This window comes from Mucilaginibacter sp. GW821-FHT07G05, from assembly GCF_059418565.1.
Window position 1 is genome coordinate 634,384 of the sequence record NZ_JBWKQC010000001.1, and the last position, 57,671, is coordinate 692,054.

Consider the following 57,671-nt stretch of genomic DNA (forward strand, 5'->3'; position numbering starts at 1 on the left):
AAGGAGCTGATCGCCCGGGCTATACATAACGATTCGGACAGGCGTAATAAAACTATGATTAAGGTGAACTGCGCGGCAATACCAGCCAATCTGATTGAGTCGGAATTGTTTGGGCATGAAAAGGGAAGCTTCACAGGGGCTACCGAACGCCGTATCGGTAAATTCGAGCTGGCCAATAACAGCACCCTGTTTCTCGATGAAATTGGTGAACTTTCATTAGATCTGCAAGTTAAGCTGCTCCGCGTTTTGCAGGAGAAGGAATTTGAACGGGTAGGGGGCTCTGCTACTATAAAGACGGATGTAAGACTTATTTCGGCCACTAACCGTAGTTTACTGGAAGAGGTGGAGGCAGGCAGATTCAGGCGCGATCTGTTTTATCGCTTAAATGTTTTCCCTATCAACTTACCTGCCCTACGCCAGCGCAAAGGGGATATACCGCCATTAGCCATTCATTTTTTGAATAAATACGTACAAAAGGCAGGCAGAAAGATCACCGGCTTCTCTCAAAAGGCCCTTAACGACCTGAAAGAATACCACTGGCCCGGCAATGTAAGGGAATTGGAGCACCTGATTGAAAGGCATGTGCTATTAACAAAAGGTACGCTGATCAAAGAGATCACGATGCCTGTGTCCGATAAAAAGATCATCAGTCCTAACAACGAATTGCTAAAGGTAAAAACCATTGACGAAAACGAACGCGATCATATTTTTATGGTACTGCAAAGCTGCAAAGGAAAAGTATCAGGTCCGTTTGGTGCGGCCAAACTTTTAGGAGTTCCCGCAACCACGCTAAATTCCAAAATAAAGCGGCTTGGCTTAACCAAAAAGCATCTGTATTGAGTAGATTAATATCGATCTGCAAGCTATGATTTACTTGCAGATCGATTTGGTGGTAATTAGTCTTTGGCTACTTCAATAAACTTGCCGGTACTGTCAAATAGTAAATCTTTGCCGGCTACTTCTGCTTCGTAATTTACTTCACCGCCTGTTTTGGTGATTTTGGCTGCTTCTTTAATGCTTTTGCCCTTGTAATTGTCTTTTACGTAAGCCAATACCGGTGCAGGCAAAGCCGATGTTTTTATCTCAACTTCCGATTCAAGCATTTTGCCATCGGCCGTAAATACTGCTGATGTTTCTTGTTTTTGACTTACGAAACCTGCTTCGTAATTGCCTTTTTCCATTTCCCATTTTACTTTGGTAACGGTAGGGTAGGTTTTCATAAAGGTTGCTTTTACAGGTGCCGGTACTTTTGAGGCCGGTACTGATTGCGCATTGGCTGCTGCATTAAAAGCTACTGCCACTATGGCAATGGCTAATGTTTTTCCGAATGTTTTCATAAATGATCTTTTTAGTAAACTTAACAGCCAATTTTGGATAAATCCTGTAGGTCAGCGAGTAAGCTTTTAAAAAATCACTCTGAAAGTGTGTTGCTCATCGGTAAAATCATATTGCAGTTTAAAGCCGCAATTTTCGCATACCTGTTTACAAAGCGCTAAGCCCAGTCCTGTACCCTCTGATTCGGCTGATTTTTGAAAGCGTTTTGATAGGAGCTCCATATCCAACGCGGAAGGTTTACCGGTATTACTGATGCCGGCATATGCCTGCGTAAGGGTAACATGCACATGGCCTTTACGATAGTTGTGCCTGATCGCGTTACCGATCAGGTTATTGAACAATACTTCTACCAAAAAACGGCTTGCTTTAATACTATGCTCTGTAAGGTCGGCTGTTACCGAGATCTCCAAGCCTGAAAAAAGTTCATCAAATTGGTGCAGTAAGCCATCAATAAGCTCCTTCAAATCGATCACCTGCTCATCGGCGATGAGCCTGTTTTCAATTTTGGTTAACAACAACATCGATTTATTGAGCCTGGTTAACCTGGTTACGGTATCGTAAAGATCTTTTAATAATACGCTTTGATTTTGGGTAAATTCATCAGTTTGCAGCAGCGAATCCAGCTTTGAATTAATGATAGCCACAGGGGTCATCATTTCGTGCGCCGCGTTTTCGGTAAATGTTTTTAACTGAATATAGTCATCTACCGCCCGTGCCGACATGGTGCTTACCGCTTTATTAAGATCATTAAACTCATCAATTTCAGATGCGGCATGATCAAGGATAGTTTGATTGCTCGGGCTAAACACTTTTAATTGGTTAAGCACAGTATAAAAAGGCTGCCAAAGCTTAGTAAGTATCATACGGTTAAATACCTGCAATACAACAAGTAAAACAATGATCACTCCTGCCGTAATCATGAAAATCACCCTGATCAAATCTTCTGTTTCAACAGTTGATTGAACAACACGGATCTGGTAGCGTTGATTATTTAAAACCACCGAACTGATTAGTCCCCGGGCAGGTTCCATCGCGTTTTCATCAGGGTCTTTGTATTGCGTATCTATAAAACGGCGCTTTACAGGTGTTTTTACCGGGGTAAGGTAAATAAACTGGTGATTGGAAGGATACACTACCGGCAACTCATGGTTCAGCTTAACATGCTCAAATATTTCTTGCTCTTCTACCTCCAGGTCACGGTCTACCTGGCTGGTAAGTATCCCGCTGATCACGTAATAATAAATAACGCCCAAAACAAGCATTACAACAACGGTGAGCATAGTAGTTGCGCGGTTATAGCGGGTAAAGAGTTTCATTATTGATCAATAAATTTATACCCTATGCCGTACGCGGCGCTGATGTAATCTTTACCGCCTGCCTCCGTCATTTTTTTACGCAGGTTTTTAATGTGCGAATAAATAAAATCGAAATTATCGGCAATATCAATTTCATCGCCCCAAAGATGCTCAGCGATAGCGTTTTTAGAAACCACTTTATTTTTATTGGCTAAAAAGTAAAGCAGCAGGTCGTACTCCTTACGGGTTAACTTAATAGCCTGTTTATTAACCTTTACCTCTTTAGAAAATATATCGATATTGATCTCATTAAAGATGAGCGAGTTGCTTCCGTCGAAGCTTTTACGGCGCACTATTGCCGCCACCCTTGCTTTTAACTCTGATAAATGAAAGGGCTTGGTAAGATAATCATCAGCCCCCAGATCGAGGCCATTCAAGCGGTCATCCAAGGAGTTTTTAGCGGAAATAATTAATACGCCATCTGCATGGCGCCCCTCCTTAAGGGCCTTTAATATTTCCAGTCCGCTGCCATCGGGCAGGGTAATATCCAGCACAATACAATCGTAACGGTACAGGTTTATTTTGGCTATCGCGGTATTATAATCAGAGGCCGATTCGCACACATTACCATCGCCGGTAAAGTACGATTCTATACTTTCCCGTAACCCTGCCTGATCTTCTATGATTAAAATTTTCACGGTTTTTTATCCAAACGTACCAGTTAATATTGTAGAAAAACTGGAGAATTAAAGACTAATTTACTACTTAAACTTTAATTACTACAAGATGAATAATGTGAATGCCCAATTCAATACTTACAGCCTCAATTGTGCGGAAACCTTGATACCAAAATTTTTAGGGTTTACATCAGGTGCCGGAGCATGATCACGGTAGGTGAGGCGATGAATAAAATCGACACGTAAAAATTTAAAGATATTTTCTACTCCGTAACCGGTTTCAATATATGGTTTACTACCAAGGCCGCTTAAAGATATACTCGGATTTTGGGAGATGTTGTAGCGGTTTGCACTTGAAAGATCGCCGTAAAGTAGGTTGGCGGTACCTACTAAACGCCATTTCAACTTAGCAATAAATGGAATTTCATTAAGCAATAAGCCTTCAAAATGCTGTGTATAACTTAAACTGGCGTATTTATCACTTGCAAATTCAAAAAAGTGCATCAGGTTAAATGCGTTCGGGTTGTACAAAGCAGTTTCGTTACCCAGGTGGTTTTCCAGTAGAGGGAACGGAACTGTAGATGGAATATATCCTGCGGAAAAAGAATACTTGCCACGCCCAAACCTACCGGTTTTTAAAGTTTGAATAACGTTAACACTAAATTTTTGATAATTAATATCGCTGCCTAAAAAGTTTTTAAAGCCAAGCGTATACCTGAATGTAAATACCGGCGCGGTGGCCTTGCTTTTTACGCTTAACGGCCTGTTCACTGTTTCAGAGATCAGTGGCTGCGAACCCGGCGACCATTTAGTTTCTAACTGCAATTCTGATACCACCATCTTTTGGCTTGCATTCGGGTTATTATCCTGAAATCGAAATGCAAACAGGGGATCTAACGACCAATTTGATAACGTCACCTTTTCAGTAAAACCTTTGAACAGATCACGGGAAATATAGGCTGTAATTAAATCCTGGTCAAAAGGCTTCCGCTTAGCTACCGGCCCAAAGCGTGTAAGCGCGGCAAACAGGTTATTGCGTTGATATAAATAACTATCGCTCAACAGGGCTACCTGGTTCAAATCGTGCGAATAACTGATACCGGCCTCGGTCCAGTGCTTCCGTGAAAGGATATAATCTACACTCGCCCCGAATTTTATTTCTTTATCCTTCATACCGTAAGCAACATAGCCGCCCAGTATCCATTTTTTATCAAAGCTCGAATTAGTGCGAAAACCTAAGCGAAAGCGCGGGCCTTCAACATTATTTACGCTGAAAGTATTGAGGAATGGGCCATAACTAATCTTCCCGGCGCGGTAGTACCCGTTGATGAGCAGATCGGCCACTATAAGATAATTTTTTACAGTGGGTAATGATTTAACCGTATCAATTAAATGATAAACCGATTTCTCCGCCGCGGTGATCGAATCGGGGCGGTTAGCATCCCAAAAGTGTTCATCAACCGCCTGGGCGTCATCGGCAACAGAAATACTTTCCTTAAAAAAATCACTCCCGTAAGTTTTGCCCGTAGCTATATCTGTGTTTGAGGTATAAAGTTTGGCCAAAAAGCCGGTGCTGTTTTTTGTCAGCTGATCAACCTCTACCAATATGCGTGTTTTATTAGGCAGTAAAGGGTCTTTGCCATTGCCGCCCATTTGCTGCTCTATTTTTATTTGGTTGATAAAGTTTAAATTGGAGGCAGGCTGAACTGTGGCTTTAATGCGGTATAACGCGTAAGTATCTTTCACCACCCATATAGTACCGGTAAAGGCTAAATCCTGCGGGCGTTTGGGCTTAAAGGAGATCTGGAAACATTTCACATCGCCAACCATGGCATCCCTGTTGTCCAGTTCATAATCGTACCAGCCTTTCCAGCTGTCGGTAATGGGCGAAACAAAATCTTTACCGGCCGCGCTCACAAAGTTTTTATAAAAATTATATTGCTGAAAGGTACTGCCGGTAAGTTGTGCCAGCAAGGTACCATCTTCAAAGCCTATGCCTTTGGTGCGGGTATGTATTATATCCTCTTTTTTAGCCTCCGGCGATTTGCGGTAATAATAATTGGAAATGGTTTCTGATAAGAACAGTGGCAACACTGGTACGTGATCAGCATCAGTAACATTCAGGCTATCAGCCAGGCTTAAGGCCTGGCCAATAAACTTTTTACGGAGCAGTTTGTCACTCAAATGGCTCGCGTCAAGTTCAATCCTGTTATAACTTTTGTATTGATATGATTGTAAATTGGCCGGATCATTAGTTGCTTTATGTTTTACTATTTCCCTTAAAATTGCCCATGCCGGGTTAATATATCCCTTGGGGCCAACTTTCACTTCCTGCAAGGTTTGTGCAGAAGGTTGAAGCCGGATAGTTAAATTTTGAGTGGCCTTATCACTTACATAAACCGACTTTTCGCGGTAGCCAACGCAACTAATAGTAACAGAATCTTTTGTGCGGGTAAAAGTTAAGTGAAATGAACCATCAAAATCGCTGCGTGTGCCTGTGGTAGTGCCCTTAACCGAAATGGTAGCGTATGATACAGGCTCAAAAGTTGCCGCGTCGACAATTTTACCTGAGAGGGCTATTTTTTGCGACCAGGCATTAGTTGCACCGATGAAGAAAAGAGTAGATATAATTAATAACCTTAACAGGTATCTCATAAAATTCAAATGTTGATGAACGACAACAAGTTCGTTGCAGATTCTGGATACATTCTGGTGAATGTCTGCTCTTTTCTGGTAGAAAGAATGTCGTTAAATAAAGCTTAGCCTTAAAAATACTATCTTTTTGCGTGTGTAGCGCTACAATTATGATTTTTATTGCCTGCTGAAAAAAATAATGACAGAAGTAAATATTGTTTCATTAATTGATGTATCCCCGTAAGTCGGCAAGTTTTGAAAAGCCTGTTCATATTACCCTGTTAAACGGTTTATGTAACAAAAAGGTAACATCAAACTAAAATTCAGCATAAATCCAGAATTGGCCGCTAATTTTCCGATTTGAAACACATGAAATATTTTATAATAACTGCCTCTTTTATTTTTTTAATGTTTAACGCCCTTGCTCAAACTACCATTAACGGTAAAATAACGGGCAAGGTAATTGATTCGGCCACAAAGGCTCCTGTTGATTTTGCTACCATCAGTGTATTTAAAGCAGATTCTAAAAATCCGGTTAACGGCATCAGTACCGATAGCAAAGGTAATTTCAGCTTATATGGTATCCCGGCCGGGGAATATCGTGTTACGGTTGATTTTATTGGTTACCGCGAGAAGGTATTCAATAAAGTTACCATTAGCAGCAGCGCAACCAATGTATCGCTCGGTACCATATTATTAACCTCTGCAACAACGCAGCTAAACACGGTTAATGTTACAGCGAAGGTGCCCATTGTAGAAAACAAAATTGATAAAGTAGTATACAATGCAGCTAATGATCTCACAGCGCAAGGCGGTGTAGCCCTCGACGTACTTAAAAAAGTCCCCATGGTAAGCGTTGATATTGATGGCAATGTTGAATTACAGGGCAGCTCGGGCATCAGGTTTCTTATCAATGGCAAACCTTCCACCATATTTGGCGCCAGCCTTGCCGATGCGTTGCAATCTATTCCGGCCAGCCAGATCAGTACTATTGAGGTGATCACCAGTCCCGGCGCTAAATACGATGCGCAGGGCACAGGCGGTATCATTAATATTGTACTTAAAGACAATAAATTTCAGGGCGTTAACGGCAGTGTTAACCTTTCGGCAGGCACCCGTTTAGAGAATGGCTCTATAAACTTGAACGCCCGGAGAGGGAATTTTGGCGTAGGTGTGTTTTTTAGCGGAAATACACAGCTAAATACAAAAGCAAAAAACACAACCAACCGCACTGCTTATAATAATGCCCGCGATACCGCCACAAACCTTTTTCAATCGGGCAGTAATCCATTTACGCGCAATAGTTACAAAACAGGTATTAACCTGAATTGGAGCGTAACCCCTAAAGATGAATTGACTGCAACCTTTGGATACAACGATTTTCGTAACCATGGCACAGGCTTCACCTCGCAAAATCAAAATATAATGGCAGGAGGGGATGTATCATCTGCCATTTCAAGTACGCGCACATCGGCAAGTAGGTTTGGTGAAAAAGCGGTGGATTTTAGCCTGGGGTATAAAAAGACATTTAAAAGAGAAGGACAGCAGCTGGATTTCCTGTACCTGTCCAGCTTTGGTACAAACATAGCCGACGCGTCGCAACAAACAGATTACCTCACGGGAGCTTACCCTTCAGCCGGATTAAGGAGTAATAACCCCGGTAAAGACCGCCAAACGGAAATTACATTGGATTATGCCCAGCCTTTAAGCAAATCGTTCACGTTAGAAACCGGCGCGAAAACCTTTATGGGTAACTTAACCAGTAACGTTTTTACCGATACATTACAAAATGGCGCTTATGTAGTTAACCCAAGCCAAACCTACAGCTTCAATTATAAGCGGAATATATATGCAGGTTACGCGTCTTTATCCTTCGCGTTGTTTAAAGATTTTTTTACGGGTAAAGCAGGGCTGCGCTACGAACGTACGCATACCAACGGTACCTTCAGCGGCGCAGGCATACCCGATTATAATACTTTTGCCCCGGCATTTACCTTTCAGCATAAGCTGGATGATTCGCAATCGGTTAAATTTTCTTATAGTTACCGCATCGAAAGACCCGATTATGGTGATCTTAATCCATTCTATAACATCAGCGATCCACATAACATAAGCACAGGCAATCCACTGCTTAAGCCCGAAATATCAAAAAACTTTGAATTGGGTTACAGCAAAAACTTTAACAATGGTGGCAATATTTATTTGGCAGCTTTTTATCGCAACAGCCCCGATAATATACAGGCGCTATCAACCTATTATGATGTGCTGAATGTTAATGGTACCGATTATACAGCTGTTTCATTAACCCAACGCTTCAATCTTGGGTCGCAAAAAAACATTGGCGCAAGTATTTTTGGTTCGGTGCCGGTTACGAGCAAACTAAATCTGCGTACAAACATTCAGTTAGGCCAAAGGCAAAGCAGCAACGTTGGCTTAGCTACGGTTAACGCGTTTGCGTACCGGGTTAACCTTAACGCTACGTACCAGTTTCCGCACGATCTGGTGGCAGAAGTGTTTGGTAATTACAATTCACAACAAAAGAATATTCAAAGCATAAGGCCGGCATTTTTCAATTATAACCTGGCTATCCGTAAACAGTTCTTAAACAAAAATGCCAGCATTGGGTTAACCGCAGCCAACCCATTCGCGTATTATATTACACAACGGCAAACCCTTTTCGGCTCAAACTTCAATCAAACCAATGTGCGGTTGATCCCGTCGCAATCATTCGGTGTTACTTTGACCTATAAGTTTGGCAAACTGAAATTTGATAAGGAGAAGGACACTACACCTCAACTTCCGGACATGGGGCAGTAAGGAAATTAATCTTTAAATAATGACGTTTTAAACAAAGCAAATTGACGCTATAAACAAAGTCCCATTAAGTACGCAGCGGTAATTTTGTCTTATAAAATTTAAAGAAATGATTTTAAAAGACAATTATAATGGCAACCTTCAACGGGCTATTCATTCGGGCTTTGACGCGCAATCAACTACGCATGATGTAATTAAAGGAATTGACCTCAGCGGCAAAACCATTATTGTTACAGGGGGCTATGCGGGCATTGGCTTGGAAACAGTTAAAACTTTTGTTAACGCAGGCGCAAAAGTAATTGTACCTGCCCGCGATGTAAACAAAGCCGTGGCCAATTTAAAAGGCGTAAAAAATGTAATCATTGAAAAGATGGATTTGATGGATCCGCGATCTGTTGATGATTTTGCCGAGAAATTTTTAATCACCCATAATGAATTACATATACTGGTTAACAATGCCGGTATTATGTGGGTACCCTTACAGCGAGATAACAGAGGGTATGAATCACAATTGGCAACTAATCACCTTGGTCATTTTCAACTGACAGCTAAACTTTGGCCTGCGTTAAAAAAAGCCAATGGAGCACGTGTAATCAATGTTTCTTCATTTGGGCATCAAATAGCTCCGTTTAACTTTGATGATCCTAATTTTTTGAACCGCGAATACGAAACCCTGCAAGGGTACGGGCAATCAAAAACAGCCAATAATTTATTCACGGTTGAGCTGGATCATCGTGGTAAGGAATTTGGTGTACGTGCATTTTCGCTTCACCCGGGTTCGGTAAACGGTACCGATCTTGGTCGTGTGGCACCCATGGCCTTATTTCAGCAAATGGGTACGCATGACGAAAACGGCGATATTAAACCCGAAGTAGCAGCCACGCTCAAAACTGTGGAACAAGGCGCGGCCACCACGGTTTGGTGCGCAACCAGCCTGCAATTAGATGGCATAGGAGGAGTATATTGTGAGAATGCGGATATAGCTGAACTTGACGAAGGCGATATAGCACATGATTTCAGCGCTCCATCAACATTGCGGGGTGTAAAACCGTATTCGTTAAATGCGGAACATGCCATTAAATTATGGAAACTAAGTGAAGAAATGACCGGCATACTCTTCCCTGCAAATTAATTTACTGAATATAGATATTACAAGCCGGATAAACCGTTCGGCTTGTTTATTTATACGCTTATATTTGAGTTAATGGAATTTGAAACTAAATATATCACGCCCGATATCAAGCTATCGGAATATAATGGCAAATTATTTAAAACAGAGGCCATGTTTGAGAACCATCTTTTGGTTTGGTTTATTTCAGGCGAAACCAAGATCATTCAGGCTGATGCAACATACACCTTTACAGCAGGCGACATATTTCTTATTCCACGTAACCAATTGGCTACCATTATTAATTATCCTAAAGATGGCCTACCTCATAAAGCAGTGGCCATGCACCTTACCAAAGAAGGATTAAAAGACTTTTATTCGAGGCACCCAACTACTGTTAAAAAGCAGCAATTACAAACTATACAACGGTTTAACAAACATCCCTTACTTGAAAGTTGCCTTGCTTCATTGATCCCTTATTTTGAACTGGGCGACAAATTGCCGGCCCAAATAGCTGCCATTAAAATTGAAGAGGCTATAAGTATACTACGATCAATTGATGGCGAAGCGGATAGCTGGCTGGCTAATTTTGATGAGCCGGGTAAGATAAGTTTACCCGATTTTATGGAACGGCATTACATGTTTAATATGAAGCTGGATAAGTTTGGTTATCTCACCGGTCGTAGCCTGGCAACCTTCAGGCGCGATTTTAAAAAAGCCTACAACGAAACACCGCAACGCTGGCTTACCGAAAAACGTTTAAAACTGGCACATTATGAAATAGCCGAGAAGCACCGAAAACCAAATGATGTTTACCTGGAAGTAGGCTTTGAAAATCTGTCGCATTTTTCACACGCGTTTAAAAAGCTATTCGGTTACCCACCTAACGAGATACTAGTTGGTTGAATAACGCAGCCCGCTCACAAAACAAATATTTTAGTGATGTAAAGCTTTATGGGCGAGGCAGCTCACTACTTTTTCGTAAAAGTAAGCTACCTCAAACGGCATTTCAATATAATCGGTAAAGCCATAATCAGTACTGAATTTTTGGATAGAAGAGGAGCAACCTGCAACAATTACCGGGAGATCTTCACCGGCAGCCCTTATTTCGTTTAGTAAGGATTTGCATTCCGTTCCGTTCATATAGTAATCAAGCACTACTAAATCAGCCTTTACATAGTGGATATAACTTGCAAGCCCTACCGGGTACCCGTTAAAAGGGTGAACCTCAAATCCTTCGATCTTGAAGATCAGATTAAGGACATCCAAAACATCCTTATCGGTTTGGTGGATAATTAATACAGGCATATCAACAATTTTAGGTTAAATCGGGGAAAGCGGAGGCTGATGCATTAAAGGTATACAACTTTTTAGAATAATCAAAATAAATTTATAATTTAATTAATTAACTCATAAAACAGCAACTACCTGATACAAAAAGCATTAACATTTAGCAGACATACACAACAAAGCACTGATATTTGTCACAGCAAATATCCCAATTAATAACCTTAAAATATCGATCTGGAATACAGAAAAGAATATATTACGCCCGCTTATTACCTATGGAGAACAGGCAAAGCATAAGCATATTTTTAACACAGACAGGCCTCTGTACCCTGAAAAAATAACGGCGAATTAGCACGTAAAATAGAGTAGGGGAGTGATACCTTATTATGGGGGGAATTGTTATTTAGTGAAAGTCCCCCTTTTAATTAAGCAACCTTTTGATGACCAACCAGGGTACTAAAATCAACCTCCAAAATTTCGGCAATATGAAAAAGGCGATCGACAGTTATGCGGGTATAATTTAGTTCTATCTTGCTGTAAGCATTTTGCGATATGCCGAGTTTATAAGCAATATATTCCTGGGTGTAATTGCGGTGCAGGCGCATGCTTTTTATGTTTCCGGCCACAGCGTTCAATTGGTTTAAAATGGTCCTTTTCATGATTAACTGATTGTTTATACGATATACGCAGCGAATATTGATACGGATTGTGGAGATATAAACTAAATAGCAATCATCATAATTGCTTAATTTAGAAGCATTTTAGAAAAATCGATTGTCATGGAAATATAATTCTTGAAAAAAGTGCAGAAAAAATTTGCAGAACACCTCACTTAGTGTTACTTTTACACTAAGTAAATAAAATAGTCTTCTCATAATTTAGGTTTATAATTGGTTAGTAAGGCTTCTGCCCATCAGAAGTCTTACTTTTTTTAAAACCAGCCTTAAATTAAATCATCATATAAATTTTATTAGCATCAGGTATTGCAGAATGCACTAATCTAACTTGATTATATCATTCCGTAGAACAAACAACTTGTTTATAATTGCGTTAGCTAAAGCGGGTTAATCATTTAATCTAAAAACTGATCAAAAATTGAAAATCAAAATATTAGCTGTCATTACTATTTTATTCAGCCTAACAGCCAACGCGCAAAAAACCAAACCGGATACTGTTAAAACCGGCATTTACATCACCAGCATACACAACATCAATTTTAAGGATAAAGAGTACACCATAAATCTTTGGTTGTGGATGAAGTACAAGAATAAAGATTTTGATTTTGAGCACAATCTGGAAGTGCCCCTGGCCAAAACGGTAGACAAAGCATTTTCAACGGTTGATACGACCAACGGGCAAATCTACCTGATGATGAAGCTGCAATGCGTAATGAAGGACACCTGGGCCATTGATAATTTTCCGTTTGACAAGCAGACATTGCGTTTTTCGATAGAAAATTCACAGTTTGATTCGGATGCACTCGTATTTGTTCCGGATACGCTGGGCAAACATTTCGACCCACGTTTTACTTTGCGCGGGTGGACAATTGACAGCATCAAAGTAAGTAATGATATAAAAGTTTACGAAACCGGTTTTGGCGACGAATCGTTAACTAAACCACATACCGAGTATAGCAGTTTTAAAACAAAGCTGGTTATACACCGTGATGCGATGGGTTTGTTCTGGAAGATGTTTTTAGGCATGTATGTGGCTTTTCTTATTGCCTATATGTGTTTTTACATTCATGCTGATAGCATTGATTCACGGTTCGGTTTGAGTGTGGGTTCGCTGTTTGCGGTTATTGGTAATAAATATATTATCGATGCATCATTGCCCGATTCAACTACTTTTACTTTAGTGGATACACTGCACGGCATTACCTTACTGTTTATCTTGGCAGTAATTATTTGCACCGCTTACACACTAAAGTTTATTAAAGAAGACAAGCTAAAACAATCGCGCCGTTTCGACTTTTTAGCAGCCCAAGCATTGCTGCTTACTTATATTATTCTGAATGTTTATTTTATTTACACGGCCACCCGGGTTTGATCATTTAAATGATCAATCTCACTACCTGACATAGGATTGTCATTAGGCCACAATATATTTGTTTTAGCAAAATAAACTAATGCATAACACATGGCTACTGAGATAAATAAAGGAATGGTGGTTTTTCAGCCAAAATCAAGGAAACATTGGCGGAAATGGCTGACAAAGAACAGCCAAACTGCGAAAGAAATATGCCTGGTTATATCGCATAAACGCATTACCACCGGCATACATTATGCAGAATCCGTGGAAGAAGCTCTGTGTTTTGGATGGGTCGATTCATTAACCAACAACAAGGACGAGGGTAGTTTTTATCAGCGTTTTTCACCGCGTAAGCCTAAAAGCAACTGGAGCGAGATCAATATAGAAAGAGTGCAAAGAATGATACGCGAAGGATTAATGACGGAACAAGGCCAAAAAATGATTGATATAGCAAAGCAAAATGATACGTTTAAACCACGCGCGGTGGTAAAAATACAGGTATAACTAAATGCGAAAAGATAATTTTTAAGCTTATGTTTAGCCAATTTTAAACCCAACCTATATGTCAAACCAATCGCGCCGTTCATTTATCAAACAAACGGCACTTGTTGCCGGTGCTGCCGGCATGCCGCAACTTATGCTTGCCAATAATAAAACACCAGCTGCCGCTACCGATATGAAAATACTCTTTCAGGGTGATTCAATTACCGATGGCAACCGCACACGCGACAACGATTGGAACCATGTTATGGGCCATGGCTATGCTTATTTAATATCGAGCAGGTTATGGTACGAGTATCCTGAAAAAAAGTATCATTTTTTCAATCGTGGTATAAGTGGTAACAGGGTAACAAATTTGACGGCCCGTTGGCAAACAGATACAATTGACATAAAGCCTGATATATTAAGCATATTAATAGGAGTGAACGATGCCAATGGCTACATGAGTGGCGATACTACCTGTACTACAGAAAATTACGAAGCCGGCTACAGTGCACTTTTAAAACAAACCAAAGCTGCTTTACCCGCCGTTAAACTGGTAATTTGCGAACCGTTTATATTACCTGTTGGCAGAATTAAAGATGACTGGGCGAAATGGAGTGAAGATATAGCGAAAAGACAGGCGATAGCTAAAAAATTGGCTGTTGAATTTGATGCTGTTTTTGTAGGTTTTCAAAAGGCGTTTAACAACGCGCTTAGTAAAGCCCCCGCTGATTATTGGATATGGGATGGGGTGCATCCAATGCCTGCCGGTCATGAGTTGATGGCCCGCGAGTGGTTGAAAGCAGTGAAAGGAAAACTGCTTTAACTTACAACTACAATCAATTAAATATCAATAATATATAAATATAAAAGAGAGCTATTTGCTCTCCTTTATATTTAAAAAAACTATTTCTTATCTGAAATGCGATCTCAGCATCCAGGCCATTTCCTCGTGGGTTTCCAGCAAACCGGTAATATAATCGCTGGTACCGGCATCATGGTATTTTTCGGCAAAGGGGGTAATGTTTCCGCGTAAAAATTCGATGATGCTTTCATGGTCTTCCAGCAGTTCTTTTAAAAAGCCCAGGCTATCATTCTTGCGGTCGCTTTGCTCGGTTAAATGGGTAAGCTGTAATAGTTGTGCTAATGTACCCGGTGCGTAATGACCTATTTTACGCATACGTTCGGCAACGCTATCCATTAACTCATCAAGCTGTTCATACTGGCTTTCAAAAAATAAATGCATCGAATGAAAGTCGGGGCCTTCAATGTTCCAGTGCGCGTTTCTTGTTTTGGTGTAAAGTACAAACTCATCGGCAAGTAATTTGCCTAATTGTTCTGCAACAGCTTGTCTGTTAGCCTCGCTGATACCGATATTGGTTTTCATGATATTGTGATTTATGTTCTACGAATAAAGATAACAACTTGATGTTGTATTATAAATGATGCAATGTCTGAATATCGTTTTTATTTGATCAATAAATTATTCACATAATTAACATTATGTTAAGTAATACCATTTTTTAATAGGGGCTGTTACCAAACAGCCCCTATTAATTATTTAGAGCTTAAAGCTTCTATTTGTTTTTGAGTTTTAGTTGCATTAGCAGCATCTTTTGTCCCTAAGTAGTAAGATTTAAGATTTGTTAATGCCTCAATTGATTTTGGATTCAGCTCAACTGCTTTTAACATATATGGTTTTGCTTCTGTAAACAAAGCCGTAGCCTTTGCTGAAGCTGCTTCGTATTCTTTTTGTTTATTGGCAGGAACCGCGTTTGCAGCATTGTATGCATCAATAGCCGGGTTAATTTTTACATAACCCAGGTTTAAAGCAGCATCCGCGTAATTCGGATCAACTTCTAAAGCTTTAATGTACATGCTTGATGCTAAAGCATAGTTTTCAGTTTTTTTCTTTAAAGCTTCGGCTTTCTTTACAGGATCTTTAGTTTTTGCTTGTTTTTCAGCAACATCACCAATTTTAGCGTAAGTAATACCTGCGTAATAGTATAATGATTTGTTTTTAGGGTCATTAGCTATCGCGCTTTGTATTTTTGCAATAGCATCTTCCTGTTTACCTGTTACCAGGCTGATCTCAATTTCGCGTGAACGTAATTGGGTGTTAGTTGGATATTTCGCTACACCGTCAGCAACAGTTTTTAGAGCCGCTGTAGTATCCTTAGCAGTTAAATACAATGTAGAAAGCTCGAAATAAATATCAGAGTTTTTGCTGTATGGTGTAGTTAACAGTTTAGTATAGTTAGTTATTGCAAGAGGCAAAAACTTAGGATCTTTTGGTGAAGCATTTGCAGCTGAGAGACCTGTGTAATATATAGCGTTTGTATCTTCAGGCAATATCTCGCGGAAATTATTGAATGAAGCGTAAGCCAGATCATACTTTGCACTTTGGTATTCTTTTACACCTTTGTTTAATTGATACTGCGCCAATGTTTTCGATGCAATTTCAATAAGGTCTTTGTTCTCCCCTTTTGTATCTGTTTCTTTAGCTTTTTTGTAAGCTTCATCAGCAGTAGTGTAAAGTGGCAATGAAGTAGTTTCTACAGTATCTGCAATTGCGTAGGCAGAATATACAGCAGCCTTAACAGCATAAGTTTGAGGTAAGGTAGCGGTTTTTTCATTCGCTGCGGCTTTATCGATCGACTCCCTTGAATTTTTCAAGCTTGCATTGGCAAGTTGAGGTGTTGTGCCACGTAGATTTTCAAATTTTGCATATTCATCTCTGGCTTTTGCAAGTTCGTTTTTTTGAGCAAACGTTGTTGCCGATACTAAGCCTAACAGGCCTGCCATCAAAAATTTTAGCTTCATAGTGTTAAATGGTTAACTGTTTGATTTTGCTATTTATCTTATTTAGTTGTTTCGTGTTTCCTGTTTGGGTATAAATATGTTGCAGTATCTGCAATGATTTTATATCGTTAGGCAAAATTTCATTTGCTTTCTCAAGCCATTTAGCCGCGTAATATAAGTTTTCAAGTACGTCATCTTCCGCTTTATCGGTAACGCTTTTACGGTAGTATAACAACCCCAGGTTAAAAACCGGGTCGAACGCGGTACTGTTTAAGTCAACCGCTTTTAGATAAAAATCTTCTGCCTTGTCATACTGGTTAAGATGATCGTAACAATTTGCAGCAACAAATAATATATCCGGATTGTTTTTATTATCAGCAAGTAAATTGCCTAATAATGGTTCTAACGCTTTATAGTCCTTTTTGTTGTTGTAAATATTGGCTTCGTCAAGTATCAGGAACTTATCGCCGGGAAGTATCTTCCTCCCCTTTTTTATGATCTCCAGCGCCTTAACCGTGTCCCCTATCGCTATATTGATATTGGCGGCATTCTGAATATACTCGGCTTTCATGCTGTCGGCTGCTACCAGATTATTGTAAAACCTCGCGGCATCCTGCAATTTTCCCAGTTTATTATTTGAATAAGCGATGTAAGCATTAATAGGCTTATATGCCGGCGCATATTGCTGCGCCATCCTGAAATAAGTATCGGCATTCAAAAAATCCGATTTATTCATATAACCAAACCCTCTGCGGATGCAATAATTAGCAATGCATTGACGTGCGAAAGTCAGTTTTTCAGGGTGATTGCGAATCCTGCGGTTGGCAGATATTTTCTCTACTATATCAACCGTTTTCGGGAAAAAATCGGCAGGTTGGTTTAACTGGTTAAGTGTATCAACATTCAGGATAGTGCTGTAAACCAAAGACTGGTATACCCTTTTTTCGAGATTGGCCGAATCTTTCTTGGTAACAACAAGGCTGTCGATAGACTTTTTTGCTGCGGCAAGATACTTCAGATCTTTTTTCTCTTTATAAAAACCAAGGTAATTCACCACTACCTTTAGCGGCTCGGATTGGCCGAACGCTAAAGAAGTGGTGAACAATGGTAGTAAAACCAGTAATATGAATTTACGGCACTGCATTAAATTACTTATTCGTTATCGCTTTCAGATGTCGCGGGTGCATCAGCTTCCGGCTCGGCACCAGGGGTGCTTTCCGGATTTTCCGCGCCTTCAACGCCTTCTGTTTCTTCTTCGTCAGCCTCGTGGTCAACTTTAGTTACCGAAGCAATTTCGTCGTTACCTTTCAGTGTGATCAAGCGTACACCTTGCGTTGCACGGCCCATAACCCTTAGCTCACTAATAGCTATACGTATAATTACTCCCGATTTGTTGATGATCATCAAATCTTCCTGATCGGTAACACCTTTAATGGCCACAAGGTTTCCTGTTTTTTCGGTAATGCTAAGTGTTTTTACACCCTTACCACCACGATTGGTTACCCTGTAATCTTCAATGTCGGTACGTTTACCATAACCTTTTTCTGATACTACCAATACCGTAGTGTCAGGGTTATCAATACTGATCATACCTACAACCTCGTCGTTATCGCTATCTAAGGTAATACCACGCACGCCGGTAGCGGTACGTCCCATTGGCCTAACGGTTGATTCGTTGAAGCGTATTGCTCGGCCCGATTGAAGCGCCATTACAATTTCGCTGCTACCGCTGGTCAGGTTTGCCTCTAATAATGAGTCACCCTCGTTAATGTTGATAGCATTAATACCATTAGCACGCGGACGAGAGTATGCCTCAAGCGAAGTTTTCTTGATAGTACCTTTGCGGGTACACATAATTATATAATTATTTTCAAGATACTCCTGATCTTTCAGGCTGGTAAGCTTAATGTAAGCCTTTATCTTCTCTTCTTTAGGTATGTTGATGATATTTTGGATAGCACGACCTTTAGAAGTACGTGTACCCTCCGGAATTTCAAATACCCTTAACCAGAAACAACGGCCGGCCTCGGTAAAGAACAGCATATAGTTGTGGTTTGATGCCACCAATAAATGCTCAATAAAGTCTTCATCACGGCTATTGCTGCCGATAGAACCTTTACCGCCTCTGCCCTGCCTGCGATACTCCGTTAATGGTGTACGTTTAATATAACCTTCACGTGAGATGGTTATTACAACGTCTTCATCTTCAATGAAATCTTCGGTTTGCATTTCTGCCGATGAGTGTACCATTTCGGTTCTGCGCTCATCGCCGTATTTCTCTTTTATCTCCAGCATTTCGTCCTTGATGATTTGCATGCGCAAACCTTCGTCGGCCAAAATAGATTTCAAGTATTCAATTTGCTTCATTAAAGCAGCATATTCATCTTTGATTTTATCACGCTCCAGTCCGGTTAAGCGGCGCAGGGTCATGTCAAGTATGGCACGTGCCTGAATGTCGCTCAATCCAAATTGAGTCATTAAACCTTCGCGTGCTTCATCAGGAGTTGATGACGCACGAATCAGTTTAATCACCTCATCTAAATGATCAAGCGCGATAAGCAAACCTTCTAAAATATGGGCGCGCTTTTCAGCTTCAGCCAGTTCATATTTAGTACGTCTGATAACTACCTCGTGCCTGTGCTCAACAAAGTGATAGATAAGATCTTTCAGGTTAAGCAACATCGGCCTGCCATGTACCAGCGCTATATTATTTACGCTGAACGATGTTTGCAGCGATGTATACTTATACAGGTTGTTAAGTACGATGGCAGCGTTGGCATCACGTTTTATTTCGTAAACCACGCGGATACCTTCACGGTTCGATTCATCCCTGATGGCAGATATGCCTTCAAGTTTTTTCTCGTTAACCAATTCAGCAGTACGCTCAATCATTACCGCTTTATTTACCTGGTAAGGTATTTCGGTTACAATGATACGCTCACGATCGTTATTATAAGTTTCAATTTCAGCTCTCGACCTGATCACGATACGGCCACGGCCTGTTTCAAAAGCCTGGCGTGCGCCTTCGTATCCGTAGATGATACCACCGGTAGGGAAATCCGGGCCTTTGATGTATTGCATCAGTTCACCCACTTCAGCATCGCGGTTGTCAATATAAGCTAAAGTAGCATCAACAACTTCGCTCAAGTTGTGCGGCGGCATATTGGTAGCCATACCTACAGCAATACCTGATGCACCGTTAACTAATAAGTTAGGCACTTTTGCCGGTAAAACTGTTGGCTCCTCTAAAGAGTCGTCAAAGTTTAACTGGTAATCAATAGTATCTTTATTGATATCGGCCAGCATTTCTTCGGCAATCTTTTCAAGCCTTGCCTCGGTATACCTCATCGCTGCCGGTTGGTCACCATCAATAGAACCGTAGTTACCCTGTCCTTCAACAAACGGGTATCTTAAGCTCCAATCCTGCGCCATACGTACCATGGCATCGTAAACAGATGTATCGCCATGCGGGTGATACTTACCTAATACCTCGCCCACAATACGGGCCGATTTTTTATATGGTTTGTTGTTGCTTAAACCCAGATCGAGCATACCATAAAGTACGCGTCTGTGTACCGGTTTTAAACCGTCGCGAACATCGGGCAGCGCCCTTGATACAATAACAGACATTGAATAATCAATGTATGCTGATCGCATTTCCTCATCAATATTTATCGAAATTATCCGGTCTTCTTTGTGTGGGTTGTCGTTTTCTGTTTCGTCAGCCATTTTTTGTTTTTATGTAGAATCTTCTCCTTTGTCGCCGGTTTAAAAAATGAATTTTAAGCGACCTGCGAAGTTAAGAATTTATATGATTTATAGTATAAATGTTAGTAATAATATGGTGTGTTAAAAGCTTTACAGCCTACCAAAATACAACATGCTAACACGTAGTACATTGCACTGTTTATTTTACCTTTTTCCAGTATGATTCTACCGTATTGCCATTAGGTAAAATGCCCTTAAAAGTAAGCGTATCGTTTATAATGGTATAAGTATAAATAATAGTTTTGCCCAACGTGGCCGATTTTTGGGCACAAAAAGTTTGCGTTTCCAGGCAGGTATCGGCGTTCAGGCTATAATCACCAGATTCATAGGTGTATGGCTTTTCGCCTTTCTCCAGCACAATCGCTTCAAAATGCTTTTTATCGTATTTACGCTGCAAGGTATAATCTGCCGACGCGGCGTTTCTTTTGCCGTTGAAGGTTTCACCGCAATACTGCCACAGGCCTTTTAAATTAGGGCTGCTGAACGACGATAATAATGCTACTACCAAAAAAGCGGCTAAGATCTTTTTCATTATGCAACCCAGTTAATTCCTTTTTTTAATAAAGATAAGGTGCGCTCTTCTTCGCTACCCGGCTGTGGCTGATAGTTGTATACCCACTTAGCCGTAGGCGGCAAGCTCATCAGTATCGACTCGATACGGCCATTGGTTTCCAGACCGAACTTGGTACCGGCATCATAAACAAGATTAAACTCGGTATACCTGCTGCGGCGCTGGTACTGCCATAGCTGCTCATTATCGCCGAATGGCGTATTACGGTTACGGTTAACCAGTTCGGTATAAATTGGCGCGAACGAACGGCCAAGCGCTTTTGAAAATTCAAATATTTCTTCCCAGCTAATATCATCAGTAGCGGCAAGCCTGTCGTAAAATATACCGCCTATGCCGCGGGTTTCGTTGCGGTGTTTTATGTAGAAGTAATCATCGGCCCATAATTTAAACCGATGGTAAAAGTCGCTGTTGTAAGCATCACAAACAGATTTAAGACGGGTATGAAAATAGCTGGCATCCGCATCGATAACGTAATGCGGGGTAAGGTCTATCCCACCGCCAAACCACCTTACCGACGGGTGACCGTCAGTAGCGGGCATTTCAAAGTACCTTATGTTCATGTGGATGATGGGCACCCATGGATGATTAGGGTGAATAACGATAGATACGCCCGTCGCGAAGAAGTTATCATCCTCCACCTTCAAAGCCCTCTTAACGCTATCGGGTAACTGCCCATGCACGGCCGAAAAATTTACGCCGCCTTTTTCAAGGATGTTACCGTTTTGGATAACGCGGGTAATGCCGCCTCCGCCCCCATCACGTTCCCATAATTCCTGTTCAAAAGTCGCTTTACCATCTAACGCTTCAAGCGCCTGGCATATTTCGTTTTGGATATCCCGGTAGTCTGCCGCTATTTGTTCTTTGCTAATCATTGCTGCAAAAATGCACAAAAAACCCCGCTTTATGAAGCAGGTGTAATTACATCCTCTTCCACATAATTGAGGTCTTTACCAAAACTTTCTTTTAACTGGCTTAGCGAGAACAGCGACAAGATAGTTAATATCCCCATCATGATATAGCCGCTTTTAACCATACCGTAGTGTGCTACAAATGCGTTGAACAATAAATTTATGGGGATTAATAAGCCACGTACAAAGTTGGGGACAGTGGTAGTTACGGTAGACCTGATATTGGTACCAAACTGCTCGGAAGCTATGGTTACAAATGTAGCCCAGTACCCTACAGAAATCCCCATAAAGAAACAGATCCATACAAATTGGGATGGGGCGATGCCTTTAGCTGTTAAATAAACTACTACGCTCACCACAGATAACAGCTGAAATAACATCATGGTTAACCTGCGCGAGCGTGTTAACTGCGAAAGTACGCCCGCGAAAACATCACCAATGGCAATACCTACATAAGTATACATTATGCCTGCACCGGCACTAAGCGCTTCGGTTGCGCCAAGCTCTTTACCAAACTCTGGCGACAAGGTGACCAATACGCCTACTATATACCATAACGGGGCTCCTATGAGTATGCAATAAATATATTTAAGCAGTCTTTTACGATTGGTGAGCAGCATAAAGAAGTTGCCTTTTGATACGCTCTTTTCTTCCATGCTTTTGAACATGCCCGACTCAAATGTGCCCACACGCAACAATAGCAAAAGAAAGCCCAACACACCACCTACAAGATATGCCGGTCGCCAACCCAGTTCGCTAACCTGCTTAGCAGCTACAGCGCCAAATAAGCCTACAGCAGCAACAATCATAGTGCCGTAGCCGCGCTTTTCTTTACTCATGGTTTCGCTCACCAGGGTTATACCGGCACCCAATTCGCCGGCCAGGCCAATACCTGCTATAAACCTTACAAGGGCATAGGTGTTTACATCGTGCACATAACTATTAACTATATTAGCTATTGAGTATAGTAAAATTGAACCGAACAGCACCTTGATACGACCAAATTTGTCGCCGATAATGCCCCACACTATACCGCCCAGCAGCAAGCCGAACATTTGAATATTGATGATGAACTGTCCTTGCAGCTTAATTTGATCCGGATCGGTAACGCCGATATCTTTTAAACTGGCTACACGAACAATAGAGAAGATCAGCAGATCATATATATCAACAAAGTAACCTAAAGCGGCCACCAGTACTAAAAAAATAACATTACGCTGCTGCGCCTTTGAAGCGGAAATAACGGTCATAATAATTGGTAATTCTGTTTGTGGCGCTAAACATAAATATTTTTTCACAAAAAAAGTCCCTGTAGTTATTACAGGGACTTCCAATTCTTTATCAGACGTAGTATTCTTATATCTTCTTAACTTTTACAGCTTGCAATCCTTTTCTGCCATCTTCAACGTCATACTCAACACTATCATTATCTTTAATAGCGTTTACGCCGCCTTCTACATCTTTAAAGTGCACAAAAAGGTCTTTTCCGTCGTCGGTTATGATAAAACCGTAGCCTTTTTGTGTGTTAAACCATTTTACTTTTCCAGTTTTCATAATAAATATTATCGTATTAAAAAATTCTTGTTTAAATATTCAATTGCTTATACCAAACTGTATTATAAAACGGTTGATAATCAGAACAGAATGAATGAAACTATCTTTTCAAATATATAAAAATAATAATCCAAATAAAATTATTTATTTGGCTGCGGTGTTAAGCGCAAATAAGGTTTAACCTGGGTAAAACCTTTAGGAAATTTGGCCGGGATATCTTCCGTTTTAATCGCGGGCACTACTACCACGTCCTCGCCTTCTTTCCAGTCGGCAGGTGTGGCTACGCTGTAGTTGGCGGTTAGCTGCAATGAATCTATCACCCGTAATATTTCCTGGAAATTCCTTCCGGTTGATGCAGGGTAAGTAATGATCAGTTTAATGGTTTTATCGGGCGCTATGATGAACAATGACCTTACCGTTGCGGTTAATGATGCATTCGGGTGGATCATATCATAAGCCTCGGCTATTTCGCGGTGCTCATCTGCTATGATCGGGAAGTTCACTTCCACATTCTGGGTTTCGTTAATGTCCTGTATCCAGCCTTTGTGCGATTCTACTCCGTCAACACTCAGGGCAACTACCTTTACATCGCGTTTATCAAACTCATCTTTTAATGATGCCGTGCGGCCAAGCTCGGTAGTACATACCGGGGTATAATCAGCAGGGTGCGAGAACAGCACGCCCCAGCTGTTGCCTAAAAATTCGTAAAAATCGATTTCGCCTAATGATGTTTGCGCCGTAAAGTTGGGCGCTTTGTCTCCTAATCGTAAACTCATGGTGATGCGGTATTAATTTGGTTATGTTTTATACAGACTAAGGTAAACGGATTGTTTTAAAAATCAAGGCTTCATTATCACTTATTTATAAGCGATACAAATAAGTGATACAGTATTGACAAAGTGGCCATAAACTAAAAAAGGCCGTTCACTTTGCAGTGAACAGCCTTTTTGTTATAATTTTTACGCTAACTGATTACTCAGCAGCAGCTTCTTCTTCAGTAGCTTCTTCTTTTTTTGCTTTTGGAGCAGCTTTTTTAGCCTTTGGAGCTTCTTCAGCAGCTACAGCTTCAACTTTAGCAGGTGCAGCATCTTCAGCAACTGTTGCAGTTTTGAAAGGAATAACTGATACGTATGAACGGTTATCTGCTTTCTTTTTGAAAATAACTTCGCCATCAACTAAAGCGAATAAGGTATGATCTTTACCGATACCTACGTTAAGACCCGGATTGTGCGGGGTGCCACGTTGGCGAACGATGATGTTACCTGCGATTGCTGGCTGACCACCGAAAATTTTGATACCTAAACGTTTGCTATGCGACTCACGACCGTTTCTTGAGCTACCGGCCCCTTTTTTATGTGCCATTTCTTATATCTTTATGAAAGAGTGAAACTCCTTCGGATTAAACATTAATTATAAGGTAATACCTGTGATCTCTATTTTAGTGAATTGCTGGCGGTGACCATTTTTCTTTTTGTAACCTTTTCTTCTTTTCTTTTTGAAAACGATCACTTTATCACCTTTTACATGAGACACGATCTTAGCTGAAACTTTAGCGCCTTTCAAATCAGAACCTAATTTGAAGCTGCCTTCGTTTTCTGCTAACAATACCTGGTCAAATTCAATACTAGCGCCTTCATCTCCCTGTAAGCGGTGTACAAAGATCTGCTGGTCTTTAGCAACTTTAAATTGCTGTCCGGCTATACTTACTATTGCGTACATTGTTGTTAATAAATTATGTTTTTAAATTTTTTCGAGGTGCAAATATAGGTATTAATTATACAATAAGCAACACCGTGTTATTTTTTATGTTTTATCTCCGCATCGTTCAAAATACGCTGAATTTCTTTGATCAAACGCTGGTTAGCGTCTTTTAATGTTTCGGGACCATCAAAATCAGCCGAGTAAAGTACCGTTTTACTTTTACGGTCGTAATTGTACTGTATCTTATAATGCGGGGCGTTTTTATCCGGGCTGCTATGATTCTTTTCTACAGCCGGAAAGTTCCAGAAACCAAGGTCGGCCGCCTTACGGTGCAGGTATAACAGTTCATCTTTATTTAAACGAAGATGTTTTTTGATCAGCGAATCGCGTGCGTCAACATACTGATAATCGCCGGTTGCTGAATTATACTTATTAAGTAGGCTATCACCGGTACCGTATTCAAACACTATCGATTTAAACTCCGAAAATTTATAGGGCGCATTACCCACCATCATGGTATAATAATATAAACAGTAAGCTATAAACGGCACAGCTACACTTAGTATCAGAAATATCTTTTTAGAACGAGAACTTGACATTATTTAATTATTGAATTATTTCTATTTGATTAACGATCCTTAGTACGAGACAGAGAAAATTTAATTATCGATCTCTCCCTCCCATTTACTTACTACCGCTGTAGCCATGGCATTACCCAGCACGTTGGTAGCCGAGCGGCCCATATCCAGCAAAGGGTCGATGCCGATCAGCAAGGCCAAACCGGCTTCCGGGATATTGAACATGGATATTGTACCTGCAATTACCACTAACGAAGCACGCGGAACACCCGCTATGCCTTTACTGGTAAGCATCAGTATCAACAGCATTGATAATTGATGCTCGAAAGAAAGATGGATATTATATGATTGCGCAAGGAATAAAGAAGCAAATGTCATGTACATCATTGAACCATCCAAGTTGAACGAATAACCCAGCGGCAATACAAAACTCACAATTTTATTATTACAGCCAAAACGCTCCAATTCCATTAAAACACGCGGGTAAGCGGCCTCGCTGGTTGAGGTACTGAACGCCACCAGCATGGCATCCTTAATATTATTAACCAGTGTAAATACGCGGTTCTTCAATACAAAATACCCGGCCAGTATAATCACCAGCCATAGTATTAGTAAAGAAAAATAGAACTCGCTGATAAATATGGCATAAGTAGAAAGTATCCCCAAACCCTGCTTGGCAATAACCGCCGTTATAGCACCGAATACGGCTAAAGGGGCTACCTTCATTACATATCCGGTAATTTTAAGGATAACGTGCGCTATGGCATCCATCGCCTTAATCACTATTTCGCCTTTAGGGCCAATAGCTGCTGTGGCTACACCAAAGAACAGAGAGAATACCACAATTTGCAGGATCTCGTTATTGGCCATGGCCTCAATAAAACTTTTCGGGAATACGTGACCAATGAAATCGCGCAGGGAAAGGGCCGTTTTTTGGATGCCTGTACCTATATGGCTATCGGGCAATGGTAGGTGCATGGCCTTACCCGGTTCAAAAAAGTTAACCAGTACCATACCTAATAATAGCGAAACCAGTGTTGCGCTTAAAAACCAAAGCAGTGTTTTACCACCTATACGGCCCACAGCTTTTATGTCGCCCACTTTAGCTACACCAACCACAAGGGTTGTGAATACCAGCGGCGCAACTATCATTTTTATCAGGCGCAAAAAGATATCGCTCAGTATATTAAAGCCTACCAGTTTATCATCCCGAAGGGTATCATTCTTTTTACGGATTGCGGATAGTTCAGCGCGTTGCAGCTTTAGATCTTTATAAACCGCTGTGGTAGTATCAGTTGTAGCGGCTATTTTAACATCAATGGTTTTGATCCCGGCTTCGGCTTTTGAGAGCTCCTTATTAATATCATTAATAACAAGGCTATTGTAAGCATAGCCTACAATTACACCTAAAACGAGTGCGATAAATATGTAAAGGGTCAGTTTGCTTTTGCGCATGTACGTTATTTGGAAAGGTACAAAACTACAAAATGCAAACTGATTATTTCGTTGTGGTCCAACTTAAACCTTTTCTACCTTAACAGCAGTGCCATAAGCCAATACTTCGGTTACCCCCTGCATTACTTCATTGGCATCATAGCGCATATTAATTACCGCGTTCGCGCCGTGCTGGTGGGCATGCTGCATCATCAGGTCGTAAGCTTCCTGGCGGGCTTGTTCGCACAGATCGGTATATACGCTGTTACGGCCCCCTACCAAAGTTTGCAGTCCGCCCAGGAAATTACCGCCTACCCCGCGCGATCTTACAGTTATGCCGCGTATTACGCCTAAATGTTCGGTTACTTTATAACCCTCTAAGTGTGTGCTTGTTGTTACTAACATATTGATAAATGATTTGTAGTACTCAAACATAAGTGTTGTAAGCTTAGTTTTGTAAGTGTTTACAATTTATTAATTTGCCAGCTATAACAATACATGAGCGTAACAACCTACGGTTTACAGCAAATAAAAAAAGAGATACAGCACTTGCCGCAAGAGCAGGTAGCCGAGCTTTGCCTGCGCCTTGCCCGTTATAAAAAGGAGAATAAAGAGCTGCTGGCCTACCTGCTTTTTGAAGCGCATGACGAAGCCGCTTTTATTGAAAAGGTAAAGGCCGAAGTTGGCTTTATGTTTAGCCAGTTACCCGTGCAAAGCTATTTCGCGGCTAAGGGACTGCGTAAAATATTAAGGCTGATCACTAAGTACGTAAAATTCACTGCATCGAAAACAGCCGAGATAGAACTGCTGATCAGTTTTGGCAACAGTTATTTGCAGTATACCGACAGGAAGACATCCTACAAACCCCTGCGCCTCATTTTATCGCGGCAGCTGGATAAAATAAAAACCGGCATCAACAAACTTCACGAAGATTTGCAGTATGATTATAGCCAGGATTACGAACTTTTACTGACAGAAGCAGACAAAAAACTATCGTGGATAAATAAGAATGATTACTTGTTGTAACATATTTATAAATTTGGCATCTAACCTCAAAACAATTAACTGCAAGTGACCGAAAAAGAAGCAGCTTTTAAGAAAATATTTGAAGCTAATTCAAAAAAGATATTTCACCTGTGTTATGGCTACACCGGTGATGACGACGCGGCGAACGATTTGTTGCAGGAAACTTTTTTGAAGGTGTGGCAAAATCTCGATAAGTTCAGGAATCAGGCCATGATATCAACCTGGATATATCGTATAGCGGTAAATACCTGCTTAACTTACTTACGGTCGGAAAAGCGACAAGCCAAAGATGAACTTACACCGCAGATAGCGGAAACCAAAAGAGAAGAATTCTCGGAAAAGAATGAGCAGGTAGCCCTGCTGTACAAGTGTATTTCAAAACTGGAAGAATCGGAAAGAATTATCATAACTATGGTACTTGATGAGGTACCGTATCCCGAAATTGCTGATATATCAGGTATATCTGAAGGTAATTTAAGGGTAAAGATTCATCGTATTAAACAAAGGTTAACAGAGTTATATAACCAGTATGAAAGACTTTGATCAATTAGTGTCGGTTTGGCAAGGGCAGCCAAAGCGGGATCAGCTTTCGGTAGACGAGGCGCTGAAGCAGGTGAAGAAAGGAATGGGAAGCCTTAATAAGAAATTATTGCGGGGTATAACCAGTATGATGGTTGGTTTTATATCGGTATTTTTGACTATGCTTTTCCTGGCATTTGAATCATGGGTTACCTATTTAGGTATAGGCATTATGCTAAGTACCATGTTGCTATATGTTTTAGTTATGGTGCGCGATTACAGGCTGATCACTAAACAGGATGTAACCACCAACCCTACAGAATACCTGCAAAGCTTAAAAGAATACCAGCACCGCCGTGCCGATATGTATGGCTGGCTATACTACTTATATGTATTGTTGCTGAGCATCGGTCTTTCACTGTACTTTTTTGAAGTGCTGCAAAGCTCAAGCCCTATGTTTAAATACTCGGCTTATGGTATTACAGCCGCGTGGCTGCTGTTCTGTACCTTTTATTTAAGAGGCCGTATTTTAAAGAACGAGCAGGAGAAGCTTAATTTAATGATAGACAGGCTGGTGAGGTTGCAAGGTCAGTTTGAATAATATTGATGTACCCCGTAATTACATTAGTAAAAGCAAGCCCGGCTGATGCCGAAACACTGCTCAACCTGAGCCGCAAAACTTTTTTTGACGCGTTCTCCCATCAAAACGATGTGGTAAATATGGAGATATACGCTGCCAAAGCGTTTACGTTGACCAAGATCAAAGAAGAACTTAACAACCCTGACTCCGCGTTTTATTTCGCTTATCTTACCGATCATATTGTGGGTTATCTTAAACTGAACACCGGCGATGCCCAAACCGAATTTAAGGAGGATACCGCGCTCGAAATAGAACGCATTTATGTTTTGCAAGATCATCACGGCAAAAACATAGGCTCGCAATTGATTGACTACGCTATTGAAACCGCTACCGAAAAGAGGTTCAAATACATTTGGCTCGGCGTTTGGGAAATGAACATTAAAGCTATCCGTTTTTATCAGCGCCATGGCTTTGAGGGTTTCAGCACCCACCGTTTTATGCTGGGCGATGAAGAACAAACAGATCTGCTGATGAAACGCGCGCTCACGCAAGATTCCAACTAAAGCCACTCCTTATCACCCTTTTAGAAACGGGTTGAAATTTCTCGTACCTATTTCCATACCTGCTGCACGGCACACGGTTTTATCGCCGAATTTAAAATTGATATTATCCATAGCCTGGTATAAACGGATGCGCTCTTCGTTATCTTCAAACAGATTGATTTGGTAACTGCCTGTAGTAAGGTTGCTCAACCGCACGCCTATCAGCCTGATGGGCCGGTGCTGATCCCAGGATTTGCTGAGCAGGTTCTTAATACCGGGTATTAATATATGTTCGGCCGCGGTGAGGGCAATTTTCTCCTGCTGAGTATGGGTTTCAAAATTGGCATACCGTATCTTAATAGCCAGGCACGATGCCAGTTTATTTTCTCGCCGCAGTTTTGAGGATAATTCCTCCGTCATGCTCACCAAAATAGTTTCGAGCGTACGGCGGTCTTTTACATCGGTACCGAAGGTGTGCTCTGTAGAGATAGATTTACGATCGGAATGCGGCACCAGTTCACTATGATCTATCCCGCGGGCCTTCTCCCAAATGAATAATCCGGCTTTGCCGAAAATAGTTTGCAAGAAGCGCAGGTCTACACGTTGCAGATCACCAATTTTTTCAATACCGTATTCATATAACTTCTGGCAGGTTTTTTCGCCCAGCATAGGTATTTTACGGATGGGCAAGGGCGCTAAAAAAGCCATTTCTTTTCCGTGAGGAATTTGCAATTGCCCGTTAGGTTTGGCTTGATTGGTAGCCATTTTAGCAACCACCTTACTTGAGGCCATACCGAAAGATATGGGCAGCCCGGTGTCTTTAATGATCTTCTGCCTAAGGTCGGATGCTATCTTATAACTATCGTGAAAGCGGTCCATGCCCGAAAGGTCAAGGTAAAACTCATCAACCGATGTTTTTTGATACAGCGGAACGGCGTCGTGAATGATCTGAGTTACCTCATGCGATGCCTCTGAATAGCGGCCGTGACTGCCTGAAATCAAAATAGCATCGGGGCATAATTTGAGCGCCTGCCGGGTAGGCATTGCCGAATGTACACCAAACTTACGCGTTTCATAACTGCACGAGGCCACCACTCCCCTGTCGGCAGATCCACCTATAATAACAGGCTTACCTATCAACGATGGATTGAACTTTCGTTCTACGGAAACGAAGAAAGAATCAAGGTCGATATGTACAATATGGCGTTTGGTATCCATGTCACAAATATCAAAATAAAACTTTAAAATACTAAAATAATTAGCAATTTTGTTTTCTCAAAACTGCAATAATTATGATGGGATATGCCGACTACTACCTTTTACTTTCGCCGCCCGAAGACGTGAAACAACAAATAAGCAGGTATAAAAAAGCGTCGATTAATAAGATAGGTGCTTTTGAGAGCATGAACTCCCCTGCTCATATCAGCATTGTAAAAACTGAAAGGCAGAAAGCATTTATTGTTGAACCGGCTTTTGAACGTATGGAAAAACGGCTGAATACCATGCCGCCAATAGTATTGCATATTAACGGTTTCAATTATTTTAAACACGGCGACAAGGCCATGAGCATTTATGCGGATATAAGGCAAACCGATTCGGTAAAAAAGTGGTTCAGGTTGTTGTTTAGCTGTATCAATGTAAAGCATGCTTCATTCACGCCGCATATTACCATAGCAAGAAACATCCACGTGAGCGACTTTTATACCCTTTGGCCACACTTTGAAAAAGCGAAATATGTTGAACCTTTTTGGATAAAAGAACTGCTGGTACTGAAAAGAGAGACGTTTACGCACGAACCAAAGTGGAGCAGGTATAAGACAATCAGCTTTAAAAACGAGTTTGCAGCAGTTGTAGAAAAAATTTAATATCTGTAATAAAGCAGGTTAACACTCATTTAACACTGCTTTGCGTTATTTGTACAGCGAAAACAAAATCTTTCCTATATTTGCGGTGGGTAAGTCTTTTACGACCAGCTCCTCTTGAACTCCCCCAGGGTGGGAACGCAGCAAGGGTAGAGAGTTGTAGCGGTGCGATAGAAGTAGCTTACCCATTTTTATTTTTTTAGTAACCAGACCTCGTTACTATCGCTTACCAAATCATTAATATGGTAAATGCTCTACAAATGTTAACTCAACAAACCAGCATAAAATGAAATTTTTTATTGATACAGCAAATCTTGCACAAATTAAAGAAGCACACGAATTAGGCGTTTTAGATGGCGTTACCACCAACCCTACCCTGATGGCTAAAGAAGGCATCACCGGTCAGGATAATGTGATTGCCCACTACAAAGCTATTTGCGAAATTACCGATGGTGATGTAAGCGCCGAAGTAATTGCTACTACTTATGACGAGATCATTGTTGAAGGTGAAGCTTTGGCTAAATTGCACGAGCGTATTGTGGTAAAAGTACCAATGATTAAAGATGGTGTTCGCGCTATTAAATACTTTACTTCAAAAGGTATCAAAACCAACTGTACTTTAGTATTCTCTGCAGGTCAGGCTTTGTTGGCTGCTAAAGCGGGCGCTACTTATGTATCTCCTTTTATTGGCCGTCTGGATGATATTTCTACCGATGGTTTACAACTGATTGAAGATATCCGTTTGATCTATGATAACTACGGTTACAAAACTCAGATCCTGGCTGCTTCGGTTCGTCATGCTATGCACATCATCAATTGCGCTAAATTGGGTTCTGATGTAATTACTGGTCCGTTAAGCGCTATTACCGCTTTATTGAAACATCCTTTAACTGATAATGGCTTAGCACAGTTTTTGGCCGACCATGCTAAAGCAGCAGGTAAATAATATTGCAATAACGTTATAAAACTTATAACGCCTTATTAGTTCTAAAATAATTAATTTGTCATTCTGAATAAAGGGGTAACCTTACCTGCTATTCAGGATGACATTTTTATTTAATATATGCTCGATATACTCATTATAGGTGGTGGCCCCATAGGTTTAGCTTGCGGGCTTGCCGCTCAAAAAGCCGGTTTAAGTTTTCTGATAGTTGAAAAAGGTTGCCTTGTAAATTCGTTATACAATTACCCTTATACCATGACGTTCTTCTCCACATCCGAACGTTTGGAAATTGGAGGTATCCCTTTTGTCACCATCAACAATAAACCCAACCGTGCCGAAGCATTAGAGTATTATCGCAGGGTGACACTATCCAATAACCTACCCATCAATTTATTTGAAGAGGTAACCGAAGTAAAACAGGATGGCGACCATTACAACATCAACACCTGCAAAGCAAGCTATCAGGCTAAACGGGTAATACTATCTACCGGTTTTTATGATGTCGCGGTTAACCTCGATATTCCGGGTGAAGATTTACCGAAGGTGAAGCATTATTATAAAGATCCGCACTATTATGCCATGCAAAAGGTAATTGTTGTGGGATCAAGCAACTCGGCTATTGATGTGGCTTTAGAAACCTATCGTAAAGGCGCTGAAGTGACTTTGGTAATACGCGGAAGCGAAGTAAGCAGCCGTGTTAAATATTGGGTAAGGCCCGATATTATTAACCGTATTGAGGAAGGCAGCATCAAGGCTTACTTCAACTCGGAACTGGCCGAAGTACGCGAGTTCGAGGCAGATATCCGTACACCTGAAGGACTTATTACCATTCCGAATGATTTTGTAATGGCCATGACGGGTTACAAACCTAATTTCGACTTTCTGAATAAGCTGGGTATTAACCTATCGGCAGATAAATTTATCCCCGAATACAATCCGGATACGATGGAAACCAACCTGCCGGGCATGTACCTCGCCGGTGTGGTTTGCGGTGGTTTGGATACGCATCTTTGGTTTATAGAAAATTCGCGCATCCATGCGGAAATGATCATTAAAGATATTTTGAGCAAACAACAGGTTTAATAAAGCCTGTTATACCTCCTGGTGATATAATACGATAGCTAAAGTATTTTGTATTTGCACAAAATGTCGCTGCTGGTGAGCAATTAAAAAACGAAAAGCATCCCCTGTTTTTATCCTGATCAGTTTATTGAGGCTGGTTGGTATCCTGATCGCGTTAAGATCATAATTTGCCGCTTGATCTAATAATAGCAACAATTGCTGTTGCCCTTTAATATAATTACCGATCACTTCATCTGCATTGGTATTCAATGGCACATGCCATTTGGCAGCTTTGTACTTTTTAGTAATGCTGCCCGTGGTATCGGGCAGCATCATTTTCACAAAGTAATTGCCCAGCACGCCGGGCTTAAATACTTCGCTTTTGTTAAATGGTGATATGGTTGATTGGCTCAGGGCTTTTTCTATGGCAGGCAGATAATAATTATTATAAGTATTCAGGTGCTCAACAATCTGCAAAACACTCCAGCCGGATTCGTTTGGTTTTATATTGAGCAAGGTGTAATGATCGCGGATAAGCACCTCAAAAGTTTGCAGGTTTTGCATAACCGTGGTACTTAGCTCTTTTAATAATTGCGCCTTGTTTAATTTCATCTCTTATTTTTATGCAAATAACCGGGTTTGGCAATTAATAAAAGTTGATGTAGACCATCATTTACAGCTTTTTATTATTGAGCATTTTACTCAATGTAGCCTTATCAACCCCAATATATGAGGCTATGTATTTATCGGGAATCAAATTAAAAATGTGCGGACTTCGCTTAAACAGCACCTCTAATTTCTCGGAAGCGCTGAAGATGCTTAGTTCCTTTTGACGCTCCAACACGGCAGCCAACACGCTACTCAGCATAATACGCAGCCACTTTTCAAACTGCGGGTGCTTTTCGGTAAGCGAAATGAAATCTTTATAATGTATCCGCAGCAAGCGGCTTTGGGTAAGGCTTTCAAAAGTTAATGAGGATGGCCTTTGCAGCAGGAAACTATCTACCACACCCGTGAACGAAACCGGGTAACTGAAAATGGTAGTCGCCTCTTTATCGCCATGTGTACAAAAGCAACGCTGAATACCTTTGGTTACTATATACAAATAACGTTCGGTATCGCCTTCGGCGGTTAATATTTGCTTGCGCTTAACATCTATTGCCGACCAATTTGGCAGCATTTCTTCAAAAAAACCATCGCCCAAAACAGGTACCACGTTAAATACCTGTTTTATGGTTGCAATTTCTTCCGGATCGGGCCTGTTATTGAGTACTTTCAAGCTGATGTAATAAAACGTTATTATAATGTTATTTGTGCACTTTTTTCTTGCATAAATAAAAATTAATGCGATACTTTGCACAAAATTTAAAAACGTAAAAATAATATCAAAAAGATGAACCAGCAAAGCTTATATAAGCCCGTTTCAAGAGCAGTTTTTGCTCCTGTTACCGCTGCTTTGGTTTCAGTTATTTTTATATGTTCTCCGTCACGACGACGATTGTACATCCCCCGGGTTTAATCTGCATATTCTACAAAACCCAACCCTGAGCTTACTATATCCAAGCTCTACCAAACACACCACCATTTAATTAAGGCCATTAAAAGCCAATTAATTTACGGTAATCTTTCTATTTTAATGACTATACAAGATTTTGACATAATAGTTGCTTCAGGCCAGCACGTTGATTACGCTCCGCAAATTTGCGATGAAATGGCCGAATCAGCCAAAGCCCGTGGCACTGGTATTGCACAACGCTCGCCGGAGTATGTCGCCAATAAAATGCTGGAAGGCAAAGCGGTTATCGCTTTGCATAAAAATGGCACTTGGGCCGGTTTCTGCTATATTGAAACCTGGAGCCACGGCCAGTTCGTGGCCAATTCGGGCCTTATTGTAAACCCGGAGTTTCGCAAAGTAGGTTTAGCGAAAGCTATCAAACATAAAGTGTTCGAGTTATCGCGCAAAACCTATCCCGATGCTAAAATATTCGGCTTAACTACGGGTTTGGCGGTAATGAAGATCAACTCCGAACTGGGTTACGAACCGGTTACCTACTCTGAGCTTACGCAGGACGAAGACTTTTGGAAAGGCTGTAAAAGCTGCGTTAACTACGATATTTTGATGAGCAAGGGCCGTAAGAACTGCATGTGCACCGCCATGCTCTTCGACCCGGAAGAAAAGCGTAAGGAATACGAGAACAAAATGAAAAAAATAACCCACAAGGCAACCTTGCTTGAGCGTATTGAAAACGCGTTGAGAGGCCCGGGTAAATTATTGACACTATTTGCAAAAGCTTAACATTAAGCTGATTGATTAAACATAATATGAAGAAAAAAGTAGTACTGGCTTACAGCGGCGGCCTCGATACATCATTTTGCTGTATCTATTTAACACGCGACCTTGGTTTAGAGGTGCACTCGGTAATTGTAAACACCGGTGGTTTCAGCGAAGAAGAACTTAAAGGTGTTGAAGAACGCGCTTTTAAAATGGGCGTAACCTCACACCATGTGGTTGACGAAACCAAGAACTTTTACGATACCTGCGTGCGCTACCTTATTTATGGTAATGTGTTAAAGAACAATACTTACCCGCTTTCGGTAAGTGCCGAACGTGTTAGCCAAGCTACAGCTATTGCCAACTACGCGCACCAGATTGGTGCCGAGTACGTTGCCCATGGCAGCACAGGCGCCGGTAACGACCAGGTGCGTTTCGATATGATATTTAACATATTGGCACCTAACGTACAGATACTTACCCCTATCCGCGATCTTAAACTGAGCCGCGAAGAGGAAATTGAGTACCTGAAGAAACATGGTGTTGAAATGAACTTTGAAAAAGCCAAATATTCTATCAACAAAGGTATTTGGGGTACATCGGTAGGCGGTAAAGAAACGCTTACTTCAAACTTAGGTTTACCTGAGGAAGCATGGCCTACACAAGTAACCGAATCGGCTGTAAGGGATATCGAACTTACTTTTGAAAAAGGCGAACTGGTCGCTATCGACAATGAAAAATATGATCACCCAACTAAAGCTATACAGGCTTTGCAAGCAATCGCACAGCCTTATGGTATTGGTCGCGATATACATGTGGGTGATACTATTATTGGTATAAAAGGCCGTGTAGGCTTTGAAGCTGCCGCGCCAATGGTGATTATCAAAGCGCACCACACTTTAGAGAAACACGTGCTTACCAAATGGCAATTAACCTGGAAAGACCAACTATCATCTTTCTATGGTAACTGGTTACACGAAGGGCAATTCCACGATCCTATTATGCGGAACATGGAGGCATTTTTGAGCGATACCCAAGCCAACGTAAGCGGTAAAGTATTTGTTCAGTTACACCCATACAGGTTCCAGGTGATAGGTATCGAGTCAGATCACGACCTGATGTCGAACAAATTTGGCAGCTATGGTGAAATGAATAATGCCTGGAGCGGTGAGGACGTTAAAGGATTCTCAAAAATATTTGGCAATCAGGTAATGATCTATCATAAAGTAAATCCATAACCCCCCAGCCCCCTGAAGGGGGAGTTTTTGAACTGCATAAAAATCAAACGTGAGTACAACTAATAATGATACCGCTAACCTAACTCCCCCTTCAGGGGGTTGGGGGGTACCTTTTTCAAAAAGTGATTGTATAACGCACTATACCTGGGGCGATGACTGCCACGGATGGACATTCATAGAAACGGATGCCCTATCTGTTAAGCAGGAATTAATGCCGCCTGATACTGCCGAACAATTGCACTATCATGAAAAGGCCAAACAGGTATTTTTTATACTGAAAGGGCGTGCCACATTTATAATTGACGGCGTAGAGCATTTGTTACGTGAGCAGCAAGGCATAGAGATACAGCCGCTGCAAAAGCACTACATAAGTAACAAGGGCGAAAACGACCTTGAGTTCATTTTGTACTCCTATCCAACTACAAAGAATGACAGAATCAACATCGATTAAAATAAAAGCAGGCATTGTAGGCGGTGCCGGATATACCGGCGGCGAAATGCTGCGGATCCTGATCAATCACCCCAATGTTGAAATTGCTTTTGTACATAGCAACAGCAACGCGGGTAATTATATTTACGAGGTACACACCGATCTGTTTGGTGATACCGATCTGAAATTCGCGGCCGAGCTATCAAACGAGATCGATGTGCTGTTTTTATGTGTTGGCCATGGCGATGCGAAGAAATTTTTAGCTGCCAACCCAATACCCGATACTATCAGGATCATCGATCTTAGCCAGGATTTCAGGTTAAACCAAAATGCCGGATTCGGTACCAAAAAATTTGTCTACGGTTTGCCCGAGCTAAACCGTGATGCCATAAAACAAGCGCAAAACATAGCCAATCCGGGTTGTTTTGCAACTTGTTTACAATTGGGTATGCTGCCATTAGCTTCAAAAGGCTTACTGACAGCTGAAGTAAATATTACCGCTACCACAGGTTCTACCGGCGCGGGCCAAAGTTTATCGCAAACATCGCACTTTACATGGCGTAATGATAACCTGTCTGTATATAAGGCGTTTGATCATCAGCACCTGAACGAGATCGGCGAATCGCTAAAGCAATTACAAGGTGACGGTGTAGGAGCAATTAACTTTATCCCATACCGTGGCGATTATACCCGTGGCATCATCGCTTCTATTTATACTGATAGCGATTTAACTGAAGAGGAAGCATTGGCATTGTATACAGCGTATTACGAAGGACACCCGTTCACACATGTAACCAATCGCAATATCGATCTGAAACAGATTGTGAACACCAACAAGTGTTTCTTACAAGTAAAGAAATATGGGAATAAATTATTGATAATAAGCATTATGGACAATTTACTTAAAGGCGCGTCGGGCCAGGCAGTTCAAAACATGAACCTGCTTTTCGGTCTGGATGAACGCGCCGGCTTACGATTAAAAGCAACTGCGTTTTAACAGGCGGAAAGGAAAAAGGTTAAAGGAGAAAGGTACTATGAGAGACTTTAAAAAGCTCAATATTTGGCATAAAGCACATGTCTTTACGTTACAAATATATAAGGAAGTGCTTCCACTCCTTCCACCTGATGAGCGATTCGCCTTATCTGCTCAACTAAGAAGATCTACTTATTCCATACCTCTTAACATTGTTGAAGGTTGTGGAAAAAACACTAATAAGGACTTTGTACATTATCTTGATAATGCATTAGGTTCGGCACATGAAGTAGAATATACTTGTTTGTTGATTTATGATTTGGGATATATACCCCAGGAAATGTATAATATGATTAACTCGGAGATTAATGAGGTAAAAGCAATGATTATTTCGTTTATTAAATTTTTGCGAAATGATAAATAACCTTTTCCCTTTAACCTTTCTCCTTTTACCTTAAAATGAATGAACTTATTCGACGTATATCCTATCAATAATATAAATATAATTAAAGGTGTAGGCAGCCTTGTTTATGATGACAAGGGCACTGAATACCTTGACTTGTATGGTGGCCATGCGGTTATATCAATTGGTCATACCAATCCGCATTATGTGGCGCGTTTGGAGAACCAATTGCATCAGATCGGCTTCTACTCAAATTCCATCGAGATCCCTTTGCAAAAGGAACTGGCCGAAAAACTGGGCCATGTTTCGGGTAAAGAAGATTATCAGTTGTTCCTGTGTAATTCGGGTGCGGAAGCTAATGAGAACGCCCTTAAACTGGCTTCTTTTTATAATGGTAAAAAGAAAATTATCGCTTTCAAAAAAGCATTCCATGGTCGTACTTCGTTAGCAGTTGCCGCTACCGATAACCCTAAAATTGTAGCACCGGTAAACGAAACCGATAACGTGATATTTTTACCATGGTGCGATGAAGCAGCCTTAGAACAGGCTTTTGCCGAAAACGAAATTTCATCGGTAATTATTGAAGGCATACAAGGCGTAGGTGGTATACAGGTAGCTACCGAAAGCTTTCTGCAAAAAATACGCACTTTGTGCGACGAGTATAACGCGGTTTACATTGCCGATTCGGTACAGTGCGGTTATGGCCGTACAGGTAAATTCTTCTCGCATGATTTTGCCGGTGTTAATGCCGATATATACACTATGGCTAAAGGCATGGGTAATGGCTTCCCTATCGGGGGGATCATTATAGCACCAAAAATAAAACCTGCTTACGGTATGCTGGGTACTACTTTCGGCGGTAACCACTTAGCCTGCGCGGCAGGTTTAGCAGTGCTGGAAGAAATTGAAAGCAATAACCTGCTGCAAAACGCGGCCGAAGTTGGCGCTTACCTAATCAACGAGTTAAAGAAATTTGAGCAGGTAAAAGAAGTTAGGGGTCGTGGCCTGATGATCGGTATTGAACTGCCCGAAGAACTGGCCCACGTGCGCAAGGACCTGCTATTCAAACACCATATATTTACTGGTGAAGCTAAGCCAAACGTGATCAGGCTATTGCCTGCTTTAAATTTGACTAAAGCTCATGCCGATAGATTTTTGGAGGCGTTTACTGTTACATTAAAAGGTTAGTTACCTGTCATTTCGAAACGAAGTGAGAAATCTTCTGCAATAAGCATGCTCTTAACAAGCATGGCCAAGAAGATTTCTCGCTATGCTCGAAATGACAGGATTATATAAATAAGCACTATGAAACTATTTTCTTCTGTACACGATGTTACTGATATTAACGCGCTGGTTGCCGAAGCTTTAAAGCTGAAGCAAGATTCGTACGCGCATCAGCATTTGGGTAAAAACAAAACGCTGGGCCTGGTTTTTCTTAACCCAAGTCTGCGTACCCGTATGAGCACCCAAAAGGCAGGCCTTAATTTAGGCATGAATGTAATGGTGCTTAACATCGATAAAGAAGGCTGGGCGCTTGAACTACAGGATGGTGCCATAATGAACGGCACAACCGTTGAGCATATCCGCGAAGCGGCAGCTGTAATGGGGCAGTATGCCGATATTATAGGCGTGCGCTCGTTCCCGGGCCTTAAAGATCGTGAGGAAGATTATAGTGAAGCCATATTCAATAAGTTCGTTAAGTTTTGCGGAGTTCCGGTTGTAAGCCTTGAATCGGCAACACGTCACCCGCTGCAAAGCCTGGCCGATTTAGTGACCATTCAGGAATTAAAAACTACAGCCCGCCCTAAAGTAGTGCTTACCTGGGCGCCGCATATTAAAGCGCTTCCGCAGGCTGTACCCAATTCTTTTGCCGAGTGGATGTGTAAGGCTGATGTCGACTTTACCATTGCCCATCCGGAAGGTTACGCTTTAAGTACCGATTTTACCAACGGCGCTACTATTACCCACAACCAGGACGAAGCATTGAAGGGTGCCGATTTTATATACGTAAAAAACTGGTCGGCTTATGAGCCTTACGGTCAAATTACCGGTGGCAATGAAGACTGGATGCTAACCAACGAAAAATTAGCGCCAACCAACAACGCCAAGGTAATGCATTGCCTGCCTGTTCGCCGTAACCTGGAACTATCCGACGAAATACTCGACGGACCAAACTCTGTTATGGTGCACGAAGCCGGTAACCGTGTTTGGGCAGCCCAGGCTGTATTGAAACAAATGCTGGAAAGCTTATAATATGTACACGCCGGCAAACAATCGTATTGATGATGTAAACGAAGCTGTAATGTTTATGCAGCGTTACAGCTTCGCTACCATAATTAACGTGATTGATAGTAAACCCGAAGCTACACATCTCCCTTTTTTAATTGAGCAGCGTGATGATAAGATCATACTGTCTTCGCATTTCGCCAAGGCAAACCCGCAGGCCAAAGTGATTGATGGCAGCGAAGTACTGGTGATATTTACCGAACCACATGCCTACATTTCGCCATCGCATTACGAAAAAGAAACCAACGTACCTACGTGGAATTACTTGGCGGTGCATGCTTATGGCAAAGCAAAAGAACTGGCGGAAGTCGCCGATAAATTCAGATTGCTGGCCCATACCATCAACCAATATGAAGCCGCTTATATGCAGCAATGGGAAAGCCTGCCTGATACCTATCGTGATGGTTTGGTAAAGGGAATAACAGCTTTTGAAATTGCAGTAACAGATCTTCAGGCTAAAAAGAAACTGAGCCAGAATAAAACCGAATTGGAGCGTAACAATATCATCAACGCGCTAAAAAATAGCACAGACACCAATGAGCGTGATATTGCCGCTTACATGCAAGCACTCGATAAAAAGTGATCACTATTTATCTTTACGGTACGAGGCGTTGATCACCTTATTTAAGGTAAGTCCCTGTACAATAATAGAGAAGATCACTACAAAGTAACAAGCCGACAAGATGAGGTACCGATATTTTGATTCGGGTAATGAAAGTGCCAGCGCTATTGAAATACCTCCCCTTACCCCTGCCCAGGTTAAAATATTAATGGTACCATAGTTGATATTCAGTGTACGCCTTAACAGCGTTACCGGCAATAAAATACTCAACCATCGCGATAGCAAAATAATACAGATGGCTAATGTACCTGTAAGCCAATAGTTATTTATATAAGGCACCACGATCATCTGCAAGCCTATCATCACAAACAAGATGGTATTAAGCATTTCGTCGATCAGTTCCCAAAATTTTTCTAAAGCTTCATGCGAATGCTCTTTGTTATCCCTGTTGATAGATCGATTACCCGCAAATAAGCCTGCGGTAACTACTGATAAAGGAATTGACAAATGCAGAAATGACGCTACCAATGAATTGGTAAGTACCAATGCCAGCGATACCAGTACGATGGTTTGAAAATCGGTGATAGATCTCATCAACCGGTATGCCAGGTAGCCCGTGAACGCCCCAAGCGCTATCCCCCCAAATACTTCCTGTGCAAACAAAAGAGCCGTTTTAGCCACGTCAACATTATCTACACCGGCATTTACAACCTCCAGTATCACGATGAAAAGCAACAGGCCGATCCCGTCGTTAAACAATGATTCGCCCGAAATAATGGTTTCTAAATGCTGCGGTAAGTTTGATCCTTTTATAATGGCCGATACTGCTACAGGGTCTGTTGGTGAAACCAACGCGCCGAACAAAAAGCAATAAACAAGCGGCAGCCTGATATCGAAAAAGCCGGTGATCCAGTAAAAAAGAAAACCGAATATAGTAGTAGACAGTATAACACCCAGCGTACTTAATATAAATACCGGCCGCATGGCCTTTTTCAACTTATTGGTATCCAGATTAAATGCGCTGGCAAACAACAGAAAACCCAGCATCACATTGAGTACCGTACGCGAAAAGTTGATGCTTTTGGCTAAGGCCGTGAGGTGCTTAGCCATACCGGGGTTGGTATTATTGATAACAATAATGGCTACCGACCCTAAAATAGCAATACTAATTACCCCTATTGTGCCGGGCAACTTAATAAAGCGGGCATTGATATAGGAGTAAATGGCGCTCAAAATAACGAGCAATGCTATTATTACAAAAAGATCCATATTGGTTTATATTGACAGCCTGATACTACTTTGCAACCGGCTCCGTCATCATTGTTTTGGTATTAAAAAAGCGAACTATTAAACGATTATCGCTATTACGGCTAAAATAACCTATCGACCAGTTCAAGAATACGATGGCTTTATTGGTAAACCCGGCTAACGACATAACGTGCACCACCATCCACAGCAGCCAGGCAAAAAAGCCTTGAAAACGCATCTTGCCAATATCTGCCACGGCTTTATTAAGGCCGATGGTGGCCATTGTGCCTTTATCAGTATATTTAAAAGGCACAACAGCCTCACCATTGATAATACGGATAAGGTTTTTAGCCAACTGCTGCCCTTGCTGCACTGCTACCGGCGCAACGCCGGGATAACCATTCGGCGCGAGCGGACTTATCATTGATGATACATCGCCTATGGCGAATATATTTTGAAAGCCTTTTACTTTGCTAAATTCATCCGTTTCAATACGGTAACCACTGCTGATGATCTCTTTGGGTATGCCTTCGGGTACTTCGCCCATTACACCGGCCGTCCAAAACACATTGCGTGTTTTTAGCGTAGTGCCATCGTTTATAGAGAGCGTAAGGCCATCATAACCCAGCACCCTGATACCGTTGGATACGTGAACATGCATATCCGTTAAAAACCTTTTGGCCGCGGCAGATGCCTGCTCCGTCATGGCGGCAATGAGGCGTGGCTTACTTTCTATCAGATAAACCTTCATCTCATCATTATCTAACTTCGGAAAATCTTTATGCAAAATATACTTACGGAAATCGGCTAATGCACCTGAAAGCTCTACACCAGTAGGGCCGCCGCCTACTATAACAAAAGTGAGCAATGCCCGGCGCTCTTCGGCATCAGTAGTAATGTTCGCCGTTTCGAGGTTTTGAAGGATCAAGCTGCGCAGATTTAACGCTTCGGGAACATTCTTCATCGGCATGGTACAGCTCTCTAATTCCTTATTACCAAAGAAATTGGTGTTTGAGCCTGTGGCTATTACCAGGTAATCATATTTAATATCGCCCGTGCTGGTGATAACCGTATTGTTTTCAGCATCTATCTTTTGTACTTCGGTAAGCCTGAAGCTAAAGTTCTTTTGCCCGGTGAAGATCCGCCGGATCGGGAAGCCAACGGAATCGGCCTCTAACGTACCGGTAGCCACCTGGTATAGCAGCGGCTGAAAGGTATGATAGTTATGCTTATCGAGCATTAAAACCTCAACAGGTGCTGATTTTAAACGCTTTGCAACCTGTATGCCGCCAAAGCCGCCGCCTATAATAACCACAAGTGGTTTGGCGGTAGTATTTTCGTTGCTCATCATATATTATAATAGACAACTAATTAAGTGCTTTTTTGTTGAGCCTGTGTTTAAAAATTGTAATTTAATAACGATTTAACACCGTAATATTAAATAAATGCCGCTTATTTGCTAATTTTGAATCATATTTATCAAAAACAGGGCGTTAATTCACTAAATGGGCATTGATAAGAAGTATTTAAAGACTACTAACAAGGTGAATAAACTATATATTATTAAAATTGGCGGCAATGTGATAGATAATTCTGAAAATTTGCATAGTTTTCTTCAGGATTTTAGCTCACTTGACGGCCACAAGATTTTGGTACACGGGGGCGGAAAAGTAGCCACCCAGCTTTCGGCCACATTGGGTATTGAAGCAAAATTAGTTGACGGCAGGCGCATTACAGATATTGAAACGTTACGTGTGGTAACCATGGTTTACGGCGGCCTGATCAACAAGAACATTGTGGCCCAGCTACAGCGCTTTGGTACTAACGCGATAGGCTTAACAGGTGCCGATGGGAATTTTATCCGCACTAAGAAACGCCCAGTTAAAACTATTGATTACGGTTTTGTTGGTGATATAGATGAAAATTCTATCAACCCGGAAAACATACAGCGATTACTTGAGGCAGGCTTTACCCCCGCTTTTTGCGCGATAACCCACGATGGCGAAGGGCAGTTATTAAATACCAATGCCGATACCATTGCTTCGGCACTGGCGGTATCGTTATCAAAACTGTACGAAACCACGCTGATATACTGCTTTGAGAAAAAAGGCGTTTTGCACGATATAAATGATGAGGAATCGGTAATACGAGATATCCATCCGAAGCGTTATGAAGAATTGAAAAAACAGGAAATTATACATAGCGGCATGCTGCCAAAACTGGATAACGCTTTTACGGCAATTGCCTGCGGCGTTAAATCGGTGATCATTGGCCGGTCTGACGATTTGGGAAATATTAAGGGACAACAACCATTTGGGACACGCTTAAGCAACAATATATGAATGCACAGCAAAACATTGCCATTTTAGGCAGCGGTAATATAGGTTTATCATTAGCAAAGGGATTAGTGGCGGCTAATATATGTAAGCCCAATCAGGTTATACTTACACGCAGAAATGTAGCTGCGCTTGATGAGTATGCCGAGCAGGGTTATCAAACCACCTCTGTAAACACAAAGGCAGTTAAAAAGGCTGATATTGTTGTACTGGCCGTTTTGCCGCAGCAGCTTAACAAACTGCTCGACGAAATTAAGCCTGTAATAAAATCAGAAAAGCAACTGCTGGTATCGGTTATATCAGGTGTTAGCTGCGAGGATATCCGCAAACATTTAGAGGTAAATGTACAGGTGATTAGGGCTATGCCTAATACCGCTATAGCCATTGGGCAATCGATGACATGTATTGCTACCGATAACGGTACACAGAAAAATATCAACCTGGTAAGATCATTATTTGATACGGTGGGTGTAAGTATACAGATCAACGAAGAACTCATGACATCGGCCACCGCGCTTTGCGCCTGTGGTATCGCGTTCTTTCTGCGTTCTATCCGTGCGGCATCGCAAGGCGGTACCGAGATCGGCTTCCATGCGCATGACGCCTTACGTATGGCCGCGCAAACAGCCAAAGGTGCAGCAGATCTGTTACTGCAACTATCATCACACCCCGAACAGGAAATTGATAAGGTAACCTCGCCAAAAGGCTGTACTATAGCAGGTTTGAATGAAATGGAACATAATGGCTTTAGTTCGGCTATGATAAAAGGTATTAAATTTTCGGCCCAAAAAGCCGGGGAATTGTATCCGAACGACGAGGCGTAAACGCATATTAGCTTAGACAACTTTTTAAAAATTGTCAAAGCTTTTTTTTAATAAAGCTTACCGACTCACATTACGAAGAAGATTTCTCTTCGTAACTCATCGAAATGACAATGCGGGTGCTGTCTATTATTCCAGGTAATAATGCCTGATGGTATTCAGTCCCTCATCCAGTTCATAGATCCAGGGCGTAGCTGTAGGGATATCGAGGTTGGTTACATCCTCATCACTAAGCAGATCCATATATTTTATAAGTGCCCGTAAACTGTTACCATGCGCGCAGATGATCACTTTTTGGTTTTGACGCATGGCCTTTACAATCACTTCGCTCCAAAAGGGTAATACCCTCTCCATGGTTTCGCTCAGGTTTTCGGTAACGGGTATTTCGCGCTGGGTAAGGTCTTTGTAGCGGATGTCGTGGCCGGGATAACGTTCATCATCGTGTGTTACTTCAGGCGGATGTTCGTTGGGGTCGCGCCGCCATTTGTGCACCTGTTCTTCGCCGTATTTAGCTATGGTTTCATCTTTGTTCAATCCTTGTAAGGCACCGTAAAAGCGTTCGTTCAAGCGCCACGATTTGGTTACGGGGATCCATAGGTGATCCAACTCTTCCAGCACAAAATGCAATGTTTTTATTGATCGTTTTAATACCGATGTAAAGCCGGCATCAAAGTTATAACCATGCTCATCTAACAGCTTACCGGCCCTGCGAGCCTGTTCAAATCCTTCGGGCGATAGGTCAACATCTGTCCAACCGGTAAAGCGGTTCTCCTGGTTCCAAACACTTTCGCCATGCCGTAGTAATACTAATTTCTGCATATATAAATGGTTAACGCCAAATGTTGTAGCGGGTTTTTAAATTTACTTGTAATTTGTTTTTAAAAAAATTTACATTGCAGGTAAATCCAATTAAACCAAAACAATTATGACTGTAGTTACTACTCCCGTTCCGGTATCGGACGGCATCGCTAACCCTGCTCCTCTCGGTTTGTGCGCTTTCGGCATGACCACCGTATTGCTCAACATCCACAACGCCGGTTTCTTCGAACTTAACTCCATGATACTGGCCATGGGCCTTTTTTATGGCGGACTGGCACAGGTGATTGCCGGAATTATAGAAGCTAAAAAGAACAACACTTTCGGCTTAACCGCCTTTACATCTTACGGTTTCTTTTGGTTATCATTAGTTGGCCTGATATTGTTACCCAAATGGGGGTTGGCCGAAAAAACATCAGAAGGTGCCATGTGCGCGTACCTGGGTATCTGGGGTTTATTTACACTGTTCTTGTTCTTCGGTACGCTGCGTTTAAACCGTGCTTTACAATTTGTATTTGGTTCGCTGGTTATATTGTTTGGCTTATTGGTGGCAGGCGATGCTACCGGGAATAAAGCTATCACGCATTTAGCCGGGTATGAAGGTATCATCTGCGGCGCATCGGCCATTTATACCGGCATTGCCAATGTGCTGAACGAGGTATACGGCAAAACAGTTTTACCTATAGGGCCTGTGGCTAAGTAAAATATTTGCGCTAAATTGCACCCGTGAAAGATTACAAAAAATATTATATAATACCGGCCACGCCCGAAGAGATCTACATGGCGCTTACCAACCCGGTAACCATACAATTATGGACAGGTGACCCGGCCGAAATGTCAACTGAACCCGGATCGGAATTTTCATTATGGGAAGGCAGCATTGTAGGTAAGAACATTGAATTTGAGCCCAACAAAAAGGTAGTTCAGCAATGGTACTTTGACGGCCAAACCGAAGAATCAATAGTGACCATTAAATTGCACGACGATAAACACGGCACCTCTGTTGAGTTAAGGCATACCAATATCCCCGATGAAGCTTACGAAGATATAACCGACGGCTGGGATAATGTGTACTTTGGCAGCCTTGAAGATTTCTTTGACGTTAACTAACGTTCTATAGCTTTAGTCAATCAACAAAAAAGCAGCGCTCAACACGCTGCTTTTTTGTTTTGGGTATGTGATTAAAGCTTTAGGAGATAACGTAAACGAAGTGCCAGCACATCGGCGATGTTATGACCGCTATAGGCTTCGTACTTAATACCGGCATCAATACCGTTTTTAAATTGCAAACCTATTGATGGCGAATAAACAAACTGACTGCCGCCTTTGGTAGCAAAGCCTATACCCGCTTCGCCGCCTACATAGAATTTGTTACCGGCAAATAACCTTAACCCGGCTTTCAGCGGGATAACGTTGCTTGTGGTAGTATCGGTACGGAAGCTGTAGGCAACAGCCGATTGATCTACATAATAATTAGGATAGGTAGAAAAATAGTGCGTGATACCACCGGATAATGACGCGTCAAGGTTGTTGGTTAAACGATGATGCAGGCTTAGTTCGCCACCAAGGGTAAAGCCATTAGAGCCTTCGGTTGTTTGTCCGGGAGATACCGCTAAACCTAACAGCCAGCCTTCGGGAGCATCAGCTTTTTTATGGACACTCAATTTTTTTAGACTAAAGCCATAAGCTATGCGCAGGGCAAGCATTTTGGTGATACTGCTGCGGGTATAATCCTCATATTTCACACTCAGATCGAGCCCGTTACTAAAGGTTAAACCTACCGATGGCGACCATAAGAACGAGTTCCCCCATTGCTCAAAGCCCAAACCAACACCGGCCTCGCCGCCTACATATAATTTATTGGCCACAAAGTACTTGATACCGGCCTTAACTGGGATTACATTGTACGGGCTGCCGTATTGGTTAAAGCCTGTAAAATGATCTTTCTCAAAAAAATGGGTAAATCCGGCGGTTAGCGTGCCCGATACGCGGTTGTTAAAATCTCTTTGCAGCCTGATATCGCCGCCCAAAGTGTATTGGAAAGGATCTTTAGTAGCCAAACCCGGATCGACACCGAAACCGATACGCCATTTGCTTTGCGCGTTAACCGACAGCGAGCCTAATAGCAATATAGATGCTGCCGCTGCCTTGATAAATGTATTTTTTGACATAGTGATATATTTTTGCAGGTATGACAACAACATTACGCCTCGCCCCTACGCCAAAATATTTTAATTTAGTTTAAGGCGATAGCCCAATCGCAAACCGAACTGTTTGATGCCTGCAAAGCGCACATAATCTTCAAACTTGATACCTGTTTCCAGGCCGTTATTAAAGCGGTATCCCATGGAAATAGCATAGAGTGCCGAATTTTTGATACCTGTACCCTCTTCGGTAAAATTGCCATCGCCGGAAGTGGCACGGTGCAAGGCCGGATAACCAATGCCGAACGCCATCCCCAGTTCGCCACCAAAGAACCAGTGCTTACCGGAATAGCTGCGAATACCTGCTTTAACCGGTATCGCCTTAAAATCATTTATAAATATCTGATCCGAAGCTCCGTTAGGGATGCCGGAGTAAAACGCTTCAATATGATCGGCACTGTGATAAGTGTAACCCACGGTAAATGTGCCAGCACTGTGGCTGCCCAAATCGCGCTGAATAAACAGCTCTGTTCCATATACATTTTTGTATGGCCTGTCCCAGCCGATACCACCGGTGACTGCCGTACCTAAATACCAAGACCGGGAATTGTCAGTTCTCACTTTTTCTTCCAGCTTGCTGAATGTGGAGTTAAAGGCTATACCGGCTTCCCAGCCTACCCATCGTTTCACCGGGTTACGTCCATAATATTCGAGAGGCACCCTAAACCGTGTTTGATAGCCCGGCTGACTGCCTGTGTAAGAGTATTTATTGTAGTTTGGTCCGGCAAAAAGGCTTATATGTTTTGATAGTTGCACGTTTAGCAGCAATTTCCCTTGCGCCCACCTGTCATCCCACGCCCCGGTATTGGCAAATTGGTAATCGGCCTCGGCTGATAAGTAAACGGATGGACTAAACATAAAATCGTGCCCGATACCCAAACCAAACGAATACATTTTATTATTGCCTGAGATATTTACCCCCGTTAACAAGGTGCTGTAGAAAGCATGCGTGCCCGTTTTTAGGGAAATATTAGTATTAGCAAGAGTATTGGCTGACAAGCTCACTTTATAAAAGCCGTTTCGAATAATATTCAGTAAACCAATGCTGATCCCTTCGGATGTATCGGCACTGTTTACCAATCCTATTTGTACGCCTTTCAATTTATGAGCATCGTTACGCAGGGTAGTTAACTGCAAACCGTATACGGGGCCCTCACTCCTGTTTATAAACCCCGCTACCTGCACACCTTTAACTGTATCCAGTACCTGATTATTTACGCCTGCCAGTTGCAAACCGCTTAGCGTACCGCCTACTAAATTGAAGATGCCTGCCATTTGTAAATAACGGCTATTGCGCTTGTTAATGTTGAATAAGCCGCCTACCTCCAGTCCGTTTACCCCGGCGGTATAGCCTCCAACCAAATTCACCGAAAACTTATTTACCACCTGCGGACTAAACATGCCATGCGAACTCAAACCTGGTGTAAACGATACCTGGAATGGCCGGTGAGCAAAAAAATCGGGAATGTTTAAACTCTGGATCATTTGCCGGGTGGAGATAAACAACCTGCCCAACCCGGTGCGTTCTACCCTGTTGCCTTTATCTGTGGCGCTATAATAATCGGCCAAACGGTTGCGCTGGCTAACGGATATAGTTTGCAGAAAGGTGATAGAAGTATCCTTATAAGATCTTTTACTGGCGGTAATACTGATGGTTTGAGGGTTGTCTGCCCTGAATTTAAGCCTGAAATAACCGTGCTCATCTGTTAATGCCGATACCAGCTGCTGCTTTTCGTACACGCTGGCATTCATTAAGCGTTCGCCATTACGCTCATCAACCACAAAACCACTTACCGAATAGGTATTGTCATCATTGGTCATATCTGTATTAATGAGCGATAATCTCGGCAAGGCCGGGGTAATTATGATATAGCCGTTTTGTTCGGCATATTCATATTTCTGGTTAAACAGATGTCGCAGCACGACTATTACCGATTGATTATTGGCGTTTATAGTCACAAGGCTATCCTTTCGCAAAATTTCGCCGTTGTAAGAAAAATAAAATCCGCCCTGCTTGCTGATTTCGCTAAGCACAGCGGCCAACTTTTCGTGGTTTGCATTGATGGAAACCGGCTTGCTTAACAAATATTGGGCATGTGCCCGGTTACTTAAAACAAGTGATAACAGTATAAAAGCGAACAGCAGCTTAACCTTTTTTGATGAACGTAGTAAAGTAAAATTCATTAACAGGCTGCTATTTAAGTATGATCTGGTTATTCTTCTTTTCCACAGTGATATTAAACGTACGGGTGATCACCTTCAACACGCTATCCAATGGTTCATTTTTGAATGTGGTATTCAGCGGCAAGTTCCTCAACTCCTTACGGCCAATAATGATGCGGCTATCGTAAGCCTCATTCAATACCTCCACTATGCGCCATAAGGGCGTATCGTCGGCAACAAACTCCTTGCTCCTGTAGTAATTATATAGCTGATCAGTATTTTTCTGTTTTATCAGTTCCTTTTCCAGTTTCTTTACCACCGCTTTTTCGCCGGGCTTAAGCGAAAGCATCTTACCACTGTTACTTACCTCTACTATCCCGGTTTCTACAATTACCTCAATATTGCTGTTTTTATTTTTCACGTTGAACGATGTGCCTACCACCTTAATAACGGTACCGCCGCTGTTAATGATAAACGGTTTGCTTTTATCGGGAGTGATACTAAAAAAGGCCTCGCCCCTCACCAGCGTAACCTTCCTTTTGTTTCCGCTAAAGGTTTCGGGGTATTGCAATAAGCTGTTTTTGTTAAGGGTGATGACAGAACCATCAGACAGGGTATCAATCCTGACCGCCTTATCGGTAGCAAAGTCCACATCTTTGGCAGGTCCTTTATTTATCATATACAACCACACGCCCCCTGCAAAGGCCAGCAATACAGCAGCTATACGTAACCAGTTATAACTGCGCGGCAGTATTACTTCTTTACCCTCATCGGCTTTTTGCGCGGCTATTTTTTGCTTCAGCCTGCCTAATGATTCCTGCGCATTGGCTTGCACGGTAAATTTGAGTTTATCGCTTGCCTCCCATACCTGTGCAAATTGCATGTAATGCCGCTCATTGGCGGCATCCGCTTTGCGCCATTCGGTTACCTGTGCCACTTGTTCGGCTGATGCTTCGCCCAACAGGCAACTGATCAGCAGATCGTCGTTCATTTCCATGTTTTCAGCGTTTAAATTCATCGCATCATATTTATTAGTATCCACAATAAAAAAGGCAGGTAGTCTGCCAGTTGCAGCCTTAGTCTTTTTAATGCCTTGTTCATCTGGTTTTCTACCGTTTTGGTGCTTATACCCAATTTGGCGGCTATCTCGGCATATTTAAGTTCTTCAAAACGCCGCATCTGAAATATGGTACGGCATTGCTCGGGCAGTTCGTTAATGGCTTTTAACAACCGCTGTTCCAGTTCGCGGTACTGTAAACCACCCGATGTATTTTCGCTTTGATTATCCATTTCGTAACCGGCATGGTTTAAATAGCTTTGTTTTACCTTTTGGTGTTTGATATAATTAAGGCATTCATTATGTACCGAGCGGTACAGGTATGCTTTTAGCGAGGTGTGGATACTGATGGGTCCTTTACGTTCCAGTATTTTCAAAAAAACGTCATGCACCATTTCATCAGCCAAAGCCCCGTCGTTAAGCATGGTATAGGCATAATGATGCAACGCCGTATAATGATCGAGGTAGATGCTGTCGAAATCGGCACTATCGGCATTAAGCTGTAATTGAAATGCTGTATGTATATTATCTGTTTGCAAACCCGTAAGGCTTTAAATGTAATAATTAACCTTAATATACACAGCAGACAACGTGAGGTGCATGTACCCCCACGCTGATATCAAATTTTTTTTAAGCGATGATAAAAACAAAAAAGGCCTGGCCAGCATAATGCTGACCAGGCCTTTTTATGTTAGTGCAAAAGAGATTACATTTTTTTGGTAGTATCTGTTGCAGCGGGGCTATCAGGTGTTTTGGTTGTATCAGATTTTGCAGTAGTATCAGTTGTAGTTACAGCGGCTGAATCTGCTGCTGAAGTGTCTGAACTGCTTGCTTTTTCTTGTGAACTGCATCCTGTTGCAATAGCACCGATCATGGTCGTCGCTAATGCTAATGTTAAAATGTGCTTTTTCATAAAGTATCAGATTAAATGTTTATCAATTTCTGTTAATTATCACAACAACGCTGCCAAAACTTTATTGTTTAAACTTTTTTGCAGAAAAATGTAAATCGTACAAAAATAAATGCCTTTATCATAACCTTTTATACATATTGACACCTTGTAACCAAATTTTTAACTATCCATATATTTCCAATTTTATATATTTATACATTATGAGGGTAAGCGAAAACAGGCTAAAATGGATCATGCGCTTGTATCCGCCTATGCTGTTTCAGCGTATTTGGGTTGTAAAGTTCGAGCCCGGTTTCAGGGGGGTAACAGTTCGTGTTAAGAAGAGCTTTCTGAATAAAAACTACAACAAATCAATTTTTGGCGGCACCATATTTTCGGCTGCCGACCCATTTTACCCGGTACTATTCCACCAGATATTCAGTAATAAAGGCTACCGGATCATCGTTTGGTTAAAGGCTTGCGATATCAGGTATATTAAACCGGCACGTACTACACTTAGCTTTACCATTCAGCTAAGCGACAATGATATTGCCGAGGCCGAAAACAATTTAAAACGTATTGGCAAAAACGTAAAGGCCTACCCCATTGAAATGATTGACGAGAACGGTATTTTATGCGCGTCGCTGTTGAGCGAAGTGTATATGCGCAATCTCGATTATGTTGACAACAAACAAACGGCCGTTGTATGACTGTGTTTATGAATGATGACGCCTTTCTGAAAAAGGGCTATACCATATCAACCGATAAAGAATTAATTGATATTGATACCGTTTATAATTATCTTGACAAGGAATCATATTGGGCAAAAGGTATCCCGCGTGAAAAACTGGTAAGGGCCATTGAACATTCTTTGTGCTTCGGTATTTACCATAATGGCAGGCAGGCGGGCTTTGCAAGGGTGGTTACCGACCAGGCTACTTTCGCGTATTTATGCGATGTATTTGTATTGAACGAGCACCGTAAACAAGGGCTTTCGAAATGGCTGGTACAAACAATTATGAACTGGCCCGGTTTACAAGGTTTGAGAAGATGGTCGTTAGCGACATCAGATGCCCATGGTTTGTACAGCCAGTTTGGCTTTACACCAATTAACAACCCCGAAAGATGGATGGGGATTTTTAGACCTTACACTAAAGATTAAGCGCAGTGAACAGAGCAATTATAAAAAAGCTGATTTTTGAAGGAGAAGGTGTATCGTTAGATTTTAAAAAGACAATTACCCGTTACGAAAAGATAGCCAAAACTATGGTGTCGTTCGCCAACAATAAGGGCGGTATGCTGCTGGTTGGCGTTGCCGATAATGGTACTATATTGGGCGTAAAATCTGAAGAGGAAGAAAAATTTATGCTCACCAAGGCCGCGCATTTTTACTGCCGCCCCGCGCTCGACCCTGTTTTTGAGGAAGTTTATATTGACGACAAAGTTGTTTTGGTAGCCGAAATACCTGCCAGCAATGATAAACCCCACTACGCCCTTGCCGAAGACGGTAAATGGTGGGTATACATCAGGGTGAAGGATAAAAGCGTATTGGCCAGCAAAATTGTGGTTGATGTACTCAAACGATCTGCTGATGATACGGGGGTATTGATAGAATACTCGTCAAAGGAAAAAGCATTGCTGGAATACCTCGAAAAAATGCAGCGCATCACCGTAAAACAGCTTTGCGATCTGCTGAATATCGGTCGCCGCAGGGCACAGCGTATACTGGTTGATCTGGTGCTTTCGGGCGTGATACTGGTACACACCACCGAGAAGGAAGAATTTTATACTGCCTGCTAAGCCTTGGTTCTCTCCCGTTTTCCTATTTTTGCGACCTTAATTTGTCGCGATCATGAAACGTATCTACTTAAAATATAAACCCCATTACCGCGACACGTTAACCTTAGCCATGCCTGTGATCATTTCGCAGGTGGGACATATTGCCGTGCAGGTGTCGGATAGTATTATGGTTGGCCATTTCGCGGGCACCGTATCACTGGCTGCCGTTTCCTTGGTAGGCAGTTTGTTTATATTACCCATGCTGATCGGCCTGGGTGTTTCTTATGGATTGACGCCGCTCATTTCGCAAGAGAACGGCCGGGGTAATTATGAAGAATGCGGCAGGTTGTTATCAAATAGCTTTTTCCTGAACATACTTACAAGCATCATACTTTTCCTGGCCATGTATTTTGGCTCCGTTTACGTGCTCGATCACCTTAGTCAATCGCCCGAAGTGGTAAAGCAGGCAAAACCATTCTTTATACTGATGGGGTTTTCAATTATACCGCTGTTAGTATTTAATACCTTCAAGCAATTTGCCGAAGGCTTAGGCTTTACCAAACAGGCCATGATGATATCGATATGGGGCAATGTGATCAACATATGCCTCGGCATTATTTTCATTAAGGGTTATTTTGGCATTCCGCCAATGGGTATAAAAGGTGTAGGCTATAGCACGCTGATAGACCGCTGCCTGATGGCCGTTGCCATGTCAATCTATGTTTTCCGGTCGAAAAACTTCAAAAAATACCTGGTTAGTTTTGCCTTTGCGCAGATTGATAAGATAAGGAGAATAAAGATCTTAAAGATAGGTATACCGGTTGCTTTGCAGGGGACTTTTGAATTAAGCGCCTTTAGTGGGGCCAACATTATGATTGGTACCATAAGCGCCACTCACCAGGCCGCACATCAGGTGGCTATTAATATGGCAGCCATAACATTTATGATAGCCAGCGGTTTATCCTCTGCATCAGCTATAAAATCGGGCAATAACTTTGGTGCCAAAGATCATACTAATCTGCGCTACTCGGCATTATCAAGCTACCATATCGTTATCGCTTTCATGACTTGCACCGCGCTCGTTTTTATCGTCGCGCATAACTGGTTGCCGTGGATCATCACCTCAGATGCCCAGGTAGTGGCCATAGCCGGCCAATTATTGATCATTGCGGCAGTGTTTCAAATATTTGATGGTGTGCAGGTGGTTGGGCTTGGCGTGTTGCGGGGTATGGGCGATGTTAATGTGCCAACCATCATCACCTTTATATCGTACTGGCTGATAGGTTTGCCAATTGGCTATTATATGGGAATCATCCTCGGCTTCGGGGCACAAGGCGTTTGGTATGGCCTGGTATGTGGATTGGCGGCAGCCGCGATAATGCTATATATCCGCTTTAATAAGATCAGTAATAAACTACTGTAATCTCCTGTATTTTAAAAGAATATATCAGCAGCGGCTTTATAAGTGTTGCAATGTGCTTCAACAATATCTTTGATGTTTGGCGAGTACCCACCGCCCATGCTTACCTGCACCGGGATATTGTTTTGATGGCATTGCTGCAACACGAACTCGTCTCGTGTACGGCAGCCTTCGCGGGTTAAGGAAAGTTTACCCAGTTTATCGGTAGCCAAAACATCTACCCCCGAAAGGTAAAATATAAAATCGGGTTGTTGCTGCGCGATCAATTTGGGAAGCGTTTGATAGAGCGTATTCAGAAATACTTCATCACCCGTATCATCCGGAAACGGAATATCCAGATCGGAAACCTCTTTACGGTAGGGGAAATTATTGGCCCCGTGCGTGGAGAAGGTAAATACACGCGGCTCATTTTCGAAGATCTGCGCGGTACCATTTCCCTGGTGTACATCTAAATCAATTATTAAGATAGATTTAGCTAAATTATTATTTAATAAATAGTTAGCTGCGATAGCCTGATCATTTAATAAGCAAAAACCTTCGCCCCAATTAATGCCCGCGTGGTGCGTGCCACCGGCAACGTTAAAGGCTACGCCATACTCAAAAGCATAATGGCAGCCATCAATACTGCCCTTTGCAATACGTATTTCACGCTCCACCAATTTAGGCGATAATGGGAAACCTGTCCGCCGGATCTCTTTTGCAGAGAGGGTTTGATCGCGCAGCTGCTCCCAGTAATACTTGTCGTGCGTCCACAGGATGATCTCTTCGTCCAGCGGCTCCGGCGAAAACAGGTTATCTTCAGTAATCACACCTTCGTGCAGTAGCTGTGCCGGGATCAACTCGTATTTCAGCATCGGGAAACGATGCCCTTCAGGCAAGGGATGCGCGTAGATAGGGTCATAAGCTATTTTCAACATCAGGACAGAATTTCGCCTACGTGCTTATCAATGTTCTCGCAAATGTTATCAAGCGGCAAGTCGTTGGCATCATGGCCGAAGGGGTCTTCAATTTCCTCGGCTATCAGCTCGATACTGGCAAATACGAATAACACAAAGGCGATAACAGGCACAATAAAATACTTCAATTCAAAGGCCCATGCAAACGGCAGGGTCATGATATAGCTAAAGATAAACTTCTTGATGAACACACTATACGAGAAAGGAATAGGTGTCTTTTTAATGCGTTCGCACCCACCACAAATATCTGTAAAAGAAGTCATTTCAATATTTAAGCTCAATAACTGCTCCATATTGA

63 protein-coding genes and 1 other RNA gene (2 of these 64 only partly in view) are annotated in these 57,671 nt (G+C 41.9%); 31 read left to right on the plus strand and 33 right to left on the minus strand.

Features of this window, described 5'->3' with window-relative positions; all coding sequences use genetic code 11:
* A protein-coding gene (locus tag AC07NA_RS02505) for a sigma-54-dependent Fis family transcriptional regulator (RefSeq protein WP_494895402.1) crosses the window boundary here: on the plus strand, positions 1–840 show its end. The gene continues 1,302 nt to the left of window position 1, outside the view; 840 of the gene's 2,142 nt are visible here — the last part of the coding sequence; the start codon falls outside the window, past its left edge; its stop codon occupies positions 838–840.
* A 56-nt stretch (positions 841–896) separates the two neighbouring features.
* On the opposite strand, the gene AC07NA_RS02510 is transcribed toward AC07NA_RS02505, so the two are convergent.
* From AC07NA_RS02510 to AC07NA_RS02525, 4 genes are all read right to left on the minus strand, one after another.
* Positions 897–1,337, minus strand: coding sequence for a PepSY-like domain-containing protein (locus AC07NA_RS02510; RefSeq protein WP_494895403.1), 441 nt, complete (start codon positions 1,335–1,337; stop codon positions 897–899).
* Positions 1,338–1,403: 66 nt separating this feature from the next.
* The gene (locus AC07NA_RS02515) at positions 1,404–2,651 is read right to left on the minus strand and encodes a sensor histidine kinase (RefSeq protein WP_494895404.1); all 1,248 of its coding nucleotides are present in this window, start codon (positions 2,649–2,651) and stop codon (positions 1,404–1,406) included.
* Positions 2,651–3,328, minus strand: coding sequence for a response regulator transcription factor (locus AC07NA_RS02520; protein ID WP_494895406.1), 678 nt, complete (start codon positions 3,326–3,328; stop codon positions 2,651–2,653). The genes AC07NA_RS02515 and AC07NA_RS02520 overlap by 1 nt, the downstream gene beginning before the upstream one ends.
* A gap of 117 nt (positions 3,329–3,445) precedes the next feature.
* Positions 3,446–5,962, minus strand: a complete 2,517-nt coding sequence (locus tag AC07NA_RS02525; RefSeq protein ID WP_494895408.1) for a DUF5686 and carboxypeptidase-like regulatory domain-containing protein — start codon at positions 5,960–5,962, stop codon at positions 3,446–3,448.
* Between the two features lie 348 nt (positions 5,963–6,310).
* On the opposite strand from AC07NA_RS02525, the gene AC07NA_RS02530 reads away from it, so the two are divergent.
* From AC07NA_RS02530 to AC07NA_RS02540, 3 genes are all read left to right on the plus strand, one after another.
* Positions 6,311–8,758 carry a TonB-dependent receptor gene (locus AC07NA_RS02530; protein WP_494895410.1) on the plus strand — a complete coding sequence of 816 codons (2,448 nt, stop codon included), beginning with the start codon at positions 6,311–6,313 and terminating at the stop codon, positions 8,756–8,758.
* A gap of 106 nt (positions 8,759–8,864) precedes the next feature.
* The gene (locus AC07NA_RS02535) at positions 8,865–9,887 is read left to right on the plus strand and encodes an SDR family NAD(P)-dependent oxidoreductase (protein ID WP_494895412.1); all 1,023 of its coding nucleotides are present in this window, start codon (positions 8,865–8,867) and stop codon (positions 9,885–9,887) included.
* Positions 9,888–9,959: 72 nt separating this feature from the next.
* The gene (locus AC07NA_RS02540) at positions 9,960–10,769 is read left to right on the plus strand and encodes a helix-turn-helix domain-containing protein (RefSeq protein ID WP_494895414.1); all 810 of its coding nucleotides are present in this window, start codon (positions 9,960–9,962) and stop codon (positions 10,767–10,769) included.
* Between the two features lie 30 nt (positions 10,770–10,799).
* Here the strand turns inward: AC07NA_RS02540 and AC07NA_RS02545 are convergent, their stop codons facing one another.
* Positions 10,800–11,171, minus strand: a complete 372-nt coding sequence (locus AC07NA_RS02545) for a DNA-binding transcriptional response regulator (RefSeq protein WP_345209159.1) — start codon at positions 11,169–11,171, stop codon at positions 10,800–10,802.
* Positions 11,172–11,578: 407 nt separating this feature from the next.
* Positions 11,579–11,812: a helix-turn-helix domain-containing protein gene (locus AC07NA_RS02550; RefSeq protein WP_345209160.1), complete on the minus strand. Its 234-nt coding sequence runs from the start codon at positions 11,810–11,812 to the stop codon at positions 11,579–11,581.
* Between the two features lie 436 nt (positions 11,813–12,248).
* On the opposite strand from AC07NA_RS02550, the gene AC07NA_RS02555 reads away from it, so the two are divergent.
* The 3 genes from AC07NA_RS02555 to AC07NA_RS02565 all read left to right on the plus strand — a co-directional run bounded on the left by AC07NA_RS02555 (position 12,249) and on the right by AC07NA_RS02565 (position 14,493).
* The gene (locus tag AC07NA_RS02555) at positions 12,249–13,202 is read left to right on the plus strand and encodes a ligand-gated ion channel (protein ID WP_494895417.1); all 954 of its coding nucleotides are present in this window, start codon (positions 12,249–12,251) and stop codon (positions 13,200–13,202) included.
* A 90-nt stretch (positions 13,203–13,292) separates the two neighbouring features.
* On the plus strand, positions 13,293–13,688 hold the full coding sequence (locus AC07NA_RS02560; protein WP_494895419.1) for a YdeI/OmpD-associated family protein: 396 nt from the start codon (positions 13,293–13,295) through the stop codon (positions 13,686–13,688).
* A 58-nt stretch (positions 13,689–13,746) separates the two neighbouring features.
* Positions 13,747–14,493, plus strand: a complete 747-nt coding sequence (locus tag AC07NA_RS02565) for an SGNH/GDSL hydrolase family protein (RefSeq protein WP_494895421.1) — start codon at positions 13,747–13,749, stop codon at positions 14,491–14,493.
* An 87-nt stretch (positions 14,494–14,580) separates the two neighbouring features.
* Here AC07NA_RS02565 and AC07NA_RS02570 read toward each other — a convergent pair whose 3' ends face one another.
* The 14 genes from AC07NA_RS02570 to AC07NA_RS02635 form a co-directional block, all read right to left on the minus strand.
* The gene (locus AC07NA_RS02570) at positions 14,581–15,054 is read right to left on the minus strand and encodes a Dps family protein (protein ID WP_345209164.1); all 474 of its coding nucleotides are present in this window, start codon (positions 15,052–15,054) and stop codon (positions 14,581–14,583) included.
* A 170-nt stretch (positions 15,055–15,224) separates the two neighbouring features.
* A complete protein-coding gene (locus AC07NA_RS02575) occupies positions 15,225–16,490 on the minus strand; it encodes a tetratricopeptide repeat protein (RefSeq protein ID WP_494895423.1) in 1,266 nt (421 codons plus the stop codon).
* Positions 16,491–16,494: 4 nt separating this feature from the next.
* Entirely contained in the window at positions 16,495–17,613 is a 1,119-nt protein-coding gene (locus tag AC07NA_RS02580) for a tetratricopeptide repeat protein (protein WP_494895425.1), read from the minus strand.
* 8 nt (positions 17,614–17,621) lie between these two features.
* On the minus strand, positions 17,622–20,198 hold the full coding sequence (gene gyrA, locus AC07NA_RS02585; protein ID WP_494895427.1) for a DNA gyrase subunit A: 2,577 nt from the start codon (positions 20,196–20,198) through the stop codon (positions 17,622–17,624).
* A 178-nt stretch (positions 20,199–20,376) separates the two neighbouring features.
* The gene (locus AC07NA_RS02590) at positions 20,377–20,769 is read right to left on the minus strand and encodes a hypothetical protein (RefSeq protein ID WP_494895429.1); all 393 of its coding nucleotides are present in this window, start codon (positions 20,767–20,769) and stop codon (positions 20,377–20,379) included.
* Positions 20,769–21,680, minus strand: coding sequence for an oxygen-dependent coproporphyrinogen oxidase (gene hemF, locus AC07NA_RS02595; protein WP_494895431.1), 912 nt, complete (start codon positions 21,678–21,680; stop codon positions 20,769–20,771). Before hemF ends, AC07NA_RS02590 begins: the two co-directional genes overlap by 1 nt.
* 29 nt (positions 21,681–21,709) lie before the next feature.
* Positions 21,710–22,966: an MFS transporter gene (locus tag AC07NA_RS02600; RefSeq protein ID WP_494895433.1), complete on the minus strand. Its 1,257-nt coding sequence runs from the start codon at positions 22,964–22,966 to the stop codon at positions 21,710–21,712.
* 106 nt (positions 22,967–23,072) lie between these two features.
* Positions 23,073–23,270 (minus strand): cold-shock protein, encoded by a 198-nt coding sequence (locus AC07NA_RS02605; protein WP_345209171.1) that lies wholly within the window; start codon positions 23,268–23,270, stop codon positions 23,073–23,075.
* Between the two features lie 140 nt (positions 23,271–23,410).
* Entirely contained in the window at positions 23,411–24,046 is a 636-nt protein-coding gene (locus AC07NA_RS02610; RefSeq protein ID WP_494895436.1) for a peroxiredoxin, read from the minus strand.
* A 196-nt stretch (positions 24,047–24,242) separates the two neighbouring features.
* A complete protein-coding gene (gene rpmA, locus AC07NA_RS02615) occupies positions 24,243–24,632 on the minus strand; it encodes a 50S ribosomal protein L27 (protein WP_345209173.1) in 390 nt (129 codons plus the stop codon).
* 48 nt (positions 24,633–24,680) lie between these two features.
* Positions 24,681–24,989, minus strand: coding sequence for a 50S ribosomal protein L21 (gene rplU / locus AC07NA_RS02620; protein ID WP_345209174.1), 309 nt, complete (start codon positions 24,987–24,989; stop codon positions 24,681–24,683).
* Between the two features lie 77 nt (positions 24,990–25,066).
* Positions 25,067–25,570 (minus strand): hypothetical protein, encoded by a 504-nt coding sequence (locus AC07NA_RS02625; protein WP_345209175.1) that lies wholly within the window; start codon positions 25,568–25,570, stop codon positions 25,067–25,069.
* 60 nt (positions 25,571–25,630) lie between these two features.
* Positions 25,631–27,004 (minus strand): dicarboxylate/amino acid:cation symporter, encoded by a 1,374-nt coding sequence (locus AC07NA_RS02630; RefSeq protein WP_494895439.1) that lies wholly within the window; start codon positions 27,002–27,004, stop codon positions 25,631–25,633.
* A 63-nt stretch (positions 27,005–27,067) separates the two neighbouring features.
* On the minus strand, positions 27,068–27,388 hold the full coding sequence (locus tag AC07NA_RS02635) for a YbjQ family protein (protein ID WP_345209177.1): 321 nt from the start codon (positions 27,386–27,388) through the stop codon (positions 27,068–27,070).
* A 93-nt stretch (positions 27,389–27,481) separates the two neighbouring features.
* Here AC07NA_RS02635 and AC07NA_RS02640 point away from each other — a divergent pair, with 93 nt between their 5' ends.
* From AC07NA_RS02640 to AC07NA_RS02655, 4 genes are read left to right on the plus strand one after another with little or no spacing between them, the layout of a single operon-like run.
* Positions 27,482–28,009: a hypothetical protein gene (locus AC07NA_RS02640; protein ID WP_494895441.1), complete on the plus strand. Its 528-nt coding sequence runs from the start codon at positions 27,482–27,484 to the stop codon at positions 28,007–28,009.
* A 45-nt stretch (positions 28,010–28,054) separates the two neighbouring features.
* The gene (locus tag AC07NA_RS02645; RefSeq protein ID WP_345209179.1) at positions 28,055–28,552 is read left to right on the plus strand and encodes an RNA polymerase sigma factor; all 498 of its coding nucleotides are present in this window, start codon (positions 28,055–28,057) and stop codon (positions 28,550–28,552) included.
* Positions 28,539–29,129, plus strand: a complete 591-nt coding sequence (locus AC07NA_RS02650) for a hypothetical protein (protein ID WP_494895444.1) — start codon at positions 28,539–28,541, stop codon at positions 29,127–29,129. The genes AC07NA_RS02645 and AC07NA_RS02650 overlap by 14 nt, the downstream gene beginning before the upstream one ends.
* Before the next feature lie 5 nt (positions 29,130–29,134).
* The gene (locus tag AC07NA_RS02655; protein WP_494895446.1) at positions 29,135–29,671 is read left to right on the plus strand and encodes a GNAT family N-acetyltransferase; all 537 of its coding nucleotides are present in this window, start codon (positions 29,135–29,137) and stop codon (positions 29,669–29,671) included.
* A 12-nt stretch (positions 29,672–29,683) separates the two neighbouring features.
* Here AC07NA_RS02655 and dinB read toward each other — a convergent pair whose 3' ends face one another.
* A complete protein-coding gene (dinB, locus tag AC07NA_RS02660) occupies positions 29,684–30,868 on the minus strand; it encodes a DNA polymerase IV (RefSeq protein WP_494895448.1) in 1,185 nt (394 codons plus the stop codon).
* Positions 30,869–30,942: 74 nt separating this feature from the next.
* On the opposite strand from dinB, the gene AC07NA_RS02665 reads away from it, so the two are divergent.
* From AC07NA_RS02665 to AC07NA_RS02680, 4 genes are all read left to right on the plus strand, one after another.
* On the plus strand, positions 30,943–31,515 hold the full coding sequence (locus tag AC07NA_RS02665) for a 2'-5' RNA ligase family protein (RefSeq protein ID WP_494895450.1): 573 nt from the start codon (positions 30,943–30,945) through the stop codon (positions 31,513–31,515).
* Between the two features lie 87 nt (positions 31,516–31,602).
* Positions 31,603–31,701, plus strand: an RNA gene (ffs, locus tag AC07NA_RS02670) — signal recognition particle sRNA small type.
* Positions 31,702–31,798: 97 nt separating this feature from the next.
* Positions 31,799–32,458: a fructose-6-phosphate aldolase gene (gene fsa / locus AC07NA_RS02675; protein WP_494895452.1), complete on the plus strand. Its 660-nt coding sequence runs from the start codon at positions 31,799–31,801 to the stop codon at positions 32,456–32,458.
* 117 nt (positions 32,459–32,575) lie between these two features.
* Complete coding sequence (locus AC07NA_RS02680; protein ID WP_494895454.1) at positions 32,576–33,538, plus strand: YpdA family putative bacillithiol disulfide reductase; 963 nt, start codon at positions 32,576–32,578, stop codon at positions 33,536–33,538.
* Positions 33,539–33,547: 9 nt separating this feature from the next.
* Here AC07NA_RS02680 and AC07NA_RS02685 read toward each other — a convergent pair whose 3' ends face one another.
* Both AC07NA_RS02685 and AC07NA_RS02690 read right to left on the minus strand, forming a co-directional pair.
* Complete coding sequence (locus AC07NA_RS02685) at positions 33,548–34,129, minus strand: DinB family protein (protein WP_494895456.1); 582 nt, start codon at positions 34,127–34,129, stop codon at positions 33,548–33,550.
* 61 nt (positions 34,130–34,190) lie between these two features.
* Positions 34,191–34,796 carry a Crp/Fnr family transcriptional regulator gene (locus AC07NA_RS02690; protein ID WP_494895458.1) on the minus strand — a complete coding sequence of 202 codons (606 nt, stop codon included), beginning with the start codon at positions 34,794–34,796 and terminating at the stop codon, positions 34,191–34,193.
* Between the two features lie 357 nt (positions 34,797–35,153).
* Between AC07NA_RS02690 and AC07NA_RS02695 the strand changes: the two genes are divergently transcribed.
* From AC07NA_RS02695 to AC07NA_RS02730, 8 genes are all read left to right on the plus strand, one after another.
* The gene (locus tag AC07NA_RS02695) at positions 35,154–35,813 is read left to right on the plus strand and encodes a GNAT family N-acetyltransferase (RefSeq protein WP_345209187.1); all 660 of its coding nucleotides are present in this window, start codon (positions 35,154–35,156) and stop codon (positions 35,811–35,813) included.
* Between the two features lie 26 nt (positions 35,814–35,839).
* On the plus strand, positions 35,840–37,027 hold the full coding sequence (argG, locus tag AC07NA_RS02700; RefSeq protein WP_494895460.1) for an argininosuccinate synthase: 1,188 nt from the start codon (positions 35,840–35,842) through the stop codon (positions 37,025–37,027).
* Between the two features lie 49 nt (positions 37,028–37,076).
* Entirely contained in the window at positions 37,077–37,478 is a 402-nt protein-coding gene (locus AC07NA_RS02705; RefSeq protein WP_494895462.1) for a cupin domain-containing protein, read from the plus strand.
* Complete coding sequence (gene argC, locus AC07NA_RS02710) at positions 37,456–38,454, plus strand: N-acetyl-gamma-glutamyl-phosphate reductase (protein ID WP_494895464.1); 999 nt, start codon at positions 37,456–37,458, stop codon at positions 38,452–38,454. Before AC07NA_RS02705 ends, argC begins: the two co-directional genes overlap by 23 nt.
* A 37-nt stretch (positions 38,455–38,491) precedes the next feature.
* Positions 38,492–38,854: a four helix bundle protein gene (locus AC07NA_RS02715; RefSeq protein ID WP_494895466.1), complete on the plus strand. Its 363-nt coding sequence runs from the start codon at positions 38,492–38,494 to the stop codon at positions 38,852–38,854.
* 39 nt (positions 38,855–38,893) lie between these two features.
* A complete protein-coding gene (locus AC07NA_RS02720) occupies positions 38,894–40,021 on the plus strand; it encodes an aspartate aminotransferase family protein (RefSeq protein WP_494895468.1) in 1,128 nt (375 codons plus the stop codon).
* A gap of 117 nt (positions 40,022–40,138) precedes the next feature.
* On the plus strand, positions 40,139–41,086 hold the full coding sequence (locus AC07NA_RS02725) for an N-acetylornithine carbamoyltransferase (protein WP_494895470.1): 948 nt from the start codon (positions 40,139–40,141) through the stop codon (positions 41,084–41,086).
* 1 nt (position 41,087) lies between these two features.
* Positions 41,088–41,702, plus strand: coding sequence for an FMN-binding negative transcriptional regulator (locus AC07NA_RS02730; protein WP_494895472.1), 615 nt, complete (start codon positions 41,088–41,090; stop codon positions 41,700–41,702).
* Between the two features lie 3 nt (positions 41,703–41,705).
* Here the strand turns inward: AC07NA_RS02730 and AC07NA_RS02735 are convergent, their stop codons facing one another.
* Positions 41,706–42,950, minus strand: coding sequence for a cation:proton antiporter (locus AC07NA_RS02735; RefSeq protein ID WP_494895474.1), 1,245 nt, complete (start codon positions 42,948–42,950; stop codon positions 41,706–41,708).
* A 25-nt stretch (positions 42,951–42,975) separates the two neighbouring features.
* Positions 42,976–44,280 (minus strand): NAD(P)/FAD-dependent oxidoreductase, encoded by a 1,305-nt coding sequence (locus tag AC07NA_RS02740; RefSeq protein WP_494895476.1) that lies wholly within the window; start codon positions 44,278–44,280, stop codon positions 42,976–42,978.
* Positions 44,281–44,434: 154 nt separating this feature from the next.
* On the opposite strand from AC07NA_RS02740, the gene argB reads away from it, so the two are divergent.
* A complete protein-coding gene (argB, locus tag AC07NA_RS02745) occupies positions 44,435–45,271 on the plus strand; it encodes an acetylglutamate kinase (RefSeq protein ID WP_494895477.1) in 837 nt (278 codons plus the stop codon).
* Positions 45,268–46,089, plus strand: coding sequence for a pyrroline-5-carboxylate reductase (gene proC, locus AC07NA_RS02750; protein WP_345209198.1), 822 nt, complete (start codon positions 45,268–45,270; stop codon positions 46,087–46,089). Before argB ends, proC begins: the two co-directional genes overlap by 4 nt.
* A gap of 126 nt (positions 46,090–46,215) precedes the next feature.
* On the opposite strand, the gene gpmA is transcribed toward proC, so the two are convergent.
* Positions 46,216–46,905 carry a 2,3-diphosphoglycerate-dependent phosphoglycerate mutase gene (gpmA, locus tag AC07NA_RS02755; protein ID WP_494895479.1) on the minus strand — a complete coding sequence of 230 codons (690 nt, stop codon included), beginning with the start codon at positions 46,903–46,905 and terminating at the stop codon, positions 46,216–46,218.
* Between the two features lie 106 nt (positions 46,906–47,011).
* On the opposite strand from gpmA, the gene AC07NA_RS02760 reads away from it, so the two are divergent.
* Positions 47,012–47,605 carry an acetate uptake transporter gene (locus AC07NA_RS02760; RefSeq protein WP_494895480.1) on the plus strand — a complete coding sequence of 198 codons (594 nt, stop codon included), beginning with the start codon at positions 47,012–47,014 and terminating at the stop codon, positions 47,603–47,605.
* Positions 47,606–47,628: 23 nt separating this feature from the next.
* Positions 47,629–48,012, plus strand: coding sequence for an SRPBCC domain-containing protein (locus AC07NA_RS02765; RefSeq protein WP_345209201.1), 384 nt, complete (start codon positions 47,629–47,631; stop codon positions 48,010–48,012).
* Between the two features lie 71 nt (positions 48,013–48,083).
* Here AC07NA_RS02765 and AC07NA_RS02770 read toward each other — a convergent pair whose 3' ends face one another.
* The 5 genes from AC07NA_RS02770 to AC07NA_RS02790 form a co-directional block, all read right to left on the minus strand.
* Complete coding sequence (locus tag AC07NA_RS02770; RefSeq protein ID WP_494895481.1) at positions 48,084–49,073, minus strand: hypothetical protein; 990 nt, start codon at positions 49,071–49,073, stop codon at positions 48,084–48,086.
* A gap of 60 nt (positions 49,074–49,133) precedes the next feature.
* On the minus strand, positions 49,134–51,290 hold the full coding sequence (locus AC07NA_RS02775) for a carboxypeptidase-like regulatory domain-containing protein (protein WP_494895482.1): 2,157 nt from the start codon (positions 51,288–51,290) through the stop codon (positions 49,134–49,136).
* Positions 51,291–51,300: 10 nt separating this feature from the next.
* The gene (locus AC07NA_RS02780) at positions 51,301–52,287 is read right to left on the minus strand and encodes a FecR family protein (RefSeq protein WP_494895484.1); all 987 of its coding nucleotides are present in this window, start codon (positions 52,285–52,287) and stop codon (positions 51,301–51,303) included.
* Positions 52,284–52,865, minus strand: coding sequence for an RNA polymerase sigma-70 factor (locus AC07NA_RS02785; protein ID WP_494895486.1), 582 nt, complete (start codon positions 52,863–52,865; stop codon positions 52,284–52,286). The genes AC07NA_RS02780 and AC07NA_RS02785 overlap by 4 nt, the downstream gene beginning before the upstream one ends.
* 167 nt (positions 52,866–53,032) lie before the next feature.
* Positions 53,033–53,239: a hypothetical protein gene (locus tag AC07NA_RS02790; RefSeq protein WP_494895488.1), complete on the minus strand. Its 207-nt coding sequence runs from the start codon at positions 53,237–53,239 to the stop codon at positions 53,033–53,035.
* 200 nt (positions 53,240–53,439) lie between these two features.
* Here AC07NA_RS02790 and AC07NA_RS02795 point away from each other — a divergent pair, with 200 nt between their 5' ends.
* The 4 genes from AC07NA_RS02795 to AC07NA_RS02810 are packed head-to-tail and all read left to right on the plus strand — an operon-like array spanning position 53,440 to position 56,420.
* Positions 53,440–53,928 carry a DUF4442 domain-containing protein gene (locus tag AC07NA_RS02795; protein WP_494895490.1) on the plus strand — a complete coding sequence of 163 codons (489 nt, stop codon included), beginning with the start codon at positions 53,440–53,442 and terminating at the stop codon, positions 53,926–53,928.
* Positions 53,925–54,380 carry a GNAT family N-acetyltransferase gene (locus AC07NA_RS02800; RefSeq protein WP_494895491.1) on the plus strand — a complete coding sequence of 152 codons (456 nt, stop codon included), beginning with the start codon at positions 53,925–53,927 and terminating at the stop codon, positions 54,378–54,380. The genes AC07NA_RS02795 and AC07NA_RS02800 overlap by 4 nt, the downstream gene beginning before the upstream one ends.
* 5 nt (positions 54,381–54,385) lie before the next feature.
* The gene (locus AC07NA_RS02805) at positions 54,386–55,018 is read left to right on the plus strand and encodes an AlbA family DNA-binding domain-containing protein (protein WP_494895493.1); all 633 of its coding nucleotides are present in this window, start codon (positions 54,386–54,388) and stop codon (positions 55,016–55,018) included.
* A gap of 52 nt (positions 55,019–55,070) precedes the next feature.
* Positions 55,071–56,420 (plus strand): MATE family efflux transporter, encoded by a 1,350-nt coding sequence (locus tag AC07NA_RS02810; RefSeq protein WP_494895494.1) that lies wholly within the window; start codon positions 55,071–55,073, stop codon positions 56,418–56,420.
* Between the two features lie 11 nt (positions 56,421–56,431).
* On the opposite strand, the gene AC07NA_RS02815 is transcribed toward AC07NA_RS02810, so the two are convergent.
* Positions 56,432–57,334, minus strand: coding sequence for a histone deacetylase family protein (locus AC07NA_RS02815; protein ID WP_494895495.1), 903 nt, complete (start codon positions 57,332–57,334; stop codon positions 56,432–56,434).
* Positions 57,334–57,671 carry the 3' portion of a bestrophin family protein gene (locus AC07NA_RS02820; RefSeq protein ID WP_494895497.1) on the minus strand. The gene runs 517 nt beyond the window's last position, so the window shows 338 of its 855 coding nt (coding positions 518–855); its start codon lies beyond the right edge, outside the window — the gene reads right to left on this strand; it ends in the stop codon at positions 57,334–57,336. Before AC07NA_RS02820 ends, AC07NA_RS02815 begins: the two co-directional genes overlap by 1 nt.

Coding starts and splice junctions, on each gene's coding strand:
- AC07NA_RS02650 (WP_494895444.1), top strand. CDS start 28,539: ATGAAAGACTTTGATCAATTAGTGTCGGTTTGGCAAGGGCAGCCAAAG.
- AC07NA_RS02575 (WP_494895423.1), bottom strand. CDS start 16,490: ATGAAGCTAAAATTTTTGATGGCAGGCCTGTTAGGCTTAGTATCGGCA.
- AC07NA_RS02775 (WP_494895482.1), bottom strand. CDS start 51,290: ATGAATTTTACTTTACTACGTTCATCAAAAAAGGTTAAGCTGCTGTTC.
- rpmA (WP_345209173.1), bottom strand. CDS start 24,632: ATGGCACATAAAAAAGGGGCCGGTAGCTCAAGAAACGGTCGTGAGTCG.
- AC07NA_RS02610 (WP_494895436.1), bottom strand. CDS start 24,046: ATGAGTTTACGATTAGGAGACAAAGCGCCCAACTTTACGGCGCAAACA.
- AC07NA_RS02685 (WP_494895456.1), bottom strand. CDS start 34,129: ATGAAATTAAACAAGGCGCAATTATTAAAAGAGCTAAGTACCACGGTT.
- AC07NA_RS02780 (WP_494895484.1), bottom strand. CDS start 52,287: ATGAATTTAAACGCTGAAAACATGGAAATGAACGACGATCTGCTGATC.
- AC07NA_RS02680 (WP_494895454.1), top strand. CDS start 32,576: ATGCTCGATATACTCATTATAGGTGGTGGCCCCATAGGTTTAGCTTGC.
- AC07NA_RS02530 (WP_494895410.1), top strand. CDS start 6,311: ATGAAATATTTTATAATAACTGCCTCTTTTATTTTTTTAATGTTTAAC.
- AC07NA_RS02510 (WP_494895403.1), bottom strand. CDS start 1,337: ATGAAAACATTCGGAAAAACATTAGCCATTGCCATAGTGGCAGTAGCT.
- AC07NA_RS02525 (WP_494895408.1), bottom strand. CDS start 5,962: ATGAGATACCTGTTAAGGTTATTAATTATATCTACTCTTTTCTTCATC.
- AC07NA_RS02790 (WP_494895488.1), bottom strand. CDS start 53,239: ATGAAAAAGCACATTTTAACATTAGCATTAGCGACGACCATGATCGGT.
- argC (WP_494895464.1), top strand. CDS start 37,456: ATGACAGAATCAACATCGATTAAAATAAAAGCAGGCATTGTAGGCGGT.
- AC07NA_RS02590 (WP_494895429.1), bottom strand. CDS start 20,769: ATGAAAAAGATCTTAGCCGCTTTTTTGGTAGTAGCATTATTATCGTCG.
- AC07NA_RS02760 (WP_494895480.1), top strand. CDS start 47,012: ATGACTGTAGTTACTACTCCCGTTCCGGTATCGGACGGCATCGCTAAC.
- AC07NA_RS02720 (WP_494895468.1), top strand. CDS start 38,894: ATGAACTTATTCGACGTATATCCTATCAATAATATAAATATAATTAAA.
- AC07NA_RS02565 (WP_494895421.1), top strand. CDS start 13,747: ATGTCAAACCAATCGCGCCGTTCATTTATCAAACAAACGGCACTTGTT.
- AC07NA_RS02545 (WP_345209159.1), bottom strand. CDS start 11,171: ATGCCTGTATTAATTATCCACCAAACCGATAAGGATGTTTTGGATGTC.
- rplU (WP_345209174.1), bottom strand. CDS start 24,989: ATGTACGCAATAGTAAGTATAGCCGGACAGCAATTTAAAGTTGCTAAA.
- AC07NA_RS02605 (WP_345209171.1), bottom strand. CDS start 23,270: ATGAAAACTGGAAAAGTAAAATGGTTTAACACACAAAAAGGCTACGGT.
- AC07NA_RS02560 (WP_494895419.1), top strand. CDS start 13,293: ATGGCTACTGAGATAAATAAAGGAATGGTGGTTTTTCAGCCAAAATCA.
- AC07NA_RS02580 (WP_494895425.1), bottom strand. CDS start 17,613: ATGCAGTGCCGTAAATTCATATTACTGGTTTTACTACCATTGTTCACC.
- argG (WP_494895460.1), top strand. CDS start 35,840: ATGAAGAAAAAAGTAGTACTGGCTTACAGCGGCGGCCTCGATACATCA.
- AC07NA_RS02810 (WP_494895494.1), top strand. CDS start 55,071: ATGAAACGTATCTACTTAAAATATAAACCCCATTACCGCGACACGTTA.
- AC07NA_RS02665 (WP_494895450.1), top strand. CDS start 30,943: ATGATGGGATATGCCGACTACTACCTTTTACTTTCGCCGCCCGAAGAC.
- dinB (WP_494895448.1), bottom strand. CDS start 30,868: ATGGATACCAAACGCCATATTGTACATATCGACCTTGATTCTTTCTTC.
- fsa (WP_494895452.1), top strand. CDS start 31,799: ATGAAATTTTTTATTGATACAGCAAATCTTGCACAAATTAAAGAAGCA.
- AC07NA_RS02725 (WP_494895470.1), top strand. CDS start 40,139: ATGAAACTATTTTCTTCTGTACACGATGTTACTGATATTAACGCGCTG.
- AC07NA_RS02640 (WP_494895441.1), top strand. CDS start 27,482: ATGAGCGTAACAACCTACGGTTTACAGCAAATAAAAAAAGAGATACAG.
- hemF (WP_494895431.1), bottom strand. CDS start 21,680: ATGATTAGCAAAGAACAAATAGCGGCAGACTACCGGGATATCCAAAAC.
- AC07NA_RS02570 (WP_345209164.1), bottom strand. CDS start 15,054: ATGAAAACCAATATCGGTATCAGCGAGGCTAACAGACAAGCTGTTGCA.
- AC07NA_RS02735 (WP_494895474.1), bottom strand. CDS start 42,950: ATGGATCTTTTTGTAATAATAGCATTGCTCGTTATTTTGAGCGCCATT.
- argB (WP_494895477.1), top strand. CDS start 44,435: ATGGGCATTGATAAGAAGTATTTAAAGACTACTAACAAGGTGAATAAA.
- AC07NA_RS02600 (WP_494895433.1), bottom strand. CDS start 22,966: ATGACCGTTATTTCCGCTTCAAAGGCGCAGCAGCGTAATGTTATTTTT.
- AC07NA_RS02740 (WP_494895476.1), bottom strand. CDS start 44,280: ATGATGAGCAACGAAAATACTACCGCCAAACCACTTGTGGTTATTATA.
- AC07NA_RS02655 (WP_494895446.1), top strand. CDS start 29,135: ATGTACCCCGTAATTACATTAGTAAAAGCAAGCCCGGCTGATGCCGAA.
- AC07NA_RS02625 (WP_345209175.1), bottom strand. CDS start 25,570: ATGTCAAGTTCTCGTTCTAAAAAGATATTTCTGATACTAAGTGTAGCT.
- AC07NA_RS02815 (WP_494895495.1), bottom strand. CDS start 57,334: ATGTTGAAAATAGCTTATGACCCTATCTACGCGCATCCCTTGCCTGAA.
- AC07NA_RS02515 (WP_494895404.1), bottom strand. CDS start 2,651: ATGAAACTCTTTACCCGCTATAACCGCGCAACTACTATGCTCACCGTT.
- AC07NA_RS02540 (WP_494895414.1), top strand. CDS start 9,960: ATGGAATTTGAAACTAAATATATCACGCCCGATATCAAGCTATCGGAA.
- AC07NA_RS02635 (WP_345209177.1), bottom strand. CDS start 27,388: ATGTTAGTAACAACAAGCACACACTTAGAGGGTTATAAAGTAACCGAA.
- gyrA (WP_494895427.1), bottom strand. CDS start 20,198: ATGGCTGACGAAACAGAAAACGACAACCCACACAAAGAAGACCGGATA.
- AC07NA_RS02550 (WP_345209160.1), bottom strand. CDS start 11,812: ATGAAAAGGACCATTTTAAACCAATTGAACGCTGTGGCCGGAAACATA.
- gpmA (WP_494895479.1), bottom strand. CDS start 46,905: ATGCAGAAATTAGTATTACTACGGCATGGCGAAAGTGTTTGGAACCAG.
- AC07NA_RS02800 (WP_494895491.1), top strand. CDS start 53,925: ATGACTGTGTTTATGAATGATGACGCCTTTCTGAAAAAGGGCTATACC.
- proC (WP_345209198.1), top strand. CDS start 45,268: ATGAATGCACAGCAAAACATTGCCATTTTAGGCAGCGGTAATATAGGT.
- AC07NA_RS02630 (WP_494895439.1), bottom strand. CDS start 27,004: ATGCGCAAAAGCAAACTGACCCTTTACATATTTATCGCACTCGTTTTA.
- AC07NA_RS02715 (WP_494895466.1), top strand. CDS start 38,492: ATGAGAGACTTTAAAAAGCTCAATATTTGGCATAAAGCACATGTCTTT.
- AC07NA_RS02730 (WP_494895472.1), top strand. CDS start 41,088: ATGTACACGCCGGCAAACAATCGTATTGATGATGTAAACGAAGCTGTA.
- AC07NA_RS02795 (WP_494895490.1), top strand. CDS start 53,440: ATGAGGGTAAGCGAAAACAGGCTAAAATGGATCATGCGCTTGTATCCG.
- AC07NA_RS02695 (WP_345209187.1), top strand. CDS start 35,154: ATGACTATACAAGATTTTGACATAATAGTTGCTTCAGGCCAGCACGTT.
- AC07NA_RS02535 (WP_494895412.1), top strand. CDS start 8,865: ATGATTTTAAAAGACAATTATAATGGCAACCTTCAACGGGCTATTCAT.
- AC07NA_RS02770 (WP_494895481.1), bottom strand. CDS start 49,073: ATGTCAAAAAATACATTTATCAAGGCAGCGGCAGCATCTATATTGCTA.